The sequence below is a fragment of the Phaeodactylibacter xiamenensis genome, from assembly GCF_000759025.1.
GTDB classification, from domain to species: Bacteria; Bacteroidota; Bacteroidia; order Chitinophagales; family Saprospiraceae; genus Phaeodactylibacter; species Phaeodactylibacter xiamenensis.
Map to the genome: position 1 here is coordinate 171,920 of NZ_JPOS01000035.1, position 40,821 is coordinate 212,740.

A 40,821-nucleotide genomic window follows, 5' to 3' on the forward strand; every position below is an offset into this window, starting at 1 on the left:
GCCTTTTTCAATGCCTCCGCAAGGACTTCATTGCCAGTCCGCCCTTCCTGAAATTCGTTGGTCAGAATATCCATGAGATGAAGGCCTTTCTTGTGGGCTGCTTTGAGGAAAACCGGTGCATCGGTCTCTCCGGGTTTTAAAACGTAGGCATTCTGTTGTGTATCCGTATTCAGCCCCATGTAGGTGATCCCAAAGTCGCAGTGCACCAGGTCGCCGGGCTGAATGACCGTCTCTCCGGGGCGGGAAGCAAAGCTGCGGGTGGAGCCGTTGTCCTCCGGATTGGCACGTTGCACATCCACTGTGGGGTGAAACCAGGCGGTCAGCCCCAGCTCCCGGATGCGCTCCCGGTAGAACCACACTACATCATCGGTCGTAGTCACGCCGGGCTGTATCACCTGATCGGAAAGCCCCTCCGCAATAATGGCATGGGCAATACGGCAGACTTGCTGATAGACCGTCATCTCTTCTGAAGTGCGGGTTTCCAGCCAACCTAGGGCCAGTCGTTCACCGGTGACGACCCTTTCCTGATAAGCTTCGGGCAGATGCGCCATCAGCTGATCGTAGTGGTAGGCCGACAAGCCATCTGCCAGGCCGAAGTGTTCCGACCGGTTGACGGCGATTTTTGCCGGACCTCTTTCCGTAATCAGCTGGGCCAGCCGCTTCCATTGATCGGGTTCCACCTCCTTGTCCCAGGCTTTTTTGAACACTTCGCCTACATCATAGCGGGCGCAGGCGAGGGTTTCCAGGCTGTCGCCGGTATCGTAAATGACCAGCATCGTCGTACGGCGGGCCGAGAGCCAGAAGGAAGGCAGCATGGTTTTAAGTACCGGGTCTTCATTGTACTCCCGGGCGATGAGGATCCACATGTCGATGCTTTCACGCTGCATAATGGCGGGCAGTACCGTCTTCATGCGTTGTTGCAGCCATTGGTCGCGCAGTTCGCCCTGTTTTTGCAGGGGTAGGATATGTGGCATCTCGTATTGACTTTTCAGGGCAAAGGGCAGACTGAAAAGCAGCAACGTCAGGGCAAAAGTTCTCATAATACCTGGAGATTTAAGTTAGTCCAATTGAGCGGGTCTAAAATAAGATTTAAATCTGGCAACGTTCCGGTGGCCGTTCAGCGTTATGGCAGCTGAGAGAGCAGCCAGTTCTTTTCGGCTACTACGGAAGAGCCCAGTATATTGGCTTTTAGGCGTGCTTTTTGCTGCGGTGCGACAGGGGGGAGGTCTAATAGTTTTTTAGTGAATTTTATCATATTCAGGTAATGGGTTTTATGGTAAGTCATGATTTTCTTCCGGTTGATGAAGTTGCGCATAGCTTCCAGATGGGCGTAGAGTAGCTCGTAAGCTCCAAGCTCAAAATAGATTTTCATTGCAATGGTTTTTGCAGATAGGTTTAGCAGAAGGTCTGAAAATGCGGAGCGGTTAATCAGGTCGAGGGCCAGTTCGTAATGTTTTCGTTCGTACTCCAGCCAGGCCAGATTGAAGCAAAAGGTGCTTTCACGGTATTGGGCTTCAAGTTTGGTTTTGTACTGATGGACAAAATCCACCGCCCAGTCCAATTCCCGGGCTACAATAGCCTTCGCCACGATATTCCTGTAGGTGAAGCGGGAGAGCTGCCCGTTCAGGAGCAGCACCTGATTGCTCAACCCTTCCCGGTAAATGCTTAGCCCTTCTCTGGCGAAACGTTTGACGCCTTTATTCATTTGGCGGATACAGAAGTTGGTCGCCAAAAGGAATAAGTCACGAAGCTCATCTTTGGGGAACAGCGCCTGATGAGCCAGGGTTAGGGCCTTAAATTTTTCAAAGTGGCGGTGTTCTTCAGGCTGAGTCAGTGCCAGGTAGCAATAATAGTATACTGCAACGGAAGGGAGGTCAAGCATGTTGCTTCGTCTAATGTAGCTAAGCATTTCAGGTAGCATGCCCAAGTCGTACTCTGTTTTGTAAACGGCCCGGTGCGAGAGGGCGAAACAGCTCTGCCTGAGTTTTGCCGTAATGAATGCCGCTTCAAGATTTTCCTGAACTGGCTGTAGGTGCAGGTCTTCCATACGGCGCTGCGAGGCATGAAATCGGTATTCCTCCAGTCGGAGCGCATAGGCATCCTGATAGTACTCGGCATGTCGCAACCCCCGGTTTTTCTGTAGCTGATGGGCCTTGGTAAGGCTTTGTTTGAAGTGGCGGGGTAGTTTCAACGCCCGGTAGGCACGGGCTAGCGCTAACTGTGCATTGACTTCCTGTGCATTAACCTGTTGGTAGATCAGGTACTGCTCCATGACTTTTAACAGCAGGCTCATGCTCAACCTCAATTTGTGGTCGTCAAACCGGCGTTCCGGAAACAGCCGGGCGAACGCCTCCTCTCTTTCAGGGAGGACTTTCCGCTCAAACTTGCAATGTGTAAGGTAGTCCAGTAACGCTTCCACATGCTGGCGCTGATTGAAGAATGGGGAGGCTACGGCTTTTTTCAGTTGTCGGATATCCTGACGGGGCAGGGTATCAAATAATTCGTAAAGTTTGCTGCTGACCATTAGCTTTTTGATGCGAAATCTAAATTGAAATACAAGTTTTATAGGGCTTATGATTCCAGATAAGGAGGATGATGTGATGCAAAATAGAAAAATTGTATTTGTCTGCCGATGATAACTGCGCCACTTTTGTAAGGAATCAACAAAAGCTACTAAAATGAAAGGATGCAGACTGTTTAATGGAGTTGTGGTGAGTACGGTGTTGCTCGTTGTGCCGTTTATCGGGCTGGCCCAGGGGTGGGAGCGCGTGTTTCCCGGAGCATTTGGTGCCTTTGGCAACCAGGTATTTGTAGAAGCGGACAGCAGTTACCTGATCCATAGCTTTTTCGATTCTTCTCCCCGTCTGATGACGGTCAGTAAGCAAGGTTATGAAACAGGAGCTATCGATGTTTCGGGAGGGCTCCTAACTGGCGATATCATCACCACTATGGATGGGCAGCTCGCTTCGGGCAATAACTTATCCACATCTGCTCCATCGGATAGCAATGATGTAAGAATCTCCAAATTTGACCGGGCCGGGAATACCATCTGGCAATATACCTATGGGTCGGCTCAGCAAAACCAGCGGGTTTCGGCAATTGTACAAGGCACCACGGGGCATTATGCCTTTGCCGGGGGCATCGGGAATCCGAGCACCACTACCGGCTACGTAGCTTGCATTGATGAGGCAGGCAATGAGCTATGGTACACCGGGCTGTTTGGGTCTTTCGAGATATTTGACTACCAGCTGGCCGCTACCCCTGATGGCGGTTACTTTGTAGCGGGTTCCCGTAATGCCTTTAATAACGCCTTCTACATGGCGAAGCTGGATCAGAATGGTAACGTAGAATGGAATAGCCAGGACTATCAGGGGCTGTATGTAAGGGCTGTGGCCACTACCGCCGATGGCAATATTGCTTTTATCGGGGAAGGCAGCGACTTCACCAGGCTGGTCAAAATTGCTCCTGACGGAACAGAATTGTGGCTTCAGGAATGGCCCTCGCGCTATGTTACAGGACTGGTCGAAACAGACGATGGCGGTTTCGCTTATTTGTATGAAAAGTACGAGCCGAACGGCATTTCAAAAATAGGCCTGGTAAGGACCGATAGCAATGGCGATGAGCTTTGGGAGCAGGAATTCTACAGCTTTCCTGGCCGGAATTCAGGTAGTGACCTCAAAGTCACCCCGGACGGCGGGTTTATAATCGTAGGCTCAGCCAGCGGAGAGAGCCTTAACCCGGAATACTCGGAATTGTACCTGATCAAAACAGACGCAGCCGGAAACGCCATTACCAATGTCATCGAAGGGTTTGTCAAATACGACCTCAATGAGGATTGCCTGGCCGGAGCTGACGAAATGGGGTTTGAAAACTGGGTGGTAACAGCCCAGGGGAGTGCCCGCAATTACTACAGCTCAGTAGATGAGCTTGGGTTTTACCGGGTTCGGGTCGATACCGGGACGTATGAGGTACAGGTGAATACTCCCTCTGCATTCTGGGTGGCCTGCGAGGAGAGCATACCTGTTGTAATGGCCCAATTTGGAGATACTGTTGGGGTAGATATGCCGGTTCAGAGCATTGGCGACTGCCCTTTGATGGAAGTCCATACCAGTGCATCCCGCTTCCGGCTTTGTGAAGAAGCCACCTTGAGTGTACAGTATTGTAATCAGGGTACTGCAATTGCCAATACCGTTACTGTTGATTTGAGCATTGATGAAGATTTGGAGTTCCTGGGTGCTACCATACCGGTGCTCAGTCAAAATGAGGATACTTTTACCTTTGATGTCGGAGCAGTTGCCCCCCTGGAGTGTGGGAATTTTACGGTCAACCTGATGGTTGGCTGTGATATAGAACTGCTGGGGCAGAGCCTTTGCACGGAAGCCCATATCTATCCGGATACAACCTGCCTGCCGGTCGACCCCTCCTGGTCTGGAGCCAGTATTCAGGCAAGCGCTTACTGCGAAGGAGATGAAGTAAAACTCCAATTAAAAAACGTAGGCATCGGGAATATGCAGGAGGCTTTGAATTACCTGGTGGTAGAGGATGACGTGATCATGATGATCGAGCCCTACACGCTGGAAAGCGGAGATTCGATAGAGATCGCCTTACCCGGCACTGGTGCATTTTACCGCATTGAAAGCCCTCAGGTGCCTTTCCATCCCGGATTTTCCATGCCGAGCGCCCACGTGGAAGCCTGTGTGAGCGGCGATCAAAGCGTGAGTACAGGGTTTGTAGGGCAGTTCCCGCTCGATGACAGCGATTTATTCGTGGACCTGTTGTGCAAGGAAGTGGTGGCCGCATATGACCCCAATCAGAAGTCAGCCGAGCCCAAAGGGTATCAGGAAGCGCACTTTATAAACAATGGAGAGACGTTGGAGTATTTTATTGAGTTTCAGAACACAGGAACAGATACAGCAAGAAGGGTCGTGCTGCAAGACATCCTTTCTCCCCACCTTGACCCCGGTACTTTTAAGCCGGGGGCGGGGAGCCACAGCTATGAAGCGGACTTGAGTGAAGATGGGGTGCTGACCTTCACATTCGAACAAATAATGCTCCCGGATAGCAATGTCAACTGGCTGGGTTCACAGGGCTATGTCGCCTTTGAAATCGAACCAAAGCCCAATCTCCCAATCGGCACCGTTATTGAAAATCAGGCCTCAATCGTTTTTGATTTCAATCCACCTATTGCGACCAATATCACCTGGCACACTATCGGAGAAGATTTTGTGGTGGTGGATATAGGCACGTTGCATTTGCCAACTGTGGAGGTGCTGGTCTATCCCAACCCGTTTTATCAGTCCGCAACCTTTGAGGTGAAAGGGCTGGAAAATAAGCCTGTTACCTTTCAGCTGTTCACCGTTGAGGGACGTAAGGTCAGGGAAGCTCAATTTAGGGGTCCGCAGTTTCAATTGGACCGCCGTGGGTTAAGCGGTGGCTTCTACTTTTACGTCATTAGTCAGGGGGCAGAGTTGGTTAATACAGGCAAAATCGTAGTACACTAATGCGCTGTAAAGTATCAAATGAAGCGCGTAGCCAAGCCAGTAAGTGCTGCAAGACTTCGGAGAAGTTACACCTTTCTAACCTTAGCAATACCACGGGAGACCGACTTCGGAGAAGTCGCATGTTATCCCCAGCCAGAGGCGTAGCTCCTTTAACTCATCTACGGGCACTCAGCTTTTAAAACTTGACAAAGCACCAGCAGGTCCTCCATACATGCAGCGTGCCCAACCATTGGAGTCAATAGTCGGGCACGCTGCTTCCGTAGTTGCCGGTCTACTCCACTGACGGGTCCGCCACATACCCGGTAAACAACATGGTATTGGTCTCTATATGCCGGAGGACCAGAACAAAGGGCTGGTCAAACCGGAAGAAGGGCGGGAGAGAGGTCGTGCCAAAGCCAATACTCGTTGCCGCAGCCCCTTCTGCGCCCTGTTCATCTACTTCCAGCACTGCTTTGTGAGCAATCTGTTTGATGAAAATATTCTGCCCGTTGGTTGCACTCCCCATGGGCTGAAAGTCCGCCAGCGCAGGAGAAAAGGCATTCTCCATGCCCAGGCTGCGGAGGGAACCGACAAGGTTGTTGCCGTATTCCAGATTCAGTTTGGGGAACTGTACAATCGCCCTGCCGGGCTGAATGGCATCGTATAGCGCCAGCCAGCGGTCTTTGGTCAGCGAGGTAGGCCACTGTGCAGCCGGCTGCTCCGGGTCAGGCATAATGAGGGTCAGGCTGTAGGTGGAATCCTTGAATGGGAGGTCTACCATGTGCAACCCATCCGCCTGAGCGGTGAGGAAGCTGGCATCCTGATTGACAAAGGGGACTTCTGTTGTGCCGCCCGCTGCCGTTTGGAAGGTACCGTCAAAGGTCAGCTCCTCCGGGAAGCCCGCCAGCCAGTCTGCTTTGAAGTACAGGGCATTGATCAGAAAAGCCACATCCTCGGAAGTGATCTCTTCCACGATGACAGGAATTTTACCATTGGTCTTTTCCGATACCCAGTTGTTGATGGTTTGCTTGCTTTGCGCTTCCTGCCGGAAATCCAGGCTCTCAGAGGAAGCGGCATAAAATTCGCTTAGCGGGTTCAGGAAGGCCTGCTCCACGTCAATACGCTCTGCATCATAGAAATAGCTGTTAGCAACTGTCACTTCCGGGTGGTCGGCGGGATTGGTGAGAAGGGTATTGAGCTGTTTGTGGGCCTGATTCAGGCTTTCCACGCTGACGTTGCTGCCATCCATGAGGTCCAGCATTTGCCCCAGGGAGCTGCCCTGTGCGCCATTTTGCGCCATGAAGAGCGCCGTTTGTACGCTATAGGGCGAAATGAGGATGTTCTCCTCCGGTAAGGCTTGCTGCTCCTGATGAAAGAGGTCCCAGCCTAGGGTTTGGTTCATGTCAGCGGCTTGTTCCATATCAGCGGTCACTGGGAGATAGGGAGCTGGTTCGTTGGAAGCGGTATCGCATTGCCAGAAAATAAAGGCGGACAACAGGCTAAGAAAAATAGTTTTGTTCATGTCTGATGGATTTACTTTGGATTACAGACGAGAGTAGTCTAAAAACAGTTGGGTGCCGGATAAAGATTATGGATTTGACATTCGAAGTGCCTTATCCGTATTTAGTTTTTCTAATTTTAGCACGAGACCAATCAAAACTCAATCGTGGAAATCAAGAAACCTACCAAAACCTACGATGCCGTCATCGTAGGCTCCGGTGCCGGCGGCGGCATGACGGCTAAGGTGCTGGCGGAACAGGGCTTGTCTGTAGCCATTGTGGAAGCCGGGCCTTTCTTTGACCCGGCCGACCCGGTCACCAAAACACAAATGCGCTGGCCTTACGAAAGCCCCCGCCGCGGCGCCAGCACTCAGCGGGACTTTGGCGACTTTGACATGGCCTGGGGCGGATGGGAAATCGAAGGGGAACCCTATACACAGGCTGAGGGTACTGATTTTCGCTGGTTCCGCTCCCGGATGCTGGGCGGGCGCACCAACCATTGGGGGCGTATTTCCCTGCGTTTTGGCCCGGATGATTTCCGCCGCAGGGACATTGACGGGCTGGGCGCCAACTGGCCCATTTCCTATGAAGATGTCAAGCCTTACTACGATAAAGTCGATAAGCTGATCGGCGTATTCGGTACCAACGAAGGTTTGCCCAACGACCCCGATGGCTTCTTCCTGCCCCCGCCTAAACCACGCCTGCACGAGTGGTACTACATCAAAGGGGCACGGAAATCTGGCGTGACCGTCATCCCTTCCCGTATGTCGATGCTCACCAAGCGTATCAATAAAGAGCGCGGTTTGTGCTTTTACTGCGGGCAATGCGGCCGCTCCTGTATGGTATATGCTGACTTCAGCTCAGGCTCCTGCCTCATCTTCCCGGCCCAGAAAGCCGGTGGGCAAATTGACCTGTTTGTCAATTGTATGGCGCGTTCGGTGGAAACGGGCCCGGATGGCAAGGCCAAAGCCGTTAGCTACGTCAATAAAGCTGACCGGCAGGAGTATCAGATTAAAGGCAAGGTCATCGTGCTGGCCGCCTCGGCTTGCTCTACTGCCCGCATTTTGCTTAACTCCAAAGAAGGGGGGCTGGGCAATGGCAGCGGGGTAATCGGGCGCTACCTCCACGACTCCACCGGCTCCAGTATGTACGGCTTCCTGCCGGCCCTGATGGACCGCGACCGCTACAACGAAGACGGGGTAGGGGGCATGCACGTTTATTCGCCCTGGTGGGAAGACAATAAAAAACTAGACTTCCCCCGCGGTTACCACATCGAAGTGTGGGGCGGGCAAAGTATGCCTAAGTATGGGCACGGCTTCAATCAGGCCGAGGTACAACGGGCACTGGGCATTACCCCCGGTGGCTACGGTAAAAAGTATAAAGAGGAGCTCCGCCGCATCTACGGTGCTTTCGTTGGTATGTCCGGGCGGGGCGAATCGGTAGCGCAGTACGACAACTACTGTGAAATTGATCCCAGCAAAGTCGACGAGTGGGGCATCCCGGTCCTGCGCTTTCATTACAGATGGACGGACTACGAACGACGTCAGGCCCGACACATGCAGGACACCTTTGAGGAAATCCTGACCAATATGGGCGCAAAAATCCTGTCTGGTAAAAAGACCGCAGCGAATGACTACGGGCTGAATAAGCCGGGCGAGATCATCCATGAGGTAGGTACTGCCCGTATGGGAGACGACCCGAAGACTTCCGTGACGAATGGCTACGGCCGATTGCATGAGGTGCCTAATCTCTTCATCACTGATGCTGCCACCTTCCCTTCCCAGGCCGACAAAAACCCGACCTGGACGATTATGGCACTCGCCTGGCGCACCAGCGACCACATCATTTCCGAACTCAAAAAAATGAATCTCTGATGGACCGCCGAGAAAGTATCAAAAGCTTACTGATTGGGGCTGCCGCTACGTCTGCCCTATTCACCGCTGCCGGCTGCGAAGCCGATACCACACCGGCGGGCGAAACAGCTGCTGAAAATCCATTCCCCTACGAGGGTACCCGGATCCCTGAAGAGCTGCGGCGCGATGCCAGGCTACATGCCAATGCCCCCTTTTTTAGCGAAAGCGAGCGGAAAATACTGGACCATCTGGCTGACATCATCCTGCCTGCTGATGAACAGGGCCCGGCAGCAAGTGCCACCGGCGTTACCGATTTCATTGATTTTATGACGCTGGACTTTCCTGACTTTCAGCTGCCCCTGCGTGGCGGGCTGGCCTGGCTGAGCCGGGCGTCCCTGCAGCGGTTTGATCAGAACGATTTCATGGCGCTTACGGAGGAGCAACAAATGGCGATTATTGAGGAGATAGCCTATCTGCCCGAAGACCCTGCCGAAGTCCCGAAGCCGGAAGTCGCTTTTTTCGATCTGTTGCGGCGACTGGTCACGACCGGCTATTTTACCAGCAAGGAAGGCATCAAGGACCTGGGCTATAAAGGCAATGCCCCCAACCTCTGGGACGGCCCGCCCGAGGAAGTTTTGCGAAAGCATGGCATCACTGGAGAGGAGGAATGGCTGTCAAAGTGTATCGACCACGATACCCGCAACGAAATGGCAGAATGGGATGAAAATGGCAATCTGCTGACGTAGAATCTTGGTAGGCATGGGGTAAGCCCGTACCTTATGTGGCGTAAAAATCCCAAAAATATGTGGCGCATTTTATTGCTGCTATTAAGCTTGTCTGCCCATGTTGGACTGTCTGCCCGTTCTTCCCTGGCCGACAGTCTGATGGCTGTACTGGCCAATACAGAAGATGAAGCTGCACAACTGCCTGTACTGGGTGCTTTGTGCCGGATTTATAGTGAAGAGGGGGCGGATAGTACGGTTGTTTACTGTCAACGCGCCATCGAGGTAGCCGGAGCCTTAAAATTGCCTACCCCTGAAGTAGAGTCTATCATCATCATTGGGCGCTGGTACCATAAAAAAAGCCAATATCAGAAAGCTTTAGCCTATTATTATCAGGCAGCGGCCCTTGGAGAACAAGCCGGCCTAACGGAACTCACGGGTAGCGTGTACACTAACCTAGCTCTCTCTCATCAACGCCTGTCACAGCCCGACAGCGCCTATTTTTACTGGAATAAGGCGGAAGCTGCTTTTCATGAGGCGGGCAGTCCGGCAGAACTATGGAAAGCCTACCTTGGCCTTTTTCAACTCTTCAGCGAAAAACAGGATACTGCTCAGGCCAACCGCTATGCCACCCTCGCGCATCAGCAAGTGGAGAGCAGCCCCATACGCTCAGACCGGGGGTACCTGCTCTTTCAGTTGCTGCAATACTATTTCCAAACCGGCCAGTTTGAGAAAATGGGGGCGTTCCAGCAGCTTTGGGATGACTACAAGCGGGAGCAAAAGCCCGACGAAGCCCTCATGCAGCAACCGGCACACATCGCCCTTTACATGTTCGCTACGCAGGAAGAAGCCGCTGTGGAAGCCCAGTTGAAAAAAGCCATACAGTACTTCGAGCAATCCGGCATCCCGTACCGTACCGGCTGGTGCTACGAAGACCTGGCCAAGCTGTACTACAAGCAGGGCAATCGGGGGGCTGCCGAACAGGCGATGCAGCAGGCGCTCAGCTATTACCGGGAAGCCCATGTGCCCTACCGCCGGGGCCGTGCCCTGAATAGGCTCTATCAGTGGAAGAAAGAATGCGGGGCCACGGCCGAAGCCCTGGCTTATCTCGAAGCTTACGAAGCATTGGAAGACAGCCTGACCAACGTCACCGTAGAGCAAAACCTAAACGCGCTGCGGGTCAAAGCGGAAACTGAAAAAAAGGAGCAGGCGCTGCAACAAGCTTCCCTGGGGATGAGCAGCGTAGCCTCCCGGGTGGACTACCTGAAGGGCGATTTGGATATTGATACTGTCTCCGGACAAGGAACGAGCGTAAGTATTGCGCTACCGCTCTGATGCTTTTCTACTGGAATTCCGGTAGAAGCTTTCCTGCAGAAAACCATGAAGCAGGCCCGAAGTAATGTTCGGACATTTGGAAAAAACCAAATGCTATGCGACAGCGCCTGATTACCTTCGTTTTATTCTTGAACTTAATCCCCCTCTTTGCCCAGGAATGGGTGAGGCAGCACCCCTTTGAAGATCTCCGCGATGTACTGGATGTAGCCATGAGCCCCGGTGGCTTCGGCGTCATGGTCGGAGAAGATGGTTTGGCTATGGAAACCCAGGATTTTGGGGAGACCTGGGCTTACATTGGCGAAAACTTCATTGGAACGCAGCGGGAAGCTGCATCCGTGCCCAATGGCGATGGCACTTACACCACCTGGATTGCGGGCAATGACCTTTGGCGCTCTTCCGATGACGGGCAGAGTTGGGAAAAGCTGCCCGATCCGGAGGGCGTTGGCAGTACCTTTTTTATGCATGTGCTACAGCCGGATGAGCTGTTTGTGGCCAATTATGTGACCCTCCTAAAAACCGCAGATGGAGGCGGGGACTGGACCGACATTACCCCTGAAAACGTAGGCTTTATTTCCAATATCTTCTTTCTGGACAGCAACCACGGCTGGGTCGGCAACCGGGATGGGCAGCTGTTCATCACGCAGGACGGTGGCCAAACCTGGGCGCAGGTGATGGTTGCCGAGGAGCTGGAGGAATATGTAGAGCCGCTCTTTATTGATGAGCTCAATGGCTACGCCTCGCTCCGGGAAGACTTTTACCAAACCTCAGATGGCGGCTTTACCTGGGAAAAAATTGCCGATAATGCCTTTGGCAATTACACAGATGATATGATGTTTACAGATGAAGCCGGGCAGTCTATTGTGGCCACCTCTTTTGACACGGGCATTTACCAGTCCACAGATGGCGGGCAGACCTGGTCGAGGACATTAACCGGGAGCATCAATAATGGATTGTACGCCCTTCCGGACGGTCGGGCATGGATTGGCAGCAACTATCGCTCCGTTTACTATTCGCCGGAGCCGGGTGGTGCCTACCAAAACCTGATTCCGGGCCTCCGGGTAAGTTTACAGGAAATCGCATTTTGGGATATTGACCATGGCTGGGCCGTCGGCGGAAGTTCCGTCCTGAAGACCTCCGATGGAGGCGACACTTGGGAAGCGTCAAGCCTTCAGGGCTTTAGCACAGAAAACAGCCTTCAGCAAATTCTGGTGATTTCCGAGCAGGAAGTTTGGCTGTCGGGCAGGCGGTACGTTGTGCGGACTACCGATGGAGGCGCGACCTGGGAAGAGCTGTTTGAAATCCCAGAGGGAAATCTGGAGTATGGTCTGGAAAAAGTGGGGAACAGTATTATGGTCGTTGCGAGAGAGGGCGTCATTTACCGCACGGAGGACAATGGTGCAACCTGGGCAGAGCTGACCGTGGATGGCGTAGAGCGCCTGCGCAGCTTCGACTTTCCTGACGAACAAACCGGCTATGCAGTGGGTAGTCAGAGTACTCTGATCAAAACAACAGACGGCGGTGCCAACTGGGCTGAAGTCTCCGCTGATCTGCCGGATGGCTTAAATATTCTGGAGGTCTCATTTATCAATCCGGATACCGGTTGGATTGTGAACCGGGATTTGTCAGACCACCTCTGGAAAACGGTAGATGGCGGGTTGACCTGGGCATCCAGCTCGGTTTCTCAAAATATCCGTTGGGCAGGGGTGGATCTTGTAAACGACACCCTGGGGTATCTCTACGGCGGTACTTCCATTGTTGGCAGGGTTTACCAAACCACTGATGCTGGGGACAGCTGGTCCAGCCTACACGATATCAGTCTGGAAATCACTGATGTTCACTTTGCCACGAATACATCAGTCAGCAGATTGTGGGTAGCTGGTGTAGCCGGTAATATTGAGCGGCTGGAAACGAAACTACTCACAAATGCACCAGAAAGCTACCCGGCACAGCACCTGAACGTCGCCCCTAATCCAACCACCGGCTCGCTGTTTTTGCAACTACCGGCTCAACTCAGCACCGATACCCGGATTGAAATCTACAATGCTGCCGGACAACTGGTATCCCAGCAAACCGCCACCTCTCAGCTTTCCACTGCCAGTTGGGCGCCCGGTTTGTACCTGCTGCGGCTGACCGATGGGCAGCGGCATTATCAGTCCAAAGTCATCAAAGCGCAGCCATAGGCGATATGAGTGTAAAACAGGGTAAAGGCACTAAATTTGAATTTACCACGCCTGAAACACGCAGGAGCGGATATTTGTGGCTTTTTTGCCCTGGATTGTGCCACATGTCGCACATAGCCAGCGAAATCTATGTATTTTTGGGTATATTTCGCTGGCTATAAATAGAATCATATGTTGCAATTGGTTGGAAGGGCAGAGGAGAAGCAAGTACTGCTGAATGCTTATGCATCCGATGAGCCAGAGATGGTAGCGGTCATTGGGCGAAGAAGGGTTGGAAAGACCTTCCTGGTACGCACCGTACTGCAGGGGAAGATTGACCTGGAGGTGACGGGTATTCAGAACACCACCTCCAAGCCTCAGATCGAAAACTTCCACTTTTTGCTGAAAGATCTTGCCGGTGATAATGTGGCTTTGCCAACTCCCGCAAGCTGGCTGGAAGCCTTTCGGCAACTGATTACGGTACTGAAGAACGACAACGGCGTATCTCGTAAAAGGGTGCTCTTTTTTGATGAGCTTCCGTGGCTGGCCTCTCGCAAATCCGGATTTTTGGAAGCATTCGGGTTTTTCTGGAACAACTGGGCTTCTAAAAACAACATTTTGGTGATTATTTGTGGGTCTGCAGCCTCTTGGATGATCAAGCGAGTCGTTCAAAACCGTGGCGGACTGCACAATCGTATCACCAAACGTATTTATCTCAAGCCGTTTACCTTGTCGGAAACCGAAGCTTACTTGACGCACCGGAATGTTCATCTTAACCGCTATCAGATTGCCCAACTTTACATGATTATGGGAGGTATCCCGCATTACCTCAAAGAGGTGAAAGCAGGGAAGAGCGCGGCGCAGAATATTGATGATATATGTTTCTCGGAGGGAGGCTTGTTGCGGGATGAATTTACGAGCCTTTATCCGGCTCTTTTTGAAAAAGCAGACCGTCATATTGAGGTTGTCCGGGCATTGGGCAAAAAGTGGAAAGGCCTTACACGGAAACAAATAGTAGCTCAAACCGGGCTATCAGAAGGAGGCACCGTGTCCAAAATACTGCGCGAGTTGATTCATTCTGGTTTTGCCTCTTCTTATTATCCGTTCGGGAAGCGGAAAAAGGAAATGCTTTATCGCCTCACTGACGAGTACTCCCTTTTTTACTTGCACTTTATAGAAAGGAAGCAGGTGCAGGAACGTGGCATGTGGAAAAGTCTTAGCCAGACTCCGGTATACAAATCCTGGTCGGGATATGCCTTCGAGAGTCTTTGCCTGAAACACATTTACCAAATCAAGAAGGCACTTCAAATTGGGGGTATCTACTCCGAAGCGGTTTCTTTTACCTTCGCGGGCAATGACGAGCTGCCGGGTACTCAAATAGATTTGCTCATCGACAGAAATGACAGCGTTATCAATTTGTGCGAGCTCAAATTCTATAACGAGCCCTTTACCATCAACAAATCCTACGCTGAGCAATTGGAGCGAAAACGCCATATCTTCAAGACCGTGTCTAAAACCAAAAAACAAGTCTTCATCACGCTGGTCACTACCCATGGGCTACAGACCAATCAGCACAGTCTGGGCTTGGTGGATAGTGCGTTGGACTTGAATGCACTGTTTGATTAATTGGAAATCGGATTTTATTCCTGCTTGCCCGCCTGCCATACCGCAGGTGGGCGGGCAGGCAGGTCCGTCAAACACCTAAGTAAAAGCAACCATGATCCGGGTACTAATCGTAGATGACCATCAGCTGGTGGTAGACGGGCTGAAGCTCACCCTCGCGCAAGCCGATGATTTGGAATGCGCAGGCACCGCCAATGATGGGAAAGAAGCCCTCAAGCTCCTGGAGCAGGTCGAAGCCGATGTGGTGCTGCTGGACATTAACATGGAAGGCATGAACGGGCTGGAAACCTGCCGGGCGCTGCACCACCGGTTTCCTGCCCTTGCTGTTTTAGCCCTGTCTACGCTTAAGGAAGCCAGTATGGTCAAAGCCATGCTCCGCGAAGGCGCCGCCGGCTACCTGCTCAAAAGCGCCGATACGCATGAGTTCCTCAAAGCCATCCGTAAAGTCGGGACCGGGCAGCGCTACTACAGTCCCGAAGTAGCAGAAGCCGTCATGGACAGCCTGAGCGCCGCACCGGCAAAGGAAGCCCACCCGGTACTCCCGGTGCTGACTCGCCGCGAGCGGCAGGTCCTGCAGCTGATTATCCACGAATACACCACCGCCGGAATTGCCGAAAAGCTGTCCATCAAATTTGCTACGGTAGAGACGCACCGGCGCAACCTCCTGGTCAAGCTGGGCGCACGCAATACGGCCGGGCTGGTGCGGATTGGGCTGCAGTATGGGTTGGCGGAGGGGTGACTAAAGGTATCCCATTTGGCAAAATTACGCTACTTGCTTCCCTCGCCCTGTCCGGCAGCTTCGGGCTGTCGGGCAGGTTAAGCCTGTAGAGCCTTCCGCTGCTTCTGATCGCTATCGGAGCCAAAATTGACTTTGTTTTACTTTAAGTCAGGTGGCGGCTTTAGCCCCGATAGCTATACGGGGGCGACCTGACAGCACTGGCTCAGGCCGCAATTCCAAAATCGCCGCCTAAGTCGCCGATATTTGGTGCGTTTGCTCTAATCACAGACACCTACTTTCAATATTCCATCCCTTTGCTTATATTGCTTTTTCTTATGAACTATCAAAACATTGCAGGAACAACCAGCCTCACTCAAAAAACAAAATGATATCCACTCCTACCCAAGACAAAAACGGCTATAGTGTACTCCTCCCCGGCAATGTAAAGCTCGAAATGGTAAAGGTGAAAGGCGGCACTTTTATGATGGGTAATGAGGAGTTCGATAGCGCAAAACCGGTACATGAAGTCAGCCTATCCGATTTTCACATCGGAAAATACCCAGTCACCGTAAGGCAGTATTTGGCATTCGTGAAAGAAACGGATAGCCACCACCCGGAGTGGATGGATGAAGGCAGTGTGTACAACATCAAGACGGGTAACGAAAATCACTACAAAAAACTGGGTAAAGCCCTGATGCATCCGGATCACCCCATAGTTGGTGTAAGTTGGAAAGACGCAGTAGCGTTTTGCGAGTGGATGAACAATCAGTGTGAGGGCAAAAAATTTCGCCCGCCCAGCGAAGCGGAATGGGAATATGCCGCGCGCGGAGGCAGGCACATCCTTATGGATGCAGGTCGCGGAGGAAAAAACAATCAGGGGCTACAATATGCTGGTAGCAACAAACTGAAAGAAGTAGGCTGGTATAGCAAAAATAGTAACGGTCAAACGCAACGAGTGGGCCTGAAACAGCCGAATGAACTTGGGCTTTATGATATGAGTGGCAACGTATGGGAGTGGTGCGCAGATTATTGGCATGAAAACTATGAAGGAGCCCCTGCAGGTGGCAGTGTCTGGATGACAGGAGGGGATAAAGATAGCCGAGTGGTTCGTGGCGGGTCTTGGTCGTCGATGATTTCGATTGCCGCCCGTCGAGCCGCTTCGGGAACTATGCGAGTCTCCGAGACTTCAATGTTGGTTTTCGTCTTGCCCGGTACCACCCGCCGGAGCGGTAGCGGAGGTGGGTACTAACCCTCGGTCACTTTTATTCTTTTACCCTCTTCTTGTTTTAGCGCGCAGCGCTCGAAAATTTTTATTTTTCCAGTGATTTAAGCCATCCACCAGTCATTCGCCCGATTTCATTGAGTCGAGTGGCAAATGCCTCATATTTCCCAGAGTGGTATAAGCCAAGTTCGTAGCACAAACGGAAGTAGTGGCGGAGAATTTCAAGGCTTACATTTGCTTTTGCAAGTAAAAGGCGTTTCTGAGGAACTTTGGAATAATAGGCTTCAATATACAACTCCAGTAAATCTGAAAGCTGGCTTTGTATACGGTCTCCCAAAGTGAATTTCTGATTTCTAGGAAATTTGTTCAGGGTTGGAATTGCAAACTTCAGCAGTTCATAGACTTTCTGAGTGATAATATCCTTTTTCATTATGAAAACGGTAAAACGGTTATTCAATACGATTACTTCGTTCGACAATTTATTGGAAGCTGCCAAGAAAGCCCAAAAGGGTAAGCGGTATAAACAAACCGTCGCTCAATTTCACTTCCGCCTGGAAGAAAATCTGTTGTTATTGCAGGAAGAATTACAGGATGGCTCTTATCAACCAGGGGACTACCGCACCTTCTATATTTACGACCCAAAAGAGCGAATGATAAGTGCTGCACCCTATAGAGATAGAGTGGTACACCATGCTCTATGCAATGTGATTGAACCTGTTTTTGAACAAACTTTTATATTCGATTCTTATGCTAACCGAAAAGGCAAGGGAACGCATAGAGCTATAAAACGATACCAGCAATATGCAAAGCAGCATCCCTATGTCCTTAAATGCGACATTCGAAAGTTTTTTCCGAGCATTGACCATAAAGTACTCAAACGGGAGTTGCGAAGAAAAGTTAAGTGCCAAAGGACGAATCATCTAATTGATACCATCATTGACAATTCAAATCAACAGGAACCGCATTTGCAGTGGTTTGCTGGCGATGACTTATTTTCACCACTCGAAAGGAGAAAAGGCTTACCAATTGGTAATCTCACCAGCCAGTTTTGGGGCAATGTCTATTTGAATCGTTTTGACCATTTTGTAAAAGAAGAGCTGCGGGTGCCAGGCTATATTCGGTATGTGGATGATTTTGTATTGCTTGGTCATGACAAAAGGGAGATTCATCGTTGGGAGACTGCTGTTTCGGATTATCTGGCTTCATTGCGGTTAATATTGCATCCCAATAAAACACAGATACATCAGACCAAAGACGGTATCCCATTCTTAGGCTTTCAGGTGTATCCGCACTATTGTTATGTACGCAAAGAAAAGATAAGCCGGTATCGAAGGTACTTACGAAGTAACCTCCGGCTTAAAGAAAACGGCAAGCTAAGTCCACAGGACTTAGAAAACCAATTAAATGCATGGCTGGGGCACATTCGGTTTGGAAATAACACTAGATTAGAATATAACATTTTTTGGTATCTTCGCAAGCATAGGGTTGGGCTGTTTAAGCACCCGAGTGGTTCGTGGCGGGTCTTGGAACAACAATGATAACAATTGCCGCCCGTCGAACCGCAACAGGAACAATACGAATAACCGAAACAACAATATTGGTTTTCGTCTTGCCCGGTACTAGAAATAACTGATTAGCCAGAGTTGCAGCGCCAAAACTGCCGCTGTAAGCGTGCTAGCGTTTAGTACGAGCCTTAGCCCTGTCTTCTTCACCGAAGGCGAATACATCGAAACGGAAACGCGGTTAGTACCAAAATGGGGAACGCCGCTTTTCTCACGCTCAAAACATAAAATGACCACCACTTCCACCCAAAACAAAAGCGACTACGATGTACTCCTCCCTGGAGGTACAAAGATTGAAATGGTAGAGGTAGAGGGCGGTACTTTTATGATGGGCAGTGAGGAACGCGAAAGAGAAAAACCAATACACGAAGTAAAAGTACCTAATTTTCATATTGGCAAACATCCCGTAACACAAGAACAGTGGGTAGCAGTAATGGGTGATAATCCCGCCAGATTTAGGGGTAGAGCGCATCCGGTAGATCGAGTACGCTGGCATGATACACAAGCATTCCTAAAAAAGCTCAATCAACTGGTAAATGAGGCATTTCGCCTGCCTAGCGAAGCGGAATGGGAGTATGCTGCGCGTGGAGGGAAATATAATCAGGGGCTGCAATATGCCGGTAGCAAAAAGCTGAAAGAAGTGGGATGGTATGACGAGAATAGCAATGGTCAAACTCAGCCGGTCGGGCTGAAACTGCCGAATGAACTAGGCATTTTCGATATGAGCGGTAATGTATGGGAGCGGTGCGCAGATCACTGGCATGAAAACTATGAAGGTGCTCCCGTGGATGGAAGTGCCTGGATAACAGGAGGAGAAAAACATAGGCGAGTGGTTCGTGGCGGGTCTTGGGACGACTATGATGGCAGTTGCCGCCCGTCGCTCCGCTACTGGTACCTTACGAATAACCGGAACTTCAATATTGGTTTTCGTCTTGCCCGGTACTAATACTCGGTCACTTTTATTCTTTTACCCTTATTGCTTACTCTTAGCGCGCAGCGCTCGAATTTTTTTGAAAAAACAAAACGCTCAACAACATGGTCCCAGCCCAGCAACTGGAACAACTATTCGGCACCAGCTTTAGTCCACAGCCCGACATCCCCACCCTGCGGCAGTTTCACGCCAATAACGCTTACTGCACGGATGAGGAAGGCAACATCACCGGTATCTGCTTTTGCGAAAACGAGCGGGAAGAGGTTGTCATCCCCGAGTCTCTTTCTAAACTGCAATACCTCAACCTGAGCGATAATGCTAAGTTACGCAGCCTGACTTTTGAAGCCGCCCTGCCAGAACTATGGCATCTGGATTTTAGCGACAGCGCCGTAGATGCGCTTAAGCTGCCGGACGGCTTTGAGCAGCTGAAGTGGCTGGACGGGAGTAGGAATCAGCTAAAAAGCTTCGTGCCTGCGGGTACCTTGCCAAAGCTGGAACACCTGGATCTCAGCGGCAATCAGCTGCCGGACTTCGGAGCCGTGCTGTTGCAAAAATTCCCCAAACTGGAGCGGCTGTATTTAAAAGATAACCCTTTCCCCAGTACCAAGATTACATCAGTCAACAGGGAAGCCAACTGCCTGGATTTCATGCACCGCTTTTGGTTAGACCTGCAAAAGGGCGGTACTGAAAATAAAGAATTCAAGGTGCTGTTAGTAGGCAATGGCGGGGTCGGCAAAACCTGCCTGGTAGAGCGGCTGGTATACGATAGCTTCGAAAAACGCCACCTATCTACCGAAGGAGTAGCACTGGAACAATACGCGGTAGAGGATTTCCCCTACGTGCTCAACTTATGGGACTTCGGTGGACAGGATATCTACCACGCCACCCATCGTCTGTTTATGCAGTCCAACGCCATCTATCTGGTGCTATGGGATGAAGCGACCCAACCGGATAATAACTCATACAGCACCATCAACGAAGCGGGGGCAGAACGGTATTACAAAAACTTCTCCTTGGGTTACTGGCTGCACTATGTCCGTCATTTGGGCGGCAAAAGCCCGGCCATTGTCGTGAAGACCAAGATGAAGGCGGAGGGTACGCTGTATCACCCCATGCAGAACGAACTACAGGCCAAATATGGCCCTCTTGATTTCACAGAAATTGACTCCAGGGAAGAAGACTGGGGCACTAATCGCTTCAACCGCCTGCGCCTGATGATACAGGAAGCCATAGAGCGGATGGGGCAAAAGCAGGAACTGCCCAAAAACTGGGAAAGCCTGCGGCAGCACCTGCGGGAATTATACAAAGCCGGCCACAAAGTGCTCTCGGTGGAAGAGTATCTGGATATAGCTTCAGATTACGATGTGGAAGCCCCCATGGAAAAGCTAACGGATTGGCTGGTCACCTCGGGCGTTGTTTTTTATCGTAAAGGCTTTTTCCAGGATGCTATCATCTTGGATCAGGGCTGGGCCATTAAAGCCATCTACGCTATTTTTGAGCGGAAATCCGGGCATTACCATCGCTTGAAAAATGAGCAGAAAGGGGCTTTCACGGGTAAAGATCTGCAAGCCATCTGGGCGGCGAAAAACTATAGCCAGGCAGAGCAGGAAATGCTAGCCAGCTTTATGCTGAGCTGTGAGATATGCTTTGAGACCAAGCAGGAAAAGGATCAATCTGTACCTTTTGCGGAGCGCCAATTCTTTGCCCCGCAAATGATGCCGGAAAAAGTGTCTGTGGCGGCAGAAGTGTTTTTAGATGAAAATCGCGATCATTCGCTGCTTTACGTCCGTTATGCGCACGATTTTCTGCACTACGGTATCATTCAAAGCTTCGTCGTGCGCACACAAGCACAAGCCGATGTAAAAGACATTTGGCAGTTTGGCATATTACTGCGAGACAAAGGCGGGTATGCTTTAGTGCGTGCGGAAGGTCAGGCTATACATGTGATCACCAAAGAGGAGAACCTGGCTTTGCTCAGCAAAATCCGAAATACGCTGGAAGAACTGCAACACGATGAGGTGCAGGAGTACGTCAGCCGGGATGGTAAGGCTTACGTGGAGACCAAAAAGCTGCAGGGCTGGAAGCAGGATAGAATACCGGCGGAAAATGGCACATTGGTCGATGTTGAAGAACTGGCAATCTTCCAGCAAACCCGGCAGCAGGAGCGATTCTCCCACCCAAGCGAAGGTAAGGATAAGGAGCAGGTACTGCGAAAAATGGAAAAAGAAAAGATGTTAGGCGAGCAGGTCGTAGAGGTGGATACCTCATTTGATTTGGGAGAGGAAATGGTGAAGGTGTTGTTTTTGCAGGCGAATCCAACAGATGAAGAGATTAGCTGGAGGGATGAATTGTCCTTTATAAAGGAAAAGCTAAGTGATGCTATCGATAATAAGAGCTACTCATTATCAGATAAGAAAGCGATCGGTTGGGACGACTTGATTGATGCAATAGAAGATACTGAACCCCACATCATCCATTTTTGTGGTCATGCCAAAGAAGAAGAGATTACACCCTCTGGGTCAATAGAATCAGGGGGAATTGTATTACACAGTGAAGGTAAGAACAAAGCAGACATTGTAACTGCCAAGGAACTAGAAATTCAATTTGCTGAATTTAAAAAAGTATGCCCTTCTATCAGCTTAGTAGTACTAAATGCTTGCCATAGTGAGCAACAAGCCATTGCAATCAGCAAGTCTGGAATTTATGCAATAGGTACTACGGAAGAAATAATCTCAGAAGCGGCCCGTAAATTTGCTGCTGGTTTTTATAAGGGACTCTATACTAAAAGGGACCTTATAGTCGCTATCCAACGAGGTATAAGTAGATCTCTCCGAGCAGATAATGATATTAAAAGCTTAATTCGGCTATATCATAATGGGCAACTTCTCTATCCAACCTAATTAATACTTTTTTCAATCAAATGGATCGTATGAATAAGCAAAATCAGAAAGATATCCTTGCCGCTTATCTAGAGGAAACCTTAGCTAACAAAGGAGTTGCTTTAGATGAAAAAACGCTCAATTTAATAAACGAGAACATTCAACTTAAAGAACGACCTCTGCCAGAAAACGAACAGCGCCGGCTACTGAAGTTGAGTGAAGATACTTCAGGGCAAAAGAAAGCGACTTCTATTAAGCTTACCAACTTAATGGAGTTGTCGATACGTGATATATTGTCTTTTATAGCAAAAGAAGTCGAGATTCTTTTGTTCAGTGATTCAGAAAAACAGGTTGTTTATGCGCTCTTTATGCTACTTTTCGAATTTTCTCCTAACCTGAAATTCATTGCCGTACACTTTTAGCTCGGCAAAAAGTTCATTGAAAGTTTGGAAAGAGAGACAGAAAAAATAAGGGTTTTCTGAGATTTTAAAAATCTTTGCAGAAAACCCTTTCAAAATGCCGTTCTGCAAAGATCTAAAAAATGGTTGATAAAGCATCAATCTGAGGTTCCACAAGGCAACGCCTTGCGTCGATTAACCGTCTTATCTGGTTTATTAGGTGCCTTAATCAAAGGTGGCCGGGCATCTTTATCAGAGTTGGGCCGCCATATGGAAGACCCCACTGACCTGGAAAGTCGGGTCAAGAAGGCCAAGCGTTGGTTGCAAAATAAGTGGACCGATGTCACGGTACACTTTATACCCTACCTTCTTCCGATTCTCCACTCTCTGAGCAAGGCTGGAGAGTTAGTTCTGGCCATCGATGGCTCCTGTGTGGGCAAAGACTGCATGGCGCTGATGGTCAGTGTAATCTGGCGCAGGCGAGCCATTCCCATTTGTTGGGTAGTTCGTAAAGCTCCCAAAGGCCATTTCCCGGAACACATGCACGTGGCCATTATCGGTCAAGTGGCGATGCTTATGGACAGTATCCTGGAACAGGATTGCCGGATTTTCCTGCTGGGAGATGCCGAATTCGACGGCTGCGAGTTGCAACAGTCTTGTTTGGCTCACGGTTGGGAGTACGTGCTAAAAACGGCGAAGGATACTTTGGTAGCCGATCATCCGAACATGGAGAATGCTTCGGCTTTTGGCCATTTGGCCGCAAGTATCGGTCAAAAAAGCTTGTTCCTGCCCCAAATGTATGTGACTAAGCAAGGGTTTGGGCCAGTCAATGTCTTGTTCTGGCATGACCGGACCCGATATGACCGACCTTTGTATCTGTTGACCAGCTTGGAATATGGCCCGCAAGCCGAAACATATTACCGAAAGAGGTATCACATTGAAACCTTTTTCGGCGATATCAAATCTCGCGGATTCCACATTCATAAAACCAGGATTGAAGAGCCTCAAACCTTGTTCAATCTCTTGATCGTGGCTAGCCTGGCTTTCATCATCTGTATCTTGTTCGAGTTTGATGCCCGAACCTCAGCCCAGTTGGGTAAATTCTGCCGTAAAGACCGAATCGATAGCTTGTCCGTGTTTCAGATTGGACTGAGGGCTGTCCGATTTTATGTCAGGCATGCTTTAAATCTTTCTTTCCAATTTTCAAAGAACTTCCCGTAAAATAAAAGTGTACGGCAATGAAACCTGAAATATACTTTTGAAGAACAAGAAGCCGAAGTGCTTTTCGCCATCGCCCGCCTGGGGAAAAAGGAATTTACAACGAAAGAAGTAGATAAGGCGTACCAAGAAGCCATCCAGAAAAGCCTGCCGGAAGACCGCCTTGAAGCCAGCCTGGAAAAACTGGTGCAACTGCGCGTGTTACGCCGTACGGATGTAAAAGCGTACGAGCTAAAAGAAAAGATTAAAAACCTGAAGCGATAGTATGCCACAGCCGGAGATATATGAAGAGCATTTACCGGGAGGTGTGTCGTTTGAGATGATCAAGGTAGAGGGTGGCACCTTTGAGCGTGGAAAAGAAAAGCAAGTTGTCACTGTTCTTGATTTTTATATTGGGAAATTTCCGGTAACCCAGGCGGTATGGACGGCGATTCTGAAAGAAAATCCATCACGCTTTAAAGGTGAAAATCATCCGGTGGAGCAGGTGAATTGGAAGGACATACAGGTCTTTTTAAAGAAATTGTATGGTTTTACCGGGAAAAAATATCATTTGCCTGGCGAAGCCCAGTGGGAGTACGCGGCTCGGGGAGGAAGACGTAGCGAAGGATTGCAATATGCCGGCAGTAATAAGCTGAAGGAAGTGGGGTGGTATGGCGAGAATAGCAATGGTCAAACGCAGTCAGTTGGTCTTAAACTACCCAATGAATTGGGCATTTGTGACATGAGTGGTAATGTGTTTGAGTGGTGTGCGGATTACTGGCATGATGGTTACGATAGCGCCTATGGAGATGGTGGTGGTTCTTGGGTAGCAGAAGAGAATAACCATATGAGAGTGGTTTGTGGTGGATCTTGGGTTAGCATTAGTGATGATTGCCGACCCTCAAACCGCTTCGTGGACATCACGGATCACTCTAATAGTAGTATCGGCTTTCGTCTTTCTTGGCATTCCACGCAGGAGCCATAATTAGGAGACAAAGTCTGAGCAAATGAAGATATTTTAGAGTTAAGTATTTCCACTTACCAGCCCTTCACATTCATCAAATAGCTTAACGAATGTTTCGGCGGGTAAAAGCGTTCGAAATTTTTGAAAATTAGTGTATGGACTATACAGAAATACTGCCGGATGGAACCTGTTTTGAAATGGTGTGGGTGGAGGGTGGCACTTTTGAGCGTGGTGCAGAAAAGCAAGTTGTCACTGTTCCTGATTTTTATATCGGAAAATACTTGGTGACACAGGCAGTATGGAAGTCGGTCATGAAAGAAAATCCAGCACGGTTTAGAGGTGAAAATCGACCGGTAGAGAATATCAGTTGGATCGATACACTAAAGTTCGTCAACAAGATTAACATATTAATGAATAGAGGATTTCGTTTACCAAGCGAGACTGAATGGGAGTATGCTGCACGTGGAGGAAAATTTAATCAAGGGCTACAACATGCTGGAAGCAATAAGTTGAAGGAAATAGGCTGGTATAGAAAAAATAGTGTTGGTCAAACACAACCTGTAGGCCTAAAGTCACCCAATAAATTAGGCATATATGATATGAATGGTAATCTATGGGAGTGGTGCGCGGATCACTGGCATAAAAATTATGAAGATGCTCCTTTAAATGGTAGTGCCTGGGTAGAGGGTCGATTAATGGATGAACGAGTAGTTCGTGGAGGGTCTTGGTATAGCATTGAAGAAGAATGCCTGTTATTAAAGCGTTATAATGATTTCAAGAATATACGGGATGACCTTATTGGCTTTCGAATCGTTCGGAATTGATGCTTAGTTGTTTTTCAATTATTGTATTTTCTAGATAAACTCAGTGAATGCCGCAATCTTTTTACATAGAGAAGCTGCCGGACGATACCTCATTTGAGATGGTGTGGATAGAAGGCGGGGAATTCATGATGGGAAGTACGCCCAAAATACAATACCTGCCATCTGTCAGGAAACAGGTACGCGGCTTCTACATGGCAAAGCATTTGGTTACACAGTCACTTTGGTATAGCATCACGGGTGAAAATCCATCCTTTTTTAAAGGAGAAAATCAACCGGTAGAGCAAGTGAGCTGGTACGATGTACAGGCATTTCTTAAAGCGCTCAACAAACGTACAGAGAAGCAGTACCGCCTTCCAACAGAAGCGGAATGGGAATTCGCAGCAATCGGAGGCGTATACGCTCAGAAGCTGAATTATGCCGGCAGCAACAGACTTAAGGAAGTAGGTTGGTATGATAAAAACAGTCAAGCTCAGACACACCCGGTGGGACTTAAGTTCCCCAATCAACTGGGACTTTACGACATGAGTGGTAATGTGTGGGAGTGGTGTGTAGATCACAGATATAAACACTCAGATGGATCGTCACAAATTATTGAAGAAGCTGTAGCCCGAGGCGGTTCTTGGCTTATTAGTGAAAATTTATGCCATCCATCTAATCAGACTTGGATCAATACACGAACTCGATTTAGTCATATAGGTTTTCGTCTTGCCCTTTTTTCCTCCAATGCGCTGAAACGATAGCGAAGGTAGGTAATGATAATGACGACTTTTGTTTTTTCACTCTTTTCTAATTCTTAGCGCTACACGCTGAGAAAAGTTTAAAACTCAACTCATGCCCTATTTAGAAACTCTACAGGATGGTACCTGCATTGATACGGTATGGGGAAAGAGCGTTTTATTTCCACGGTCTGGGTTTGAGGAATAGAGCGCGGGAAACCCTCCGTCCAATCAATACGCTCAATCTCACTTTGATCCTTCAGCTCAAAGCCCCATAGTCTCCCAAGAATCTCAAGCGTGGGGCGCTGCGGTTTTGAAAACCAGGGATATTTATCTCTTAACCTGATCCCATAAGAAGAATAGATGCTATCTTGAGAAAGGAAACCAACCCCGCAAACATGACCAACCCCTCCTTCTTCGACCGCCTCAATAACTGGGCCCGCAATTCCGTCACCCTCAAGCTGCTGACCGTAGGCCTGCTGGTCCTGATTTTGCTGATCCCCGCCAGTATGGTCAATTCGTTGATTATGGAGCGGGAAAGCATACGCGATAATGCGGTGGAAGAGGTGAGCGCTAAATGGGGCGGCCCGCAGACGGTAGCCGGCCCGGTGCTCTCCGTACCCTACGAGCGGGTGCTGACCAATTCGGAGGGGAAGCCTGTGACGGAGCGCGGCTATGCTCATTTTCTGCCAGACACGTTGGCAGTAGAAGGGGAGCTGCTGCCCCAAAAGCGCTACCGGGGTATTTATGTGGTGGTGCTGTACAATGCGCAGCTTGCTGTCCGAGGGCATTTCTCTGGGCTGCGGGCAGATGCGCTATCCGTGCCGGAAGAGAGTTTGCAGTGGGAAGAAGCCATTTTCACCATTGGCATCAGTGATATGAAGGGCGTGGAGGCGGCCATCGCGGTGCAATTCAACGATACCACGCTGCAGCTCGGCCCGGGGACGGTCACCAATAACATCTACAGTTCCGGGGCAAGTGTGCCTTTTCCTCTGCCTCGGGGGGCTGACAGCAATATCAGCTTCGCCTACGATCTTAACCTTAATGGCAGCACTGACCTGCACTTTACGCCTTTCGGCAAAACAACTACGGTACAGCTGTCTTCTACCTGGACGGCACCGAGCTTCGAAGGTGCCTTCCTGCCAGACGAACGGGTGGTGAGCGACAGTGGCTTTACTGCCGATTGGCAGGTGCTGCAGCTCAACCGCAATTATCCGCAGCAGGGCGTGGGGCGTTTTGTGCAGAGCAATGATCAGGATCCCACTTACTACGGCACTGATCCAGTCCGGCGCATGGCCAGCACCTTCGGTTTGAAGCTGCTCCTGCCCATCGATGAGTATCAGAAGACGATGCGGTCGGCCAAGTACGCCATTTACTTCATCTTATTGACCTTCCTGACTTTTTTCTTCATCGAAATCCTCAACCGCAAGCGGCTGCACCCGATTCAGTACCTGCTGGTGGGGGCGGGCATTGTGCTGTTTTACATCCTGCTGTTGTCCTTCTCCGAGCACCTGAGCTTTGATACGGCTTACTGGATTGCCTGCACGGCCATTCTGCTGCTGATCACCGTTTACAGCTACTTTATGCTGCGCAACCGCAAGCTGACCGTCATGGTCTTTGGCATTCTGGCTATTCTATACGGCTTTTTCTACTCCATCCTGCAGTTGCAGGACTACGCTCTGCTAATGGGCAGCCTCGGACTGTTGCTCATCCTGGCCGTCATTATGTACCTGACGCGGAATGTGGATTGGTATGGGTTGAAGCGGGAGGAGTGAGCTTAGGGGCAGTAAGCCTGATTCAAAAACACCGACAGATGAAATACGAAGAAATATACCAAAAGCTCAAGAAAAAATACACCGACGAGGAAATCGCAGAGTCCATGTTGATCCCCGCTGATTTGACTTCAGAGGAAGAAAAGCAAATGGCAGAAGAAATGAAAGCCATCCGACTTCAGCGGCTCAGAGAAGTGACGGATCAAGACCGGATCCTGGCGGATGTCATGCGGCTCCGGTTTCAAATGGAGCGCTATGTCAATACCGGTGTATTTTCTTTTGACAAGACCTTTGGCAAGTACCTTGAAGAGTATATTCGAATCTTAAATAAGCCACGGAAGGACTTTGCAGAAGATCTGTCCATCCATTACACAAAATTGAGCAGGGTCATCAATGATAAAGAAGAGCCAAATATCGGAATGGCTTACCAGTTAGAAAAGCATTCAGGTTATTTGATTAATGCAAGATTGTGGTGGAAACTGACCATTAAGAAACAGGAGTTTATCATTGCTCAAGATGATACAACGAGAAAAGAGGAGCAAAAAAAAGTAAGCAATGCACTGAGGGCTTAGCAAACCACTTTCCAGCATACAAATGAGGGGCTGTGGTACGCCCTTCTTTTTCAAGCCCCCCACTACTGCACCCCATTATCCAGCATATAGTCGAGCTGCAGCGCGGCACTGATCAGCGCCAGGTGCGTGAAAGCCTGTGGGAAGTTGCCTACCTGTTCTCCGTTCAGGGCGATCATTTCTGAGAACAGGCCGAGGTGGTTGGCATAACCAAGCATCTTCTCGAAGTATAGCCTGGCCTTCGTAACCTGACCAGCCTTGGCCAGGTTTTCAATATACCAGAAGGAGCAGAGTGAAAAAGTGCCTTCTTCACCCTCTAGTCCATCCTTAGCACCGGCGGTAGTGCGGTAGCGGTAGATGAGCGTATCGGCGGAAAGCTCCTCCTCGATCGCCTTAAGCGTGGATTGCCAGCGCTTCTCATAGGGGCTGAGCAGGCGCACAATGGGAATGAGCAGGGCAGAGGCATCTATGACATCCGAGCCCCGGGCTTGCGTGAAAGCCTGCTTGTCCTCGTTCCAGAAGTTGTAGTAAATATCTTCGTAAATCTCATTGCGCACCTTCCGCCACTTTTCCTTGGGCGCCGGGAACGACCGGTCGCGGGCGATGCGGATACCCCGGTCCAGCGCCACCCAGCACATCAGCTTGGAATGAAGAAACTCCTGCTCTCCGCTGCGTACTTCCCAAATGCCGTGCCCTTCGCGTTGCCAGTTGTCGCTCACGTAGTCAATAATTTCCCGGAGCTCCTGCCAAAACTCAAAGGTGATGGAATTATCGTAGCGGTTGTAGAGGTAAACGGTGTCGATCAGCTCCCCGAAAATGTCCAGTTGGTACTGTGTGGCGGCGGCATTGCCAATGCGCACCGGTTGGCTGCCCCGGTAACCTTCGAGATGCTCCAGGCTCTCCTCCTCCAGGCTGTCCGTACCATCCACCCGGTAGACCAGGCGCAGATTGCCGGCATGGTCGAGTTCCTTGCATCGGTCAATAATCCAGTTGATGAAAGCCTGGGCTTCATCCCGGAACCCCAGCCGCAGAAAAGCGTACATGGAAAAGGCCGAGTCCCGCACCCAGGTATAGCGGTAATCCCAGTTGCGTTCCCCACCGATCTCCTCGGGCAGCCCAAAAGTAGCGGCGGCTACCGTTGAGCCATAACGGTAGGAGGTGAGTAACTTGAGCGTGATCGCTGACCGTCGTATAGTGCTTTGCCAGCGCCCCTTGTAGGTGGTCTGATTGACCCACTCTTCCCAAAAAGTCATGGTCTGCTGCAGCAGCTCTTCCTGGAAAAAGCGGACCGGCCGGGAGACAGCGTCCCGGTCTTCCACTGCCTCCATCACAAAAGTGGCCTGTTCGCCTTCCTGCAATTCGAAGGTGGTGTAAACGCCATCCTCCCGGACCTCCATGGCGGTATTGCTGCGCAGGCGGACAGACAGTTGGCACACCGGATTTGACAATAGCACAGAAGTTGTCGATTCCTGCTCAATGGCCGGCGCTTCCCGCCCGTAATCGAAGCGGGGAGCGCACTTTAGGTTAAAGGTCAGTTTACCGCGGATGCAGTGCAGGGTGCGGACCAGCGCACAACCCTCTTCCTTGTTTTTTACCGGCATATAATCCGTCAGTTCCGCCATACCGGTTTCGGACAGGAAGCGGGTGAGTAATATAGCCGTATCCGGAAGGTAAAGCTGCTTGATGCGGATGTTGTCATCTGCCGGGCAAATCTGGAAACTGCCGCCTTTTTCCTTATCGAGCAGCGCTGCAAACAGGGTAGGGGAGTCAAAACGGGTAAAGGGTAAGTAGTCAATCGAGCCTTCTCTGGAAACGAGGGCTACGGTATGAAGATTACCAATAACACCGTAGTCTGCAATGGGAAGGTAGGCTGGGTTGCGCTTTTGCTGTGTACTGTCCATACTTCACTAACGCATCCCAGCCCGATTTGCTCAAAATGCATTCGCGGCTTCAGGCACGGGCACCGCCGATAAGGCCTGGCCGAGGTCCCGGATGAGGTCATCTGCATTTTCTACGCCCACCGATAAACGCACGAGCTGATCCCGTATGCCCATGGCTTCCCGTTCTTCTGGGGGGATACCGGCATGAGTCATGCTTGCCGGGTGCTGTGCCAGGGATTCGGTGCTGCCCAGGCTAACGGCCAGCTTCACCAGCTTCAGGTGGTTGAGAAAGGCAAAGGCTTGTTGTTCCCCGCCCACAATATTGAAGGAAAGCATAGCGCCCGGTGCTTCGCATTGGGTTTGGTACAGGCGGTAGGCTTCTCCATCTGCTTCCGTGAGCAGCCCGAGGTAATTCACGTGCTCCACTTTCGGGTGGTGGCTGAGGAAATCCGCTACTTTCTGGGCATTGGCGCACTGCTGTTCCATTCTCACCTTGAGGGTTTCCAGGCTGCGCATCAGCAACCAGCCGGTCCAGGGGCCGGCCATATTGCCAAGGAAAGTCCGCAGAGTTTTGATGGGCATCATGACCTCCCGGCTGCCCAGGCAGGCACCGGCAATGACATCGCTATGCCCACCGATGTACTTGGTGGCAGAGTAGAGTACTAAATCGGCACCATGCTTCAGCGGATGCTGCCAGAGCGGGCCCATGTAGGTGTTGTCTACGGCCACACGAACCGGGCGGTCTTCCGTACCTAATGCATCTGCAATTTGCCGCATGCCCCGGATGTCGATCTGGGTATGGGTGGGGTTGGCAGGCGTTTCAATGTGGATCATAGCCAGACGGTCGGCCCAGCCTTCTGCCCGGGCACGGCGGATGATGGCATCAGGCGTTTCCGTAGGTTGGAAACCTTGTATCTCTACGCCCCAGCGGGTGAGGACTTCGGTAATAAAGTGGGAAGTGCCCCCGTACAGCGGCTTACTGTACAGCAATACATCGCCTGGCTTCAGAAAGGCAAGCATCGCCGTGGAAATGGCAGACATACCGCTTTCGAATACAGCACATTCTTCGGCCTCATCCCAAAGGCATAGCCGGTTTTCGAGAATCTCCAGGTCTGGGTTGTTGAGCCGGCTGTAGATGAGGCCCGGCGCTTCTCCCTGATCGGGTTCCCGAAGGCCATAGGCCAGCTCGAAATAAGCTTTGCCCTCCTCTGCGCTTTTAAACACAAAGGTAGACGTCTGGAAAATGGGGCATTTGATGGCGCCTTCCGACCACTCCGGTTGGTAACCGTGGGACATCATAAGGCTTTCTGGCTTGAACTTCATAATGATCTGGTTTTCTGTGGGATGCACCCGGCACCCCCAATTTAGTTAGGTTTGAATTAATGTAAGCCGCTGCGTCTAAAGATGCAACGACATTTGTCAGCAGGGCCCCCGGATGCTGTACCTGAACGACAGGCTTAACACTGTGAATCCCCTTCCGTACAAAAATAGGGCGGTCGAGAAAGAAAACCCATAACGAGGGAAACACCGGGAAAACAACACTTTTATTACCCCGTGTAAAAGAAAAAGCCTATTTTTAGGTCGAACAACATCCCTAACGATAGAAATTTTTTCGCCAATGAAAGCTTTAGATGCGATCGACCGCCGCATTTTGACGATGCTGCAGGACAACGGCAAGGCCACCAATAAGGAAATTGCCAGTGTGCTGGGAATGAGCATTACTCCTATATATGAGCGGATCAAAAAGATGGAGGACGCCGGCTACATCAAAAAGTACACCACCGTGGTGGACAAGGATATGCTGGGGTACCACCTCATGGCGTTTTGCAATGTGCGGCTCAAAGAGCATACCAAGGAGTACCTCGAACGCTTCGAGGAACAGGTTGCCGAACTGCCGGAGGTGTCAGAATGCTATCATGTTGCGGGCAACTTTGACTACCTGCTTAAAGTAACCGTGGTGGATATGGAAGTGTACCACTTTTTCATCACGACCAAACTGGCTACCCTCGACAATATCGGCCATGTGCAAAGCTCCTTCGTGATGAAGGAAGTGAAGTGGGAAATTAATGTGCCCATTGAATAGTGTCTTCCCGGACTGATCATTGAATTTGACTGCTGGCATACGGTTGAGCCGGAGCGGTATTCTTATCTTCGTCTCCGTTTTCATTGCAAATGAACCGTATGAATACCAAACAGCAAGCCAGCTTGCTCCGTACTTTTCGCAGTCTCCACCGTTACACCGGAGCGCTGCTTTTCTTTTTCTTTTTCTGGATTGCCGTTTCCGGTCTTTTCCTGGGCTGGAAAAAGCACAGCGGCGGGGCTATTCTGCCCTCCACCCAGCGCGGTACCTCTCAAAGCCTTACGGAATGGATGCCTGTAGACGAACTCGCCAACCGGGCCATAGCCGCATTGGAAGCGGCAGACCCACAGGCCGGCACTACAATTGACCGCATGGACCTGCGGCCCGGAAAGGGTGTGGTCAAGGTGCGCTTTGAAGGACATCATACCGAAGTGCAGGTGGATGGCGCCACGGGCGAAGTCCTGCAGATGGCCACCCGCCACTCCGACTGGCTGGAAGCCCTGCACGATGGTTCTATCGTTGAAGGCCCGCTTGGCATCGGAGGCGGCTACTTCAAGCTCGTCTACACCACCATTATGGCCCTGGCGCTGCTGATCTTCACAATAACCGGCTTTTGGCTCTGGTACGGGCCCAAGCGTTTGCGGGCAGCCAAACGCCACCGAAAGCCCCGGGATTAAAACACAATTGAAATAATCCGCCCTCAAATTTTCGCACTTTCCCGAAAAAGCCTATCTTTGCATTCCGTTTTAAGAAGCTAAAGTAACGAGCGCAATGAAAAATGATCTTCATCCAGATAACTACCGCATGGTAGTGTTCAAAGATTTCTCTTCCGGTGATTCTTTCATCACACGGTCTTGTGTGGCTACAAAGGATACCATCACTTGGGAAGACGGCAAAGAGTACCCACTGGCCAAGCTGGAGATTTCCGCTTATTCTCACCCATTCTTTACGGGTAAGATGAAGTTTGTGGATACTGCCGGCCGTATCGACAAGTTTAATAAGAAGTTCGCTAAGACGCGCTTCGCAAAGCAAAAAGAGCAGGAGGAGCAGGAAGACTAGGTCTTCTCAGGCGCTCGCCGCTCGCAGAGGGGTAGTTTTGCAAAATATGCAAAGCTACCCCTTCGTTTGTTATTTCTGTCTCCAAAATGGTGGAAAGCTTGGTCCGCCTCTATATATTTGCCGCATAACCCTAAGGGACGGGAACAAAATAAACTGGTCCGTTTTGGGTTTTGCGTCCCGGTTAACCTGGATGCAAAAGCCTAAAGAAAAACGGTCTGGCTTATTTCCGTCAAACTACTAAATGCCATTATGCCCAATATTATTCTCTTTGACAACGAAGTCCGTGACCGGCTCCTGCCGCTGACCTTTACCCGCCCGGTGGGAGAACTCCGGATGGGGATACTGACTATTCGCGAAAAATGGGAACGCTGGATGGATGCCCCGGTTTCCTACATCACACAGGATTACCTGGCGGAGCGCTTCGAAATTGAGTACGGCAAAGACAATTACATCATCAATGGATCTGTACTGCCTTCGCCTCAGCTGGTCCGCCTCATTAAGCAGATGGACTACAACGAGGCTTACCTCCGGGGGGAAGAGCTCATCGTGGCCAAACTGGATGAGGAGCAGATCAGCCGCCTCATTAGTGATGACGACATCAGCGAGCTTAATGGGTTCGATCTGGAGGGGACAGAGTACCTGAAGATCGATTACCTCTGGGATATCTACCGCCATAATCAGCAGGCCATTGCCGAAGACTTTGAGCTGCTTACCAAAGGGCGCAAGTCTGCCCCCCTGAGCGCGAGCAATCGGGTAGTTGGTGATCCGAAGCAGATTTTCCTGGAGGAAGGCGCTAATGTGGAGTGTGCCACCCTGAATACGGTGGACGGCCCCATCTACTTCGGAAAAGACAGCCTGGTGATGGAAGGCTGTATGATCCGGGGCGGTTTCAGCCTGGGCGAGGGCGGCATTCTGAAAATGGGCGCCAAAGTATACCGGGGCACCACCCTTGGCCCCGGTTGCAAAGGAGGAGGGGAAATCAACAACGTGGTCATGCTGGCCAACAGCAATAAAAGCCACGAAGGCTACCTCGGCAATGCCGTTCTCGGCGAATGGTGCAACATCGGTGCCGATACCAATGCTTCTAACCTCAAGAACAACTACGATGAGGTGCGGGTATGGAGCTATGAGGAAGAGCGCTTTGTGAAGACCGGGCAGCAGTTCTGCGGCTTATTCATGGGCGACCACTCCAAAACGGGGATCTCCACCATGCTCAATACCGGTACGGTGATTGGGGTGTGTTCCAATGTATTTGGTGAGGGTTTCCCGCGTACCTTTATCCCTTCTTTTGCCTGGGGCGGCAAGCAGGGCTTTCAGACTTACCGTTCCGACAAGGCCTTCGAGACGATGGACCGGGTGATGGAGCGCCGGGGGCACACGCTTTCGGTGCAGGAGCGCCTCATTTTGCTGCGGGTCTTTGAAGACACCCGTCAGTACCGCAAATGGGAAAAAGAAGACTGATGGAGGTTCCCCGCTGGAAACGATGGCTGTCTTACCTCACGGAGGTGCATGTGGAGAGTGCGCCCAGCGAGGTCAATCCGCATCTGTATGTGAGCATGCGCAACGGCCGGTATCAATTGTCTACTGCCAACGCCATTTACTCCTACGAGGACTTGTACACCAACTTCCTGTATGCCTTCCGGCAAATCGACTTTGCCCGCCTGCTTGGCCGGGAAGTGCTGCTGCTGGGGCTGGGGCTGGGTTCGGTACCGCTGATGCTGGAGCGCGTCTTTAAGCAGGATTTCAGCTACCTCGCCGTTGAGCTGGACCCCCACGTCATCTACCTCGCCAACACCTATGCGCTGAGCGGGCTGTCCTCCCCGGTCACCACCATCTGCGCCGACGCCTTTGCCTATACGCAGCAACTGGACGAAACCTTCGCCCTCATCTGTATGGATATCTTTCTGGATGACGTCATCCCCGCCGCTTTCCTAACTGCCTCCTACCTGGAAACCCTGCGTGGCCTGCTGCAACCGGGCGGCGTGCTCCTCTACAACTGCCTCTACCGCAACCCGGATGACAAGCGGGATACGGAGGCCTTCTACACCAACATTTTCCAGCAGGTCTTCCCCAATGCCACTTCCCTGGATGTCCAGGGGAACTGGATTTTGGTGAGTGATGGGGGCGTGGTGGGATGAAAAGCGGTTTTTTTTTTGCAATTACATTAGCGAGCGCTGCCTGAGCATGGATTTGACCATAGCTACAGGCTTGATTATTAGCTCGATATCTTTTCTTCCATTTGTAATTGCCGAAAATCTGCTCTGTCTTTTTTTGGGGAAAGTGTCACAAAAAAGTTTCCGGAGCCTTCTTATCTTTAGGGTGACAATAGGATAAGCGCTTATTCTTTATCTCTCAAGTTTTAAACACTGAACAATGAACTTGCTTAATCTTTCGCGTGGCGCTGTTATTACAGAAGTCACACACACATTCCATCCGCCGAAGCCAATAGGCGAAGGAGGACACACACACACACACAGCGTTCTTAAGTTTCTGCTAGCAATAGTGCTCTTGTTTATAATGACTAATGCTTCCTCTGCTCAAAGAGAGGGCGAAACAAATAGCTATAGAGCTTGGTCTACCTGTGATAGCTACAATGGATTTTTTGATAAGGAGGCATTAGAAACAATGGAGTATATTTCTGATACCATTTATCCAAGTGGCCGGATGATAATCAGAGCTGACCACTGGCACGAGCTGGGAGGCCTGGATAGCATCAGCAGTATGATGGGATTGAATAATGATTATAGTTTTCAGCTGGTAAAAACACAAAAGAGCCGGGGTGACGATGGGATCAGTTATTACCGTTATCAACAATATTATAAGAACATCCGGGTTGAAGGGGGAGGATTCACGATTGCTGCTCTGGCTGGGCCAGGTACAGGTCCTGAAAACCCCTGTTTAGAAGTGAAAATGCTTTTTCCGTTTGTTGCAACAGAGGTGCACTCGATAGACCCTATTCCATTGAGCTCGATTTCAGTGGCAAATACTCTGGGGAATTACTATGTAGCCCAACCTCAGGCAAGCCTGTCTGTTTTAGATGCCAATTTGAGCATCTGGCCCAATCTTCTTAATGATTGTGCTTACTATCTGGCCTGGGATGTTAACTATATTATTGATGGTGAAAGCAAAAGGGCATGGGTAGATGCCAAAAACGGGACGGTACTTAAAGTAATCGACGGATCAATGAATTTGGTTGCTCCTATGGAAACACCCGGATATGGGCAACTTCCTGGAAACACCAATGATTTGGATGATTCGTTTGACGGATCAGTAACCCGGCTAATTACTGAAAACCTGGATACGGAGGTTAGAACTTATGATTTTGGTGGAAATATGCAGGCAAGACCTTTGGGCATTAATCTCAGTGAATGGCCTGACGCCTTTATACCGTCAACTAACCTCCTTCAGTGGGACGGGACTACAGCCTCTCCTCATGTTTATCAAGCTCATTTTGCAACGACGGAGTGCGTAAAAGTTTTCTCCTCCTCTTTAGAAATAGATTTTGGCACGGTCCGGGTTGCTGTGGATGAAGAGGATAACGCAATGGCTTTCCGTGAATCCACTGATTTTAGTTCTTTTATAGCTTTAGGCTTCTTAGGAGGGTCAACTACGGCTATATTTGATATCGTTGCCCACGAACTAGGTCATTGCTATATGTTTGGGGAGTCGCTGGAATATACAAATGCAGGAAATGAATCCCTTCACGAAGGTATCGCAGATATGTTTGGTACCTATGTCGAGTCCGTTATACAAGGCACAGTCGATTGGGTAATAGGTGATGATGAGTCGGCTGTAGCTACAGAAGTAAACAGAGACTTAGCCAACCCTGAGTTCAATTGTTTTTCGGATGTTGAAAATTTACTCCAACAACACACGAGGTCCACTCCACTTAGTCATTGGTTTTTCTTGGTAAGTACAGGAGACCCCGCTCTGGGCATCAACTCACTGGGCATGGAAACGGTTTTAGGCTATATCATGGATGCCCTGGCAGCGAATTCCTCATTAAGCGATTACAGCGACCTTAAAGATGCGGTTTTAGGGGTGGTTGAATTGCAACATAGTGTATGTTCGGAAGAGTACACTTCGATCGCTAGAGCATGGAATGAAATCTGTGTGGGTAATACACCTATTTGTCCATACACTATAACTGGAAACACTATTGTTTATGAGGAAAACAATGTCTTGTCGTTATGTATAAATGGAGGGATTCCTAATGCTACGTACAGGTGGTATGTTCCTGGAGATGCGAACTGGACGGCTAACGGTCAGTCTGGTACGAACTTATTTGAAGGCACTTGTTTATATGTAACTCAATTTGATAATTACCCTTATTACCCTCAATTCTTTAAAATTGACGTATATTCTCCTACAGTAGGCCCCGCATATAATCAGTCTATCACGGTGACGTTAATTGACCGCGACGGCGATGACCCCACTTGTTGGGAATACTATGATAGCCTGCAGCCATTGATGCATAATAATGAAGGGCAACATGAGAGTGCTGCCGAACAGCGCCTGGATAAAGCCTGGCTCACCATAGATCAAAGCGTTCCACAGCAATTAGTGTACTGGATTAAAGGTTTCGACATCATGGGAAGGCTGGTTTATGATGGGCTCTTCAAAGATATAAGAGATGAAGGTCTCCCCAGCCGATACGGCATGCTAATGTTGCAATACTTTGACGAAAATGGAAAATGGTTAGGTACGCAAAAAGTAATGCCTAACAGATAGCGGAATGTTTAGCACATAAAGTTAAAAGTGCCCTCCTGGTTTCCAGAAAGAACGAGTAATGCATCTCTGCACCCTCTTTTCAAGGGGAGGAGCAATTTCGGAGATCAGGAGGGCTAAAAATATAGCCATGAAACAGGACTTCAAACGTACCTTTACTGCCTTACTCCTACTGCTCAGCGTAAGTGCCCTTGACGGGCAGACCTACTTCAGCCTTCGGCTGAGTGGAGGGTTGACGGATATAAATAAAGGAGCGTTCTTCCAGGGCGACCCTGCGACCACCACTTATAACTGGAATTTCGAAAATCAGGTAGTGGAGCATTGGGCATTTGGGCTGATGGTAGAACATCAGTTGGACGAAAAACTTTTCCTTGCCTGGACTAATACCTATTACCCCAATCGAGTCTTCGAGGTTTACTGTAATGGAGTTGCTCCGTGTAATTTTTTTCGTTTTGATAGTTGGCGTACAGATTTAGCTGTTAAACGTTCATTTGCAGATGCGGTTTTGTTAGGAATGGGCCTTGGCTTAAACTATATTCATAACCCTGAAATAGGTAGATACAGTAGTGGAAATTATTCCAAAGTATCTCTCAATACATTCAACGGTGCCTACTTTGAGTATACAGCCCAAATGTCGCTGGCTTATTGGTATAAGAGATATATGATAGAGGTAGCTTACTTTAAAGGTTTTGGACACAGAGGTATAGACCGGGAAATGCTCCGCCCGATCAATGAGCTTAATCTTACGCTGATCCTTCAGTTCAAGGCGCCGTGGTCTGGTAAAGGGCGCAGGGGTATGGAGCTTCGGTTTTGAAGGCTTATTTTATATAATCCAAAGGCTAGTTGGGCAGGTTGCATTGCCTGACCCCACTTCCCTGGATGTCCACGGGAACTGGATTTTGGTGAATGATGGGGGCGTGGTGGGGTGAAAAGCGGTTTTTCCCGTGCTGGTAAATCGGCGAGCGTTACCTGAGCAGCATTTTAGTCGTAGCTACAGACCTGATTATGAAGGACGTATTTGTTTTTTCAGGTGCAATAAGTGAAAATCTACCCTGTCTTTTTTCGGGAAAAGTGTCACAAAAAAGTTTCCAGAGCCTTCTTATCTTAAGGGTGACAATGGGATAAGCGCTTATTCTGATCGCACATTTTTAATATTGAACTATGAATTTGGTCAATCTATCGCGTGGATCTGGTTGTTAGTCACAATTGTACTGGTCCCTAACGAAAGATCAATCTGAATCTTTGTTCTAAATTTTGGTAATATGTAAAATTAAAACCATGAAAAACATCATTCTTTTAAGCTTTTTAAGCTTTTTGATATACTATAAAGTTAATGCTCAAGCCGACTTTATCGAACCAATGTCGAAAGATTTATTTCTTTCTGATAACAATCGTGCAGCGTTATTTTATGAGCAGGAAAGCAACCCCAAACATTTAGAGGTAAAGCCTATAAAGATGAATGATCTTTGGAGTTTTCAAAATAATGGCTCATTTGAATTTAGTTTGCCTGACATTGAGACACCGATTTATGCATTTGCGAAAAGACCAAGACGCTATTCAGATAGGGATTACATTTGGTCAGGAGAAATTTATAGTGAAGAGGGGCAATTATTAGGGGATGTTGTATTTGCTCAAGAAAAAGACAAAAAATTTGGGCGCATAAATATTGGGGACCGCCGGTTTATTATTCGCGATTTGGGTACAGAGTTAGATGATGACCAGGTTCTAATAGAAATAGATAAAGAGAAAGTAGTAGGGCGTTGTTATCAAGATGAAGTTTTTGAAGAGGAAGACGTTTTAATGGGGCCAAACGATGGTGACAATGAAGAAGTAGAAAGCTGTGATGCAATAATAAGCGTATTAATACTTTATTCACAAGAAGTACTCGACGCAGGGATAGATTATGAGCAAGAAGCAATACTTGGGGTAGCTGACCTAAATACTGCCCTTGCCGAATCTGCGATTCCTAATACCAATGTCTCGGCTGAAATTGCAGGGTATGAATTGTTGGAAGGATATATTGAAGATGATAATGGCCTTATAGTAAGAAGTAATTTAGCTGAAAATGAGAATATTCCAGCCCTTAGAGATGAATATAATGCCGATTTGGTTGTCTTGTTCCAAGTCATGGATTTCTTTTCAGATGGTGTGCAACTAGGCGGAATTGCAATGATAAATGATGGCCGATTCACAGATGGTGTACCAGACGTGAATATGGTTTTTAGTGTGATTGATACAGAAGCTCCGTCAGATATTTTTGCCCATGAAATAGGACACTTACTTGGCTGCCGACATTTAAAGGAAGAAGACCCACACGGATTTGCTAATGCTTATGAAATATGCACATTGCCAATATCTGGTGAGGGGCAAAATTTTTGTGCCCAATATATGAGTACTGTCATGGACGGGAACGCTGATGTAAGCAGGGTATTGAGATTTTCTAATCCGGAAGGACTTTATCAGGAATTTGCCACTGGGACAGATGATCATAATAATGCTAGAATGATAGCCCAGACAGCTTGCCCGATTAGTTTATTTGGAGGTATGGTGGAGGGCGGATTTGCAGACCCCCCATTTAATGCCAATGCCACTGGACCATTGTATATTTATCACGATAATATCGGTTCTTTTACTTATTCCTCTTACTATGA

34 protein-coding genes (1 of these 34 running past the window's edge) are annotated in these 40,821 nt (G+C 49.5%); 28 read left to right on the plus strand and 6 right to left on the minus strand.

Annotated elements, in window-relative coordinates; translation table 11 throughout:
* Together IX84_RS14380 and IX84_RS14385 are read right to left on the minus strand one after the other, a co-directional pair.
* Positions 1-1,040, minus strand: the 5' portion of a protein-coding gene (locus IX84_RS14380; RefSeq protein ID WP_044222041.1) for a M24 family metallopeptidase. Its footprint begins 301 nt before the window's first position; the window shows 1,040 of its 1,341 coding nt (coding positions 1-1,040); its start codon is at positions 1,038-1,040; its stop codon lies beyond the left edge, outside the window.
* Positions 1,041-1,123: 83 nt separating this feature from the next.
* Entirely contained in the window at positions 1,124-2,524 is a 1,401-nt protein-coding gene (locus tag IX84_RS14385) for a hypothetical protein (protein WP_044222044.1), read from the minus strand.
* A 154-nt stretch (positions 2,525-2,678) separates the two neighbouring features.
* Between IX84_RS14385 and IX84_RS14390 the strand changes: the two genes are divergently transcribed.
* Positions 2,679-5,501: a DUF7619 domain-containing protein gene (locus IX84_RS14390; protein WP_044222047.1), complete on the plus strand. Its 2,823-nt coding sequence runs from the start codon at positions 2,679-2,681 to the stop codon at positions 5,499-5,501.
* A gap of 271 nt (positions 5,502-5,772) precedes the next feature.
* On the opposite strand, the gene IX84_RS14395 is transcribed toward IX84_RS14390, so the two are convergent.
* Positions 5,773-7,002 (minus strand): serpin family protein, encoded by a 1,230-nt coding sequence (locus tag IX84_RS14395; protein WP_044222050.1) that lies wholly within the window; start codon positions 7,000-7,002, stop codon positions 5,773-5,775.
* 144 nt (positions 7,003-7,146) lie between these two features.
* On the opposite strand from IX84_RS14395, the gene IX84_RS14400 reads away from it, so the two are divergent.
* The 7 genes from IX84_RS14400 (at position 7,147) to IX84_RS14430 (ending at position 16,638) form a co-directional block, all read left to right on the plus strand.
* A complete protein-coding gene (locus IX84_RS14400; protein ID WP_044222053.1) occupies positions 7,147-8,853 on the plus strand; it encodes a GMC family oxidoreductase in 1,707 nt (568 codons plus the stop codon).
* The gene (locus IX84_RS14405) at positions 8,853-9,578 is read left to right on the plus strand and encodes a gluconate 2-dehydrogenase subunit 3 family protein (RefSeq protein ID WP_044222056.1); all 726 of its coding nucleotides are present in this window, start codon (positions 8,853-8,855) and stop codon (positions 9,576-9,578) included. The genes IX84_RS14400 and IX84_RS14405 overlap by 1 nt, the downstream gene beginning before the upstream one ends.
* Positions 9,579-9,635: 57 nt before the next feature.
* Positions 9,636-10,889 (plus strand): tetratricopeptide repeat protein, encoded by a 1,254-nt coding sequence (locus IX84_RS14410; protein ID WP_044222059.1) that lies wholly within the window; start codon positions 9,636-9,638, stop codon positions 10,887-10,889.
* Between the two features lie 95 nt (positions 10,890-10,984).
* A complete protein-coding gene (locus tag IX84_RS14415) occupies positions 10,985-13,069 on the plus strand; it encodes a T9SS type A sorting domain-containing protein (RefSeq protein ID WP_044222064.1) in 2,085 nt (694 codons plus the stop codon).
* Positions 13,070-13,240: 171 nt separating this feature from the next.
* Entirely contained in the window at positions 13,241-14,674 is a 1,434-nt protein-coding gene (locus IX84_RS14420; RefSeq protein ID WP_044222067.1) for an AAA family ATPase, read from the plus strand.
* A 91-nt stretch (positions 14,675-14,765) separates the two neighbouring features.
* Positions 14,766-15,410: a response regulator gene (locus IX84_RS14425; RefSeq protein WP_044222071.1), complete on the plus strand. Its 645-nt coding sequence runs from the start codon at positions 14,766-14,768 to the stop codon at positions 15,408-15,410.
* A 364-nt stretch (positions 15,411-15,774) separates the two neighbouring features.
* Positions 15,775-16,638, plus strand: a complete 864-nt coding sequence (locus IX84_RS14430; protein WP_052516016.1) for a formylglycine-generating enzyme family protein — start codon at positions 15,775-15,777, stop codon at positions 16,636-16,638.
* Between the two features lie 61 nt (positions 16,639-16,699).
* On the opposite strand, the gene avd is transcribed toward IX84_RS14430, so the two are convergent.
* Positions 16,700-17,041 carry a diversity-generating retroelement protein Avd gene (gene avd, locus IX84_RS14435; RefSeq protein ID WP_044222074.1) on the minus strand — a complete coding sequence of 114 codons (342 nt, stop codon included), beginning with the start codon at positions 17,039-17,041 and terminating at the stop codon, positions 16,700-16,702.
* A gap of 1 nt (position 17,042) precedes the next feature.
* On the opposite strand from avd, the gene IX84_RS14440 reads away from it, so the two are divergent.
* The 12 genes from IX84_RS14440 (at position 17,043) to IX84_RS14490 (ending at position 28,426) form a co-directional block, all read left to right on the plus strand.
* The gene (locus IX84_RS14440) at positions 17,043-18,149 is read left to right on the plus strand and encodes a reverse transcriptase/maturase family protein (RefSeq protein WP_044222077.1); all 1,107 of its coding nucleotides are present in this window, start codon (positions 17,043-17,045) and stop codon (positions 18,147-18,149) included.
* On the plus strand, positions 18,118-18,234 hold the full coding sequence (locus tag IX84_RS34605) for an SUMF1/EgtB/PvdO family nonheme iron enzyme (protein ID WP_160213779.1): 117 nt from the start codon (positions 18,118-18,120) through the stop codon (positions 18,232-18,234). The genes IX84_RS14440 and IX84_RS34605 overlap by 32 nt, the downstream gene beginning before the upstream one ends.
* Before the next feature lie 168 nt (positions 18,235-18,402).
* A complete protein-coding gene (locus IX84_RS14445; RefSeq protein WP_052516017.1) occupies positions 18,403-19,119 on the plus strand; it encodes a formylglycine-generating enzyme family protein in 717 nt (238 codons plus the stop codon).
* An 89-nt stretch (positions 19,120-19,208) separates the two neighbouring features.
* Positions 19,209-22,004 carry a COR domain-containing protein gene (locus tag IX84_RS14450; RefSeq protein ID WP_044222080.1) on the plus strand — a complete coding sequence of 932 codons (2,796 nt, stop codon included), beginning with the start codon at positions 19,209-19,211 and terminating at the stop codon, positions 22,002-22,004.
* 29 nt (positions 22,005-22,033) lie between these two features.
* Positions 22,034-22,405: a hypothetical protein gene (locus tag IX84_RS14455; protein ID WP_044222083.1), complete on the plus strand. Its 372-nt coding sequence runs from the start codon at positions 22,034-22,036 to the stop codon at positions 22,403-22,405.
* 123 nt (positions 22,406-22,528) lie between these two features.
* Positions 22,529-23,602, plus strand: coding sequence for a transposase (locus IX84_RS14460; protein WP_044217682.1), 1,074 nt, complete (start codon positions 22,529-22,531; stop codon positions 23,600-23,602).
* A gap of 57 nt (positions 23,603-23,659) precedes the next feature.
* On the plus strand, positions 23,660-23,863 hold the full coding sequence (locus tag IX84_RS14465; RefSeq protein WP_044222086.1) for a hypothetical protein: 204 nt from the start codon (positions 23,660-23,662) through the stop codon (positions 23,861-23,863).
* 1 nt (position 23,864) lies between these two features.
* Positions 23,865-24,563, plus strand: coding sequence for a formylglycine-generating enzyme family protein (locus tag IX84_RS14470; protein ID WP_044222089.1), 699 nt, complete (start codon positions 23,865-23,867; stop codon positions 24,561-24,563).
* A gap of 134 nt (positions 24,564-24,697) precedes the next feature.
* Complete coding sequence (locus tag IX84_RS14475) at positions 24,698-25,366, plus strand: formylglycine-generating enzyme family protein (RefSeq protein ID WP_052516018.1); 669 nt, start codon at positions 24,698-24,700, stop codon at positions 25,364-25,366.
* 47 nt (positions 25,367-25,413) lie between these two features.
* Entirely contained in the window at positions 25,414-26,106 is a 693-nt protein-coding gene (locus tag IX84_RS14480; RefSeq protein ID WP_052516019.1) for a formylglycine-generating enzyme family protein, read from the plus strand.
* 374 nt (positions 26,107-26,480) lie between these two features.
* Complete coding sequence (creD, locus tag IX84_RS14485; RefSeq protein ID WP_044222092.1) at positions 26,481-27,857, plus strand: cell envelope integrity protein CreD; 1,377 nt, start codon at positions 26,481-26,483, stop codon at positions 27,855-27,857.
* Positions 27,858-27,895: 38 nt separating this feature from the next.
* The gene (locus tag IX84_RS14490; RefSeq protein ID WP_044222094.1) at positions 27,896-28,426 is read left to right on the plus strand and encodes a hypothetical protein; all 531 of its coding nucleotides are present in this window, start codon (positions 27,896-27,898) and stop codon (positions 28,424-28,426) included.
* 62 nt (positions 28,427-28,488) lie between these two features.
* Here IX84_RS14490 and IX84_RS14495 read toward each other — a convergent pair whose 3' ends face one another.
* Positions 28,489-30,324 carry a glycoside hydrolase family 15 protein gene (locus IX84_RS14495; RefSeq protein ID WP_044222097.1) on the minus strand — a complete coding sequence of 612 codons (1,836 nt, stop codon included), beginning with the start codon at positions 30,322-30,324 and terminating at the stop codon, positions 28,489-28,491.
* A 30-nt stretch (positions 30,325-30,354) separates the two neighbouring features.
* A complete protein-coding gene (locus IX84_RS14500; protein WP_044222100.1) occupies positions 30,355-31,626 on the minus strand; it encodes a cystathionine gamma-synthase family protein in 1,272 nt (423 codons plus the stop codon).
* 295 nt (positions 31,627-31,921) lie between these two features.
* On the opposite strand from IX84_RS14500, the gene IX84_RS14505 reads away from it, so the two are divergent.
* The 8 genes from IX84_RS14505 to IX84_RS14540 all read left to right on the plus strand — a co-directional run.
* A complete protein-coding gene (locus tag IX84_RS14505; protein ID WP_044222104.1) occupies positions 31,922-32,386 on the plus strand; it encodes an Lrp/AsnC family transcriptional regulator in 465 nt (154 codons plus the stop codon).
* A 98-nt stretch (positions 32,387-32,484) separates the two neighbouring features.
* Complete coding sequence (locus tag IX84_RS14510; protein WP_202965252.1) at positions 32,485-33,060, plus strand: PepSY-associated TM helix domain-containing protein; 576 nt, start codon at positions 32,485-32,487, stop codon at positions 33,058-33,060.
* Between the two features lie 94 nt (positions 33,061-33,154).
* On the plus strand, positions 33,155-33,442 hold the full coding sequence (locus IX84_RS14515) for a type B 50S ribosomal protein L31 (protein ID WP_044222109.1): 288 nt from the start codon (positions 33,155-33,157) through the stop codon (positions 33,440-33,442).
* Between the two features lie 249 nt (positions 33,443-33,691).
* Positions 33,692-34,903, plus strand: a complete 1,212-nt coding sequence (locus tag IX84_RS14520; RefSeq protein ID WP_044222112.1) for a GlmU family protein — start codon at positions 33,692-33,694, stop codon at positions 34,901-34,903.
* Positions 34,903-35,580, plus strand: coding sequence for a spermidine synthase (locus tag IX84_RS14525; protein ID WP_044222114.1), 678 nt, complete (start codon positions 34,903-34,905; stop codon positions 35,578-35,580). The genes IX84_RS14520 and IX84_RS14525 overlap by 1 nt, the downstream gene beginning before the upstream one ends.
* Before the next feature lie 235 nt (positions 35,581-35,815).
* Positions 35,816-38,173 carry a M4 family metallopeptidase gene (locus IX84_RS14530; protein ID WP_044222117.1) on the plus strand — a complete coding sequence of 786 codons (2,358 nt, stop codon included), beginning with the start codon at positions 35,816-35,818 and terminating at the stop codon, positions 38,171-38,173.
* 127 nt (positions 38,174-38,300) lie between these two features.
* Positions 38,301-38,984: a hypothetical protein gene (locus IX84_RS14535; protein ID WP_152605068.1), complete on the plus strand. Its 684-nt coding sequence runs from the start codon at positions 38,301-38,303 to the stop codon at positions 38,982-38,984.
* 464 nt (positions 38,985-39,448) lie between these two features.
* Positions 39,449-40,821 (plus strand): reprolysin-like metallopeptidase (locus IX84_RS14540; protein WP_044222123.1); only part of this gene is annotated, 1,373 nt, incomplete at its 3' end.

What these genes read in the sequence shown, in the direction of transcription:
- IX84_RS14420 (WP_044222067.1), top strand. Translation starts at nt 13,241, where the DNA reads ATGTTGCAATTGGTTGGAAGGGCAGAGGAGAAGCAAGTACTGCTGAAT.
- creD (WP_044222092.1), top strand. Translation starts at nt 26,481, where the DNA reads ATGACCAACCCCTCCTTCTTCGACCGCCTCAATAACTGGGCCCGCAAT.
- IX84_RS14515 (WP_044222109.1), top strand. Translation starts at nt 33,155, where the DNA reads ATGAAAAATGATCTTCATCCAGATAACTACCGCATGGTAGTGTTCAAA.
- IX84_RS14440 (WP_044222077.1), top strand. Translation starts at nt 17,043, where the DNA reads ATGAAAACGGTAAAACGGTTATTCAATACGATTACTTCGTTCGACAAT.
- IX84_RS14480 (WP_052516019.1), top strand. Translation starts at nt 25,414, where the DNA reads ATGCCGCAATCTTTTTACATAGAGAAGCTGCCGGACGATACCTCATTT.
- IX84_RS14505 (WP_044222104.1), top strand. Translation starts at nt 31,922, where the DNA reads ATGAAAGCTTTAGATGCGATCGACCGCCGCATTTTGACGATGCTGCAG.
- avd (WP_044222074.1), bottom strand. Translation starts at nt 17,041, where the DNA reads ATGAAAAAGGATATTATCACTCAGAAAGTCTATGAACTGCTGAAGTTT.
- IX84_RS14490 (WP_044222094.1), top strand. Translation starts at nt 27,896, where the DNA reads ATGAAATACGAAGAAATATACCAAAAGCTCAAGAAAAAATACACCGAC.
- IX84_RS14405 (WP_044222056.1), top strand. Translation starts at nt 8,853, where the DNA reads ATGGACCGCCGAGAAAGTATCAAAAGCTTACTGATTGGGGCTGCCGCT.
- IX84_RS14535 (WP_152605068.1), top strand. Translation starts at nt 38,301, where the DNA reads ATGAAACAGGACTTCAAACGTACCTTTACTGCCTTACTCCTACTGCTC.
- IX84_RS14520 (WP_044222112.1), top strand. Translation starts at nt 33,692, where the DNA reads ATGCCCAATATTATTCTCTTTGACAACGAAGTCCGTGACCGGCTCCTG.
- IX84_RS14410 (WP_044222059.1), top strand. Translation starts at nt 9,636, where the DNA reads ATGTGGCGCATTTTATTGCTGCTATTAAGCTTGTCTGCCCATGTTGGA.
- IX84_RS14525 (WP_044222114.1), top strand. Translation starts at nt 34,903, where the DNA reads ATGGAGGTTCCCCGCTGGAAACGATGGCTGTCTTACCTCACGGAGGTG.
- IX84_RS14470 (WP_044222089.1), top strand. Translation starts at nt 23,865, where the DNA reads ATGCCACAGCCGGAGATATATGAAGAGCATTTACCGGGAGGTGTGTCG.
- IX84_RS14430 (WP_052516016.1), top strand. Translation starts at nt 15,775, where the DNA reads ATGATATCCACTCCTACCCAAGACAAAAACGGCTATAGTGTACTCCTC.
- IX84_RS14415 (WP_044222064.1), top strand. Translation starts at nt 10,985, where the DNA reads ATGCGACAGCGCCTGATTACCTTCGTTTTATTCTTGAACTTAATCCCC.
- IX84_RS14445 (WP_052516017.1), top strand. Translation starts at nt 18,403, where the DNA reads ATGACCACCACTTCCACCCAAAACAAAAGCGACTACGATGTACTCCTC.
- IX84_RS14425 (WP_044222071.1), top strand. Translation starts at nt 14,766, where the DNA reads ATGATCCGGGTACTAATCGTAGATGACCATCAGCTGGTGGTAGACGGG.
- IX84_RS14500 (WP_044222100.1), bottom strand. Translation starts at nt 31,626, where the DNA reads ATGAAGTTCAAGCCAGAAAGCCTTATGATGTCCCACGGTTACCAACCG.
- IX84_RS14395 (WP_044222050.1), bottom strand. Translation starts at nt 7,002, where the DNA reads ATGAACAAAACTATTTTTCTTAGCCTGTTGTCCGCCTTTATTTTCTGG.
- IX84_RS14495 (WP_044222097.1), bottom strand. Translation starts at nt 30,324, where the DNA reads ATGGACAGTACACAGCAAAAGCGCAACCCAGCCTACCTTCCCATTGCA.
- IX84_RS14450 (WP_044222080.1), top strand. Translation starts at nt 19,209, where the DNA reads ATGGTCCCAGCCCAGCAACTGGAACAACTATTCGGCACCAGCTTTAGT.
- IX84_RS14530 (WP_044222117.1), top strand. Translation starts at nt 35,816, where the DNA reads ATGAACTTGCTTAATCTTTCGCGTGGCGCTGTTATTACAGAAGTCACA.
- IX84_RS14475 (WP_052516018.1), top strand. Translation starts at nt 24,698, where the DNA reads ATGGACTATACAGAAATACTGCCGGATGGAACCTGTTTTGAAATGGTG.
- IX84_RS14455 (WP_044222083.1), top strand. Translation starts at nt 22,034, where the DNA reads ATGAATAAGCAAAATCAGAAAGATATCCTTGCCGCTTATCTAGAGGAA.
- IX84_RS14510 (WP_202965252.1), top strand. Translation starts at nt 32,485, where the DNA reads ATGAATACCAAACAGCAAGCCAGCTTGCTCCGTACTTTTCGCAGTCTC.
- IX84_RS14390 (WP_044222047.1), top strand. Translation starts at nt 2,679, where the DNA reads ATGAAAGGATGCAGACTGTTTAATGGAGTTGTGGTGAGTACGGTGTTG.
- IX84_RS14385 (WP_044222044.1), bottom strand. Translation starts at nt 2,524, where the DNA reads ATGGTCAGCAGCAAACTTTACGAATTATTTGATACCCTGCCCCGTCAG.